The following is a 57,671-nucleotide window of genomic DNA, read 5'->3' on the forward strand; positions in this document are numbered from 1 at the left end:
AATTTACTGGACTTTCGCCGGATATTTTTGCCCGCTAACGCACCCTACCGAAACTTCGTTCCTGTCGGATTGTGATGCTTTCGCTCCTATCAAGGGGTTTCAATCCCCTTGCGGGGAGTTGGGCATAAGTGACCTAATATGTAGTGTTTAATAGCTTCCATACAAGGAATTAATTCGGTTTCAATCCCCTTGCGGGGAGTTGGGCATAAGTGACATCAAAGGAGAGGTCAAACAGTTCCCTATGGGGGACAGTTTCAATCCCCTTGCGGGGAGTTGGGCATAAGTGACTTGCGCTTGTCAGGTGATGCGGGATGGGGCTAAAGGTGTTTCAATCCCCTTGCGGGGAGTTGGGCATAAGTGACCGTAATGACCCTGAAGACGGTTACTACTACTTCCACCGGGCAGAGTTTCAATCCCCTTGCGGGGAGTTGGGCATAAGTGACGGAGTGTCAGAAGGACTTGGCGGACTTTTGTGAGTTTGCTGTTTCAATCCCCTTGCGGGGAGTTGGGCATAAGTGACAGTCCATTATGCATGGACGAGTCTCCAGTTTGATGTTTCAATCCCCTTGCGGGGAGTTGGGCATAAGTGACTCTAATTCTCTGAGCTTCATGCTCAAGTGCAACGAAGTTGTTTCAATCCCCTTGCGGGGAGTTGGGCATAAGTGACGTTCGGAAGAGACTAAGGGGAAACTGAGTAGTCTCAAGGCGAAGGTTTCAATCCCCTTGCGGGGAGTTGGGCATAAGTGACAAGGCACTGAATATAACCCTAAGTTCGCTCGTGAACTAGGGCAGTTTCAATCCCCTTGCGGGGAGTTGGGCATAAGTGACTGAGAAGAACATACTTGATGACCAGTAGAGCACAGCTGTCATCCTTGTTTCAATCCCCTTGCGGGGAGTTGGGCATAAGTGACTTGGCAGCTCGCCTACCGGAGGCATGTTCTGGGAATTACAGAGTTTCAATCCCCTTGCGGGGAGTTGGGCATAAGTGACGTTCGATGTTGGGTGCCTCTCGAATACGCGGGCTAAATACGTTTCAATCCCCTTGCGGGGAGTTGGGCATAAGTGACAGCATACTTCCTCTCCCTTCATTCAATTCATGTCTGAGCTTGTTTCAATCCCCTTGCGGGGAGTTGGGCATAAGTGACCATGTTGACTCGATAGACTCGATAGAACCGATAAGCGTTTCAATCCCCTTGCGGGGAGTTGGGCATAAGTGACTTTATCTAAATGGAAGCGATGGGATAAAAGCCATCAAGGTTTCAATCCCCTTGCGGGGAGTTGGGCATAAGTGACCCTATGCTATTGAAACTCTCGCTGTATTTGGCTTTCAAGGTGCGTTTGCGCCGGAGTACGGAGGAGCAGCTTTACAAAAGTTAAACTGCTGCCGGGGCGTTGAAATTGCGGTTGTTTTTTAAGCACGGAACTACTATAACCGAAATCCTCAGAAAGAAAAAGGCGGAAAATACTATTTTTACTCTCTCTGAGGACGTCAATCTCTATTTTTCTCGTTCCGTCGCAGTTTCGGCAATTGTTACATTTAGAAACAACACCTGGAATCCCGCGTCAAATGGAGATTCCAGGTAGGCGCGATCGCGCTACGCCCCTAGCGGGACGTTACAAAATCAAATAATCCGGCGGTTCGTACAGGGGCGGACTGCCGTAGATCTTGGCTTGCTTTTTCGCGGTACCGGAGAGCGGATAGGCGCGCAAACTGTCTTCGGACAGCTTCAGGACCTTCAACCAACGCCGTTCGATCAGTTCGCAGAGAATTTCCCCCTCCACGGGACATTCAAAAACCGAATATTGGACGCGCTGACAGCGTTGTTCGATCAGTTTGGCGAGTTTGTTGCGGCGCTTGTCGTCGCGGACGTCGTAGCAGACGAGCCAGAAATCAGTCATGGGTTTTTGTTTCGATAATGGTTTGATGGTTTGTCAGTCTTTGCTGGGTAAGCAACCCCCAAAAATCGTGAAAAATTAGCAAAAACATCGATTATTTGAGCAAAAACGGCTCGTAATCGAGATTGGATTCGCACAAACATCGGCCCAGACTGCGGGCTTGTTCTAGGAGAATCTGGGCGAGGGTCAGACGACGATTTTGGGGAGAATAGAGGACGCGGCTGCTGAATTGGCGTTGTAACTGCCCCAGAAACAACTTTTTCGCCGTTTGTCCCAACCAAATCCCGGCGCCATCGGGAGAAGGCTCAAAGTCCAGGGGATCGAGCAGTTCCGCCTTGACGATCGCGATCGCCGCCCGGTCTACAATGACGGGGCGAAATTCTTCCATCAAATCGAGCACTAAATTGGGTCGATAGGGTTCGATCGCGTGGAAAAAGCCGAGATAGGGATCCAACCCCGCTTGTACGGCGGCGGCGAGCGATCGCGATGCGGTAGTCTCCACGAGCCAGGGAACGCCCTTATCCGCTCCCGATTCGCCGTCCGTGGGCGATCGCGCGATCGGCGAACCGGAACGCAACAAGGAATTACCGAGAGAGTGAGCCTAAAACTTACTTTTAATATCTCATTGTTTACCACACTCACTCGGTGACACGACCGAACGGGCGATCGCGACTCCTTCAACCGACGAGAAACCACCAAGGACAATCGAGATGGAACTGATTATTTTGCTGGTGATTTTGGTATGGATTGCCGTAGAGACGGGAATTTGGGAAAGATTTTGGCAAAATAAGCGACTGTTGCGCCAATAAACGCGAGAAGAAGCTGTTTTTCAAGAGCTGGTCAAACAATTGGAACGAGAAAACGGCGATCGCACTAATGCGACCCACTTAGAAGGGGTCGGCACCTTCAAAATTGCTGCCGGAAATTACCGGAAAGGAATCGCCGATCTGACGCGGGCGATCGCCACCTGTAATGGGGCCGTGCTTCTCGACGAGAACGAGGCGATCCTCTATACCTTGCGCGCCCATGCTTATTGGAAGTTAGGCGATCTCGATCGCGCCCGGCGGGACTGCGATCGGGCCGACATTTGCGATCCGAATCACGTGGAAGTGCAGCACTTGCGAACGGAGCTGAGATAAGTGCCACGGTAAGCGAGATCGGCGATCGCCGCCCCCCTCACGTCGCCAGAGTGCAGCGATCGCGCCCGTGCTCCTTCGCCCGATATAACGCCTCGTCCGCCGCCTGAATCAACGCTTCCGGGGACAGTCCCGCCGTAGGAACCAACACCGCCACCCCCAACGACAAAGTAACCCGGTGATGTTCCGATTTCGAGTGAGGGATATCCAGATCCCGCACCCGCATCCGCATTTCCTCCGCCACTCGCAACGCCCCCGAGGCGGGAGTATTGGGCAAAATAGCCGCAAATTCCTCGCCGCCGTAACGGGCCACCAAATCCGCCGGACGCTTCACGGTCCCTTGCAACGCCCGGGCGACTTCCTGCAAGCAGATATCCCCGGCTTGGTGACCGTAAGTATCGTTATACAGCTTGAAGCGATCGACGTCGCACAAAACCAGGGCGAGGGGCGCTTGCTCCCGTTTGAGGCGCTGCCATTCCCGTTCTAAATGGAGGTCGAACAGGCGGCGATTGGCGATTTGGGTCAAGCCGTCGCGAGAGGACAGTTCTTGTAACTCGCGGTTGCTGCTTTCTAACTGGCTGTATAATTCCCCTTGGTGGATGGCGATCGCCACCTGAGTAGCCAACTGACTCAACAGGGAAATCTCGTGCTGGCGCCATTGGCGGGTGTCGTGACATTGGTGGGCGATCAGCAAGCCCCACAAGGTATCGCCGTTGACCACGGGAACGACTAAATTCGCCTTGACCTGATAGCGATCGAGTAATTGGAGGTGACAGGAATTCAAACCCGCCTCGAAAACATTTTCGATCGCCCGAATCCGACCCTGACGGTAATACTTGACGTAATTATTGCGAAAACACGGATCGTCGATCGTCTCGCCTAAAATCGACAGACAGCCCGGGGCGACGGATTCGACCACCACTTCCCCGGTCCAGTTGGGATGGAAACGATACAAGATCGTGCGATCGGCTTGTAAAAAGTGGCGAACCTCGGTGACGGTCTTATTCAAAATTTCGCTGAGAGTGAGGGAACGGCGAATTTTTTGGGCAATTTCGCCGACCAATTGTTCCCGGCGCGCCTGCTGCTTCAACTCCTCTTTCAGTTGCTCGTACTCGACGATCTTCGCCGCCAATTCTTGGCGGTTTTGTTCGGTTTCCGGGGAAGGGCGATCGTCCCCGGAACCGTCGGCGACGGCGCCATTGCCCGAGGGAAGGGTCGCCACGGGTCGATTATCCGTCCCTTGAGTCCTGTGACGCGCTTGTTGGGTCAATGTCGCAGCAACTGCCGTCACGACGTTCTCACTTTTACGCAAACAGGACAGACGCCCGGCGACTAACATCGCTACGGCGGCATCGGCGGCGAGGGGTTCGCCGATCAAGTAGCCTTGGACGCGATCGCAGCCGACGGACTGCAACACCTCCAACTGCGGCCAGCTTTCCACGCCTTCGGCGATCGTTTCCAGATGCAAGCCGCGACCGAGGGCGACGATCGCTCGCACGATCGCCGTATCGCTTTCTTCCATGCCCAAATCCCGCACAAACGATTTATCAATTTTGACACTATCGATCGGCAAATGTTTGAGGGCGCTTAAGGACGAATAGCCCATGCCGAAATCGTCGATCGCCACTCGGATTCCCGCCTGTTTGAACTGTTGCAGAACGGCGATCGTAAATTCCAGATCGTCGATCGCCGTATTTTCGGTAATTTCCAACTCCAACAACTGAGGATCGACCTGAGTTTGCAGCAAAATCTCGCGGACCTTCTCGACCAAATTCTCCTCGCGGAACTGGCGGGCCGAGAGGTTGACCGCCATGCGGACCGACGGCAACCCCGCCAACTGCCACGCCCGATGCTGGGTACAAGCTTTATACAATACCCACTCGCCGATCGCCGCGATCTGGCCCAACTCTTCCGCCAAGGGAATGAACTGTTCCGGGGGAACGAAGCCCAAACGCGGGTGTTGCCAGCGTAACAACGCTTCCATCCCGACGATGCGCCCGGTGGCCAACTCCACTTGGGGCTGATAGTACAAAACGAATTCGTTGCGTTCCAGGGCTTTACGCAAGTCTACTTCTAGCATCAACCGTTCCAGATCGCGGGTATTCATCTGGGGTGCATACAGTTGATAGCTATTTTGTCCCTGTTGCTTGGCTTGATACATTGCCGCTTCGGCATGTTTGAGCAAGATCGGCGCGGTTTCGCCGTCGTAAGGGGCTAAGGCGATGCCGAGACAGGCACTGAGATAGAGTTCCCGCCCTTGGAAATAGAACGGCTGTTGCAAGCTGTCGAGCAGTTCGCGACCGATGTCGATGATATCTTCGGCATAAGTGATATTGGGTAACATCAAGACGAACTCGTCCCCATGCCAGCGTCCCAATAAAGAGGCCCGATCTTGGAAGCGATCGCGGTAGGTTTCCAAACATCTTTGCAGGCGGCGGGTGACGTGGGTCAAGACGTAATCGCCCCCCGCGTGGGAAAAGGTTTCGTTAATGGTTTGGAAGCGATCGAGGTCTAAGATCGCCACGGCGAGCATTTCGCCCTGTTCGCGCAAGTGTAGCAAGGCTAAAGATAACTGCCGCTCGAACAAGACGGAATTGGGCAACTGAGTGAGAACGTCGTAAGACGCTTGACTGTGAGTTAAGCGTCTCACCCGGTGTTGGGTGAGGGCGGCGTAGAGATGCAGTCCCAAGCGTTGGGCGAGTTTGAGGTCTTCCGGAGACCAGTTCGGGGTCAGGCGCTCGATCGCGCGCCACTCGGCAAAGGACTGTCTCGGCATTTGATTGCGCGGGTCTGAATTGTGGCGACCGGCCCAGCGCTTTTCGATGTCGCGAGCGTGCCGAAATAGCACTAAGGAGCCGACCCACTGATTGCAATAGCGCAGGGGAACGATCAGTAAGGATTGGATCGGCGTCGGGGCGAAGAGGGCGGCGAGATCTTGCCAGCGCGGGTCTGCATCGAGTTGGGCGACGGTGTAGGGAAACGCCCCTTGGGGAGGATCGGCGATCGCCCCCGGGTCTTGGCGATCGCGCGCTTTCGATCCGCCATATTTGGTCAATTGTTGCCAGAGGGCGTAACTTTCGAGATCTTCCCGGGCGGGTTGTTCGCCGCAGACAAAGCACTGGGCGGGTTCTCCGGTTAAATCGGCGCCCACGTACAGCCGACCGCCATCGGCATTGAGTGCCGTCACGCACTCCCTCAGGGCCGGTTGCCAGAGGCGATCGCGATCGCCGCCGTCGAGTTGTCGGCTCAAACGGGCGACAATCTGCTCCTGACGCATTTGTTCTTGCGCTTTAGCGATCAAACTGGTTTGAGCGATCGCGATCGAGATTTGATGCGCCAACAGATCGATAGTTTGTAATTCCGTTTCGCTGTAGCGGCGCGGTTCGCTGTGGTGTGCCACCAGTAAGCCCCACAATTGGGCGCGATATCCTTCCGGCGTCGCCCCGCGATCGAAAATCGGAACCGCCAGAGACGAGAGCACCCCCATCGCCAACAGATATTGAAGGTGACACGGATCGACCGGGGCGTAATTGGGGCCGGCGCTGTCCCCGTCCGACTCGTGGGATCCCAAGCGATTGAGAATTTTGCGCTTCGACGCCACATCGACGATCGTGCGCAGGTGTCCTTTCGCAAAGCGATCGCGGGCGTAAGCGGGAATGTCCGTGGCGGGAAAATGCAAGCCGAGTAAGGAAGGCAGGCGATCGCCTCCAATGGCTTCGGCGATGACTTCGCCACTCCCGTCGGCAGCGAATTGGTAAATTTTGACGCGATCGACTGCCAGAAATTCGCGAATTTGGCTGACAATGCCCGCTAAAATTTCTTGCAGATCGAAAGAATCGTGAATGCAATTGACGATTTGATAGAGCAATTGCTCTTGAAGGCGGAGGGGTTTAAACATACTGGCTGGCGTTCTCCAGACGAGCTGAGGAAAGCAAAAATGGTTTTAACTTTAGGGTGACATAAACCCCGGATTGAATAACAAGAATTTAAAAAAAATTATTCAACTGTAATATGGCGAAAATTAAAATAATTTATGTAATAATTTTATGTAAGAATGAAATATTATCTCGATCGCCGAGGAGCGCCCCCGATTGCCGCCGCCAACCGGGAGGGATCGCCCGCGATCGAGCCATTAACTCCGAGAAAAGATTAAAAAATGAGTTCGAGACACCCGTAAATCGAGCGATCCCCTGAAGATCGTCAACGGCGATCGCCCCTAATTTCGATTAGGTTTTAACTTTTTCTCGAAATATTGCTGGTGTTCCTCCGCCGCCAACCAAAACTCGCCGAGTGCTTCGATTTGGGTGGCGATCGGCTTTTGAAACTTACCCGATCGTTCCCACCTTAATTTAGACTGTCGCGCCGCCTGTTCTTGCTGGGAATCGTGATAAAAAATAACCGAACGATATTGTTCGCCGCGATCGGGACCTTGGCGATCGACCTGGGTGGGATCGTGGCAAGTCCAAAAGACCTCCAGCAAATTCTCATAACTGAGGCGATCGCGATCGTACTCGATTTGTACCGCTTCTGCATGTCCCGTAATCCGGGCGCAAACATCCAGATAACAGGGGTTGGGGAAATGCCCCCCGGTATAGCCGACCGAGGTAGACACCACCCCGGGAACTTGTCGAAATCGTCGTTCGACCCCCCAAAAACAGCCTGCGGCAAAAGTTGCTTTTTCTAAAACCATGAGTCACTTATCGGTAAATTGCGAGCAGAACATTGGCAGAAATCCGCCGTAGAAAACCGCGTCTCGCGAGGGGCGATCGCGGGTGAGTAACGGCGGCGATCGCCCCGGGGTTCAATAGGGAGGAGATCGTTTCTTTACCCGGCTCATTTCTGTTATATAGTAGCGATTCTCGCTAAAAATAATTAGCCCAAAGATTGTACTATAACTCTCCTCAATCTTGCGGTAAAAATCTTGTGGTAAAATCATCGGTTATAAGGACCCGGCATTGCCGCCTCTCTGCGGGGAATTGGCGACTCGATCCAGTCGATCTCAGATTCAACAGATTTAGGAGTGCTATATGATTAGCCCCGAGAAAGAAGCTGAAATTCAACAACGCATCGACGATGAAATTATCGTTGACGCATACAATGATGAAGAAGTCATGATGTCGTGGTATTGCTACTTGCAAGATAACATCTCTTTTCCTTTTGAGGCCGAGTGGACGAGTAGCCGCAGCTCGTCTGCCAACAAGAGAACATAACGGAAAGTCCAAGTTGTGGATATATCTTCAGAGGAACAATGCGAACGGGAGATCTTCGTCGAAATTGAAATTAAAGGAGGAAAGATCGAGGATCGAATTAGCGTTCCGTTAATCAATATCAAACCGATCGATGCGGACGAAGGTTCCCGACAAGCGATCGGCGATTGGCATTATTGGTGGGAGCAGTAAAAAGGCGATCGCGATCTTTTCCGCGATCGACCCCGATCGCCGTTGAAAATAGCAAGGGAGCGATCGCCGCCGAAAATGGTAGAAAAGAGAGGAACGGTTACGTCCGTGACCGAACCCGAAAACGGCTCCCATTGCTGTTGAAATCAACCGATAATGACCGATTGCCCCCCACAACCGAAAACTTACGACCTCGTTTTAGGCGGTCAAAACCTGCCGCTTTCCGGTGCCGTCCTCGGCGGACTCGACGGGGTGAAGCAACGCTTGGCGACGGCGCAAGTGCAGCAGAAAATTAACGCCCTCCATCAAGCCTTGCATTACGGTCAACCGGGGTTAGAATTAATCGTCGAAACCCTCAAAGATGCGGATCCGCAAATTCAGAAATCCGCGTATTTACTGCTGCGGGAGCGATCGGAACCGGAAGTTAAGCAAGCTCTCGCAACGGTCAATCCTTACGAATATCTGACTCGGATCGACACCCTCAACGGTCATAAAGGGTTGGTGTTGTGTGTCGCCTTCAGTCCCGACGGACAGACCTTAGCCACCAGTGGGAGTGGGGACAAGGCGATCGCCATTTGGGATATCAGTAGCGGTAAAAAACTAAAAACCTTACACGGTCACGGGGATTGGGTCAACGCGATCGCCTTCAACCCCCAAGGCCCGACCTGCGCCAGTTGCAGCAGCGACGGGACGATCAAGATTTGGGACATGAGCAGTGGCAATCCCCTGAGTACCTTGCACGGTCATACCGGGGCCGTTTATAGCCTCGCCTACACCCCGGACGGACGCACCTTAGTCACTGGAAGTGCGGACTGTACGATCGACATCTGGGATCTCAGTCAGGGGAGGCGTTCCGGTTCGGCGTCCTTGCAGCGAACCTTACTCGGTCATCAAAGTCGCGTCGAAGGCGTGGCGGTCAGTCCCGACGGACAGATCCTCGCCAGTGGCAGTTGGGATCGGACGATTCAGTTGTGGGATCTCGAAACCGGACAGTCATTTCAAACCTTGCGGGCCCATCAAGGGTTAGTGGTCGGGGTCGCGTTCAGCTCCACCGGGAAGCACTTAGTGAGCTACAGTACCGATACGACGATCGCCGTTTGGAAGTTATTCGGTCGCGGTTTGGGAACCGTAGCGACATTGCAACATACTTTGTGCGGCCACGAGGAGCGGGTGAATAGTGTCAGCATCGCGCCGGACGGTCGAACCTTGATTAGTGGCAGTCGCGACGGCACGATCGCCATTTGGGACCTGTATCGGGGGGAATTGCTCGGCAGCGTGCGCTCTCATAGCGGTTGGGTCAACAGCGTCGCTTATACCGTCCGCACCACTTATCCGCAATCCCGTCAAAAAATGTTATTGGCGAGTGGGGGATTTGGCGGGGCGATCGAGCTGTGGACGATTTAGGGATTTAGGGATTGTAGATTGTAGATGGATCGCCTGCAAGGACACGGCACTGCCGGGTTCCTCCCCTCGATGCCTCTCATTATTTTTAAAAAATGGTTATTAGATTGTAGATCTAATAGCCATCCTCAGTGTTGTTGTAAAATTGCAAAATTCATGGGTTGTAAAGACAAGGCATTGCCGTGTACTTACAAGGATGGGACGAGTTGACTGGTCTCTGGCTTATGGATTGGCATGAAAACGATCGCCCGAGTGGTTACCGACGGGGGCTTCCCGTGGACTGGGCGCCGGAGAAGCGAGGGCTAAAGATTCGCGAATTTTGCCTTCCAAGGGAAAGGTTACCGTAAACGTCGTTCCTCCCGACGGGCGATCGCCTTTCAATTGACTGCTCACTTTCACGTGACCGCCGTGGAGTTCGACGCAGCGTTTGACGATCGCCAATCCCATGCCCGTCCCGCCAATTTTACCGACATTGCGACAGCGTTGGAACGCATCGAAAACATAGGGTAAATCCTCTTCGGGAATGCCGATCCCGCAATCTTTGACCTGAAAAATGGCGCGATCGCTTTCAGAAAAGACCCGAAATTCAACCGCCGTATTTTCCGGAGAATATTTAATTGCATTCGAGAGTAAATTGCTAAAAATATGATACAAGAGTTTTCGATCGAGACAGACCTCTGGCAACGTTCCGACACATTGGAAATCGAGTAACAGATCGTCGCCGTGATTCCCTTGGAACTCTTCGACTAAATCCTGACAAAATGCATTCAAATTCAGGGGAACGGGTTTGCATTCTAAGCGTCCCGACTCCGTGCGCGCCAGAGTCAAAACATCTTCTAACAATTCGTTCATGTGGATGGCGGCTTTTTGAATGCGTTGCAAACAGTTAGCGAGCTTTTCGGGACTGCCGTGGTTGACCGATTCGAGATAAAATTCCAACAAATCCGCCGAAGAAACAATCGTCGTTAACGGTGTTTTGAACTCATGAGAAACCATTGAAATGAAGTGAGTTTTCAACTCGTTGAGTTCTTTTTCTTTTGCCAGAGCCTTGAGCGTTTCTTCTTCGGCGCGCTTGCGTTCGGTAATATCGCGACCGACGGCTTGGAATTCGAGGAGGCGATCGCGCTCGTCGAAAATCGCCCGTTCGCTCCACTGTTGCCAACGAGTTTCGCCATTAGACATCACCAAAGACGACTCGCGCTCGATCGCGGGACTCTCACTAAGATCCCGTTCGAGATCCGGAGAGAGAGGCAAATGAGAACCGCCGTTGAGTTCGCAGCGATCCAGTTCAAAATAGCGGCGATAGGCTTCATTCGCAAAGGTCAGTTGACCCTTAGCGTCGAAACGACAAATCAACTCCGTTTGATCCTCGACGATCGCCCGATAGCGGGCCTCACTGGCTTGGAGGGCGTTTAACGCCGCCGAACGGTCGAGATGGAGGGCGATCGCCGCCGCCGCACCTCGTAACATATCAATCGGAGACGTCGGCTCGAAACTGCTGTTTTCCGTCACCGGACAATAAGCATTACCCGACGTCCCATCCACTTGTTCCCGTTTGTAAGCCGCCACAGTTTCGGGACAGTTTTCAAAGACGATCGCCCCGAAACAGTTCCCGTCGATCGATAAAGGGACGATCGCGATCGAATCGACTTCGGCGTGCTGCAAATTTTGCCGGAGTTGCGCAGGCCAATCCTCAGTATATCCGGCGACGATCGCCCCAGCGCGGAGCCGTTCGAGCCACGCCTGGTGAAACTGAAACCCTGCCGCTCGTTCCCAAGATTCCTCACAGGGATGACTTCCCGCCAACCAACAACAGCCCAAAGAAATCCGAAACGAGCCATTAGCAGACTGAAACTTCCATAAAAATGCCCGTTCCGCTCCAATCGCCTCGCCGAGAGGTTGCAGTAAATCGAGGGCGTGACAATCTTGAGGGCAAATTAAATCCGCATCGCGAGGCAAATGATGGGACGGCGCTCTAGAGACATCGACCCCATCCCCGACCGCCGATCCAGTTGACCTCCTAGAGCGATCCTCTGCTGGCGCTGCGTCAACACAGAGCGATCGCCCCGGGACGCAAACCGATTCGTTCGCCAGCAAGCGACGCTGAACTCGCACCAGAGCCGACAGATTGCGATTGGCTTGACTCAAACGCGCGGTGACCTGCTGCAAGCGCAATCCCGCACGAACCCGCGCCGATAACTCTTCCGCGTCGATCGGCTTGGAAAGAAATTCATCGGCCCCGGCGTCCAAACCTTCCACGCGATGGTTGATTTCGCCGCGCGAAGACGTCAGTAAAATAAAGAACGTATGGTGTAAACGAGGATCGGCCTTGAGCTGACGACAAACTTCTACGCCGTCGTAAAATGGCATCACCCAATCGCAAATAATCAAGTCCGGACGATGTTCGCGAGCTTGTTCCAACCCTTCCCGTCCGTCTTTCGCCGCAAACACTTGATAACCTTCTAACTGCAAATTGCGTTTGAGCAGTAAGCGAGTTGCGCCGTCGTCGTCGATGACGAGTATTTTAGCCATGTTTGTTTGAGTCTCCCCTCTGAATAAGTGTCCTGAGTTCGTGAGCCGCCACCCTCTAACGATAGGGCGAAGGCGCCTAAGTGCGAGCGTTGCCAGGCATAGGAGGATATCTCTATCCTGTCTGGGCGAGTTTTCGAGAATGTACCGACTTTGTTCCAGCTAAACATATCCATCGAACGACAGTAATCCGCAATATGACCGATCGCCGCCAAAAAACTTCCGCAATTGTGCTGAATTTTCCTCAGTACAATTGCGGAATTATTCCGGGTTACCGTCAACATTCCCGGTCTGTAAACTCCGTAAAAATACTCGAACGCGCTCGAAAATTGTCTCTAGTTCCTTCATATAGTTGGGAACCGGAGCGAGCTGATTTTGTTTCGCCATTTGTTCGATCGCGCTGGCCACCTCCGGCATGGATCGTATGGCGACCGTAGCGCTGCTGCCTTTGAGCTGGTGGGCGTGACGGGCGAGGGCGATCGCGTCCGACGCCGCTAAGGCTGCTTTGAGATGGGCAAGATAACCCGAGGCATCGTCCATAAACGCCTGTAACAGTTCGATTTGAAACTCCCGATCGCCGCGACTGAGCGCGTCGAGGCGATCGCGGTCTACTGGGCATTCGTCGGGGTCGGAGGGGGGCGGGGATGCGATCGGTTCGGGAGGCGGTGGCGGTGGCAACTCCGGTGCGGGGGCGATCGGGTCGCGACTCTGTAAGACGATCGCCTCGGCGTCGCCGGGGAGCGACTCGAATTGTGCGACCCAGAGGCGAAGCCGTTCCAGAGCCGCTTCGATCGCCGTCGCGATCGCCCCGGTGCGGGTAAGATTTCCCTGGCGTGCGTCTTCTTCGAGGGTCGTCACCCAATCGGGAATCGTGCGAATGCCGACACTGAGACTGGCGCCTTTAATTTGATGGGCGGCGCGGGCGACTTGGGGGGCGTCTCCCCGAGTTAACCCCTGTTTGAGAGCCGCGAGATAATCGTTGCAGTCGTTCAGAAACACCGTCAACAACTCCCGTTGGAAGTCGCGATCGCCCCGGGAGACTTTCTGTAAGTGAGCCAGATCCACCGGGATTGCGCGATTCTCCTGGAGAGACGCTCCGCGAAGAGGAGGATCCGGTGGGGACGACACCGCCACCGGGGCGCGATTCTCCTGGGGAGACGATTCGCGAATGCCCTCCGAAGCTTGCCACGGCGTCCAGCGCCTCAACATCCCCTCTAACTCTTCCACGGTGACCGGTTTGCTCAAATAATCGTCCATCCCCGCCGCCAGACATTTTTCACGATCGCCCTTCATCGCGTAGGCGGTCAATCCCACCACCGTCGTCCGACCTTCGCAGGCTTCGCGATTCTCCTGACTCCTTTGGAGTCCCTTCGCGAACGCAGACGCTTCGCGATCGCGCAACTGGCGCGTGGCGTCGTAACCGTCGAGGACGGGCATCTGGCAGTCCATCAACACCAAATCGTAACGTTCCCGGGCGAGGCGATCGAGGGCTTCGCGACCGTTACAGGCAACCTCCACCGCAATCCCCAACAGTTCCAGTTGACCCCTGACCACCTTCTGATTGATCGGCGTATCTTCCACCAGCAGCACTTTCAGTCCCGACGAGGGGACTAAGGGCGATCCTCCGTTCTCCTGGGCAGACGCGGAGGGAACGGAGTCGCCGGGCGATCGCGGCTGACCGGGGGCGGGTAACGGCGAGACCACTTCGCCGCGCAAACATTGCAGCAGGCGCGACGGGACGAGCGGTTCGATCGCGTATCCCGCAAAACCGCGATTTAACAGCGCTTGGAGTGGTTCGATTTCGGCAAACGGACCGATCGCGATCGCCGCCGTGCGCGCCAGGGCTGCATTGCCGCACAACAGCCGTTCGAGCAGCTTCGGCGTACTTTTGACGATCGCCCAATCGATCGCCAGAAAATCGAAGGGGCGCTCTTCCGTCAACGCCGCGTAAACCATCGCCAACGCCTGCCGCAAGTCCGCCGCTTCCCTGACTTCCACCCCCCAATAGGCGGCCCACGCCGCGATCGCCTCGCGATCCGCCGCCCGTTCGCGAACCGCCAACAAGCGCCGACCCGGCAAACAATCCGCCTCCGGGTTCGGTTCGGCGTCGCGTTCTCGTTCTAAAGGTACCTCGAACCAAAAAGTCGAACCGCGCCCGGGTTCGCTCTCCAGGCCGATTTCGCCGCCCATCAGATCCACGAGTTGCTTGGCGATCGCCAAACCCAACCCGGTGCCGCCATATTCCCGAGTGGTCGAGGGATCGACTTGGGAAAAACAGGTAAATAAGCGGTCGCGGTTCTGGCGATCGATGCCGATTCCCGTATCGCTAACCTCAAAGCGCACTACCGTCGCCGTCCGATCTGCTGGAGGCGTCGCCGCGTTGCGAACCCGTAACACGATCTGACCGCGTTGAGTAAATTTGACCGCGTTTCCGAGTAAATTCGAGAGAATTTGCTTGAGATGGTACAGATCTGCGCGTCGATCGCGGTTCACCTGCGGGTCGAGAACGATCGCGAAACCGATCCCCTTGGCTTGCGCTTGCGGGCCGAATAAATTGAGCAATTCTTCGAGACCTTCGGCGAGGTCGAACGGGCGCATTTCGAGGCGCATTTCTCCCGCTTCGAGTTTGGAGAAATCGAGAATATCGTTAATTAAGGTCAGTAAATTTTGACCGCTCAAGCGCAACGTCTCCACGATATCCCGTTGTTGGGGCGTCAGCGACGAGTGCAGCAGCAACTCGGTCATCCCCAGCACCCCATTCATCGGGGTGCGAATTTCGTGGCTCATATTGGCGAGAAATTGGGCTTTGAGTCGGGCCGTTTGTAAGGCGGCTTCCCGGGCTTCAACTAACTCGTCGATAATGTGAGTGGCGATCGCGATCCCGCCGACTTCCCCGGCGCTGGCATACCACGGCTGAATCGCCCAACGCAGGTAAATCCGCCTAGCCTCGTCGATTTCGAGGCAGTCTTCCGGATGGGAAATCGCCTCGCCGTTTAAGGCCCGATCGCACGGATCGGCCCAGTGGCGCGCCAACTCGGGCAGCGTTTCCTCTAAAGTGCGTCCGACGAGAGATTGGTCACCGAGATGGTATTCTTCCACCCAACGATCGCTGTACGCCAGATAACGCCATTGGCGATCGAACATCGCCATCGCGACCGGGGCGCGGGCGACGATTTCGCGCAGTTGCCGCCGTTCGCAATCGAGGGCCGCTTCGTAGGTTTTGCGTTCGGTGATGTCCGTGGCGATCCCGTCGATGCGAACTGGGGTGCCGTTGTCGTCGCGAATCACCCGGGCGCGATCGCGGATCCAGCGTCGTTCCCCGTCCGGTCGCACGATTTGATATTCTCGGTCGTGACTGCCTTTTTGCCACAGTTCGCCCCCTTGGGTTTCCAGCCCCTCCCGGTCTTCCGGGGCGATCGCCTCGAACCAGATCGAGGGATTGTCGCGAATTTCCGCCACCGATCGCCCGTAAACCCCCTCGAATGCCTCGTTGAGATAAAAAATTTGCGAATTATCCGCACTGGTAGACCAGACGATATCGTCCAGGGACCGCAGGATATTATCGAGTTGTTCCCGGCTTTCTTGCAAGGCGCGATCGGCCAAACGGCGATCGGTAATGTCGATCGCGGTGCAAATCAGGCGATCGATGCGTCCCTCCCCGTCGCGCAACGGCGTCAATGTCGCTAAAAACCAGGTGCAGTTTTCCCCGACGACTAAAGCTTCCTCGAACGAAATCGGCTCGCCTGTTTGACAACATTCCCGATAACGGGCATTCCACGGATCGGCAATTTCCGGCGGTAAGACTTCGCGGGAGGTGCGTCCCAACAGTTGCTCCGCCGGGATCGGACTTTCGGCGGCGGCGATCGGATTGACCCCCGCATAGCGAAACTCGCCGTCTTCGCCGACTTCCAACACGAAAATCGGGATTCCGGCCCCTTCCCAAATACTGCGTAAAAATTGTTCGCGATCGCGCAATTTACGTTCCGCTTCCTGGCGATCGCCGATATCGCGCAGAAAGGCGCACAGATATTCCTGACCCTGATATTCGAGATAGTTGGCGACCACTTCAAAGGGTCGCTGCGTCCCCGCTTTGGTCTGGCCGATGGTTTCCATCGTCAGGGTTTTCGCCGCTTTCAGATTTTGCCACTGTTCGTCCCAGCGATCGCCGCCATATTTAATGTCGAGGTCGGCAATACTCAAATTGAGTAATTCTTCGCGGGTATAGCCGAAATAGCGACACAAGGACTCGTTCACGAATAAAAAGCGTCCTTCGGGGGTCGCCCAACAAATGGCATCCCCGGCATGGTCTACGGAAAATTGGGTGAATTTGAGCGCTTCTTCGACCCGTTTGCGTTCGGTAATATCTGTTGCCGTTCCCGTGGTGCCGACGATCGCCCCGTCGCGATCGCGCACGACGACGACGTTATAGCACAGATCCACGGCCCGCCCGTCTTTGCGTCGGTGTCGGGTTTCGTAAACGAGGGATTGATGTTCTCCGGCGAGCAACCCGGCGAAGATTTCTAAATCTTTTTGGGCCTGTTCGGGACGGGCAAACTCGCTGAAGGGCCGACCGAGCATTTCTTCGACGTCGTAGCCGTAAATCGATCGCGCGACGGGATTGAGAAAGGTCCAACACCCCTGCGCATCTACGGACCAAATCAAATCCCGAGAGGTTTCGACTAAATAGCGATACTGCCGTTCGCTGGCGGCGAGGGCCTCTTCGATCCGCTTGCGTTGGGTGATGTCGTAAAAGGTCGCCAGCAAGGCGTCCTCGCCCTCAAAATCGATGCTTTGCATGGAAACCATCGCCCAATAAAGCATTCCGTCGGCTTGTTTGAATTGGAGTTCGTAACTGTGGACGTAACCGTCTCGTTCTACCCGTCGCAGTAACCTGGGGCGATCGTCGGGATCGGCGTAAAACTGCCGCACCGATCGACCGATCGCCTCGGACAGCGACAGACCGACTAATTCGCAGAATAATTGATTGGTATAAAAGATCGTCCCGTCGGATTTACGGGTAATCACTAAGGGAACTGTCGTTCCTTCGACGATCGCCCGAAACCGTTTTTCACTCTGGCGCAAGGCGGTTTCCGACTGTTGCCGTCGTTCGATTTGTGCCTGTAATTCGGCGTTGGCGCACTCCAGTTCGGCGGTGCGTTCTCGGACGAGTTCTTCTAAATGGTTTTGATATTGTTGTAATTCCTGTTGGGTATTTTGACGGTCGGTAATGTCGCGGGCGACCCAGATCGCGGTATGCTCGGACATCGGCGAAATGGTGGCGTCAAAGCAGATGTCGCGATCGCCAATCGGCAACCAATATTCGCACTTGACCGGGGTTTGCGAGGCGATCGCCGTTTGAATGTAGTTGAGAAATTCCTCCGCTAGGGCGATCGGGAAAATCTCGTGCAGGGTTTTCCCGACTAATTCTTCCGGGGGTTTGTACAACAATTGTTCTTGGGTCGGCGCCACTTTCAGACAGTAACCGCGATCGTCTAAAACGATGACAATATCGTTCATCGCCGCGAACAAGGCCCGAAATTCGGCTTCGTTGTCCCGGATTTCCCGTTCTTGGCGGACGCGATCGCTGATATCTAAAATCAAGGAAATGGCCCCGGCGATCGTTTCCCCTCCTTGATAAATCGGCGTACTGTACCACTCGCAAATCACGGGCTGTCCGTCCCGGGTGACATGTTCGCGAACCACGCCCATCCCATCGGCACCGATCGAGCCTAAAATGGCGATCGCCTCGTCGGTCTCGATCTCTGTGTCGGGAAATAACAGCCGACGGTCGGCGCCGATCGCCTCTTCGCGGCTATAGCCGAAAATCCTTTCGGCGGAAGGGTTCCAGGCGACGATTTCTAAGTTTTCGTTCCATTCGATCGCCGCGAGGGGGGTATGCTCGATTAATAAGGCTTGTTTTTCGGCAAAGTTTTTTAACTGTCGTTCCATTTCGACGCGATCGGTCAGATCCCGACAAATGCCGATCGAGCCGACGATTTCCCCTTTCGAGTTGCGGTAGGGGCTTTTATTGCTCGAAAAGATCCGCCACTGTCCGCCAACTGGGATCGGTTCTTCAAAGGTTCGACTTTCTCCGGTCTCGACGACCTCGCGATCGTGTTCTTTCAAGGTCGCGGCGATCTCTGAGGGCAATAATTCGCTATCGTCTTTGCCGAACAGATCTCGAACGCTACATCCTAATGCTTTTCCCAGGCTGGCATTACCCAATAAATAGCAGCCTTCGCTATTTTTGACGTAAATAGCATCGATGCTATTTTCGACGACCCCGTTTAAGAGGTTATAACTGTTTTCTAGGGCCGCTTCGATTTGGTTGCGAATGCGGATTTCTGCTTCTAAGGAGGCGATCGCGTCTTCGAGTTCGGCGGTGCGTTCTTTTACCCGGTATTCGAGTTGTTCGGAGAGGTGTTTTAACTGTCGCGATAGGGAACTGCGCTCGATCGCGTAGCGGATCGATTTGACGAGTAGTTGTCCGTCAAATCGCCCTTTGACGAGGTAATCTTGTGCTTCGCAATGGATGGCGGCGATCGCGACGTCTTCGTCGTCGAGTCCGGTCAGTACGATCGTCGGTACGAGGGCGATCGCGGATCGCGGCGAATAGCCGTCCGATGAGGAGGGTTTCCACTGCTGCAATTGATGCAGGGTTTCGAGTCCGCAACTGTCGGGAAGGGATAAGTCGAGTAAAATAATGTCGAAGGACTGGTTTTCTACATGGGCGATCGCCTCGCTCAAACGGCACGCCCGGGTCAAGTTAAAGCGAAATTGTTCGACATCGAACAACCAAGTTTCTAATAGTTCGGCATCGGCGTTATTGTCTTCGACTAACAAGATTTGGACGGGTGAATGGTCGCTCATGTTTACCTTGCCTCACTCGTATCTTATTTTTTCTTATTTCTATTGTTTTAACCTATGCTCTCGGCGATCGCAGCGAAATCGACCGTCGAGTAAGTTTATTAAAAGTATTGGGTTTTCAGTCAAAAATACTGCGAATTTGACCGGGCGATCGTGATGCAAATCATCGCGAAATCTCTCGTTTTGAGGGAATCGCGGCGATCGGGCGATCGATGGCCTTCAGTGACCGAAGTGAGGAGCGAGACTGAGGAGACAATCCACGATCGAATCGGCTTTTACTTCGGTTTTCAGCGCTGAAATTGCAGTTAAATTCCGGTTGATTGCTTGTTTTGATGCTTGTTCCCTAAAGGGCTTGGTTTCTCGGTGCCATGCCGCACCTCGTCAGCTATCCCGACGGCGATCGCCCCAGTAAACGACTATTTTAGCCCGATCGGTTCGCCGATGGCGATCGCGAAGGGGCGAGTTTCGAGGAAAAATCGAAAAATAAATGAGGTGAATTATACAAACAAATATCATTTAAACCCATTGTTATGACAGAATCTTAAAAAGAAGTTTTATATTATCTGGATAGCAAGATAGCACGAAAATTTGGCTCTCGGGGGGGGCGAACCCGCGATCGCCATTTTGCAATTATTGCGATTCAGTGACAGCCAACCGTCGCACTCAACGCTACGATCTTAATTTCCGGGGATATCTTTCGGGATACGATTTACAACAGAACAAACAAGATGGTCCAACTGACTCCAAATTCCAGTTTTAGTGTTACGATTCGTTTGCAACTCCCCAATCGTGCGGGCAGCCTCGCCAAAGTTACCCGGGCGATCGGCGAAGTCGGCGGCAATATCGGCCAAATCGACCTGATCGACCAAACGCGGCAATGTACGACGCGGGATATCACCGTCGATGCGGCGAGTACGGAACACGCCGAAGAAATCGTTCAAAGTGTCAAAACCCTCGAAGACATTAAGGTCGTCAATCTCTACGATCGCACCTTCAACCTGCATCGAGGGGGCAAAATTCACATCGAAAACAAAATCCCCCTCAAGACCCAGGCGGATTTGGCGATGGCGTACACTCCAGGGGTCGGGCGCGTCTGTAGCGCGATCGCCCAAGATCCGGACAAAGTATATAACTTTACGATCAAACAAAACACGGTGGCGATCGTCACCGACGGTTCCGCCGTCCTCGGCTTGGGCAATTTAGGTCCGGCGGGAGCCCTTCCGGTCATGGAGGGCAAAGCCATGTTATTTAAAGCGTTTGCCGGAGTCGATGCGTTCCCCATCTGTCTCGACACCCAAAATGCCGAGGAAATCGTCGAAACGGTCAAAAACATCGCCCCGGTCTTCGGCGGGGTCAATTTGGAAGATATCAGCGCCCCCCGTTGTTTCGAGATCGAAGCGCGTTTGCGCCAGGAGTTAGATATCCCGGTGTTTCACGACGACCAACACGGTACGGCGATCGTCTCTCTAGCGGCCCTGATTAACGCCCTCAAGCTAGTGAAAAAGGCGATGGGCGAGATCCGGATCGTCATGAACGGCGCCGGGGCGGCTGGGGTCGCCGTGGCCCGTCTCCTGCGCGACGGGGGTGCCCGATCGATCGTCATGTGCGACTCGAAAGGGATTATCACGGGCGATCGGCCTAATTTGACCCCGGAAAAACGGGAATTTGCCGTGGAAAAAGGCGGAACCCTCGCCGATGCCCTCGTCGGCGCCGATGTTTTTGTCGGCGTCAGCGTTCCCGGCGTCCTCACCCCGGAGATGGTGCGATCGATGGCCCCCGACCCGATTGTCTTCGCCATGGCCAATCCGATCCCGGAAATTCAGCCGGAACTGGTCGCCGACGATGTCGCCGTCATTGCCACCGGACGCAGTGACTATCCCAACCAAATTAACAATGTGCTAGCGTTCCCCGGTATCTTTCGCGGTGCGTTAGACTGTCGCGCCAAGTCGATTACCCAAGCGATGTATCTCGAAGCCGCTAACGCGATCGCCGCCTTGGTCAACCCCTCCGAACTCACCCCGGAATACATTATCCCCTCGGTGTTCGATAAGCGCGTCGTGACGGCAGTCTCCGCCGCCGTCCAACAAGCCGCCCGCAAAGAAGGCATCGCCCGCAGTTAGAGACTTGTAGGGTGGGCAGTTGCCCACCTTACCCCGATTTTTATTCACCAGAAAACAATGTTAAATACAGTTATTCTGAATGTAGAAAATATCGGCTTCACCGATGCCCAATTCTATCAACTTTGTCTGGATAACCAAGATTTACAATTAGAACGAACTGCAAAAGGAGAATTAGTGATTATGCCCCCAGTCGGCGGCATCAGTGGTGGGCGAGAAGCGGATTTAATTGGCTTACTCTGGGCGTGGAATCGTCAAAGTCAACTCGGAAAAGTGTTTAGTTCGACCACCCTATTTCGCTTACCCGAGGGAGGCGATCGCTCTCCCGATGCGGCGTGGGTTTCTCTGGAGAAATGGGAAGGATTAACGGAGGAAGAAAAAGCAGGATTTCCCCCAATTTGTCCCGAGTTTGTCATCGAAGTGCGATCGCGCAGTGACTCCCTTAAACCTCTCCAAGAGAAAATGCTGGAATATCTCCAGAGTGGTTTGCAATTAGGGTGGTTAATCGATCCTCAAAACCAACAGGTGGAAATTTACTGTCCCCATACGACGGTTGAGGTGCGATCGTTCCCCGTTTCCCTCTCTGGAGAATCAGTATTACCGGGATTTACGGTGGAGTTGCTGGAGTAGTTTCGCCTGTCAATTCTGCTCTATCCAGAGGCGATCCTATTGCAAGAGAAACCCGAGTAGAATATCTTCCCCCGATACATTCGTCGGACGTTGCAACACCTCCACCGATTGCTGCGGACGATAGATTTCCACAGTTTGCAAGATCGGAGCGATCGCCCAATCCAATCGCATTCCATTATCAAGATATTCCCTCATCTTTCGTAAGGAATCCCAGCAACATCGGGCGATCGATGGGTCCCATTTGGTCGTTTAAATTCCGTTGACGCGATCGTTCAAATTTAATAATTGTTGGATAATCCGTGCATGACACCGACCCGTTTCGCCACCCGTTGGAGGCATAATAATTAAGTTTTCCCTGCGATCGGACTCAAATTTGAGATCGCGATTATCTTGATAAAGTTGGAAAAACTGTTCGTCATCGATTTTGAGTGAATCTATATTGACTGTTAAGCTATCTATCGATAAAAATTTTGTATTTTCGATCGAACTACACTCATCCTATCTGAGTTAGAAAATCCGTTAATAATACGGATTAAGTGTATCCTAGTTTGCCATCCTCACGCTAAATTTCTCTCCCAATCGATCCGGGAGGGACTTCAATCTGGCGTCCCTTCTCCTAAAAAAGGGAGAAGGGACGGGGGGATGAGGGCAGACTGTCGAAACTGGGATACTCCCTATTTTCAATTATCCCATGAGGACACAGTATTGCCGTCTCCCTTATCATCAAATGTTTAAAGCAGTTGGAAATTGAATCGGTTGAGATTTCGATTTTGGGATACTTGCAATAATTCCATCTTCAATAAACGGAATTACAATTCTAGCAAATTGGTCATACTCGTCTTGACTGACGGGTTGCAATCCATGTGCTAAAATCGAATAGTTTCGCAACTTTAAACTGTCTAAAATTTTGGATTTTTGCTGTAGATATATTTCACCTAACGGATCGCTAAGTTCTCCTAATAATTCGTAACTTTTGGTTAAACCAATTTGAATCGCCTGACTCACTGGAGAACGCATAACACTATATTTTTCGTGTAAAGATTCTGGAATTTTTTCTAAGTCTAAATCTCCAGTTTTAATTTGATAGCCTTGCCAGAGTCGGACTTGCTCTAGAAGTTCTAAGGCACGATATAAACGTGCAACAGCATCATCGTATCTTTCTAAAGATGCCCTTCGTTGAGCGTTTAATAACAAATCTTCAACTATTTCATAGCCGTGGCCATTAATTTTTTCTGGAGCTTGGAAATCATCATTAGCAGCATGAGCAATCCCTTCTCGACTTCCCATAACTCGTTTTAGAAATAAAACTAACGGTTGAATTGAAGGATATTTCATATGAACTGATAAAAATTTCCATGCTTGGACATGATCGAAACGATCCCAAGCATCAAATCCCATGCAGCACTCATATAAAGTCCGGATGCGTCGCTTCAAAGGTGAAGGTAATTCCATTTTTAGGCTATTTTTCAGCTCTGCGATTGCCGCAGGATAGTTATATTGCTGTAAAAACAAAGGTAAAAATTGCTCGATAGTCCGTTCGACTAAAATAGGTGAAGCGATTGTTTTTTCTGTAATTTCTCCTGACTCAACTCGCACTAAATTCCGTCGGATAGAAGTTGTCACATATAAAGAAAGTCGATAATCTAATCCTACCATTGCTAAAGCGGCTGACATTGTTTTTGTTCCACAGGTATAGTCAGCTAAAATTTCACTATTGGGTAATTCTTGTTGAATTTCACGAATTTTTGCCGCGATCGCACGGTAACTTTCAGAAAGATCGTCTGGATTGGATAATAATACCAAATCGCGATCGGGATTGAAGCGATCGCCCATTTGCAATTGGGTCGGAATATTATCCCTTTTTTCAACTTCATCACCCTTACGGATAATGCAAGGTTTATCCTGTCCAATAATTTGATCTTTACTTCCTTTAGAATCTTCTGTATCGTCAGAACAAATAAAGACAACGCGATTGGGTTCTAATTCCTTAATGGCCGTCAAAATTGGTTCGGGAGAACCACCTACAGTAATTAAGAGAATAGTTTGAATGGTCATAGTTTTCGTCAGTTAAGTTAATCGATATTGTTTCAATTCTCTAATTGAATTTGAGTTTGCCCCATTCCCAAACGGGTTTTTGCCCCAGTTCCGGCGAACTGGGAATACTGAACTAATAAATGAGCGACATTGGCTAATAATGGGTCACTTCTTCGCAAGATTTGTAATCTGACATTGCCGATAAATCCCGTAATAAATGAACGATAAACTTGAAATTTTCGGGTTTTAATATTGTGACGCCCGATCGCCACTACATCATTGAGATATGCGAGTAAATCGTCACCCCCTAGATACACTGAACTAAAATAGTTCCAGCGTTCTAACCAACTGCGAAACATCGAAATCGGTAGGGGTAAAGGTAAATGAATCCGATTTTGAGAAAAAGCAGTTGGCGTTTTAAAATCTAACTCAAAATGATAAACGGGTTCGGGTTCGTCTCCGATTAAAGTTGTGTAAAGTTCTTCATAACTGCTGGTTTCGTCAGTGCGATCGCGCAGTTCAAATTTAAACCCTAAAAATTCTAACTGTTCTGATAAATCTAGATCGGCGATCGCCTTTGAGGCGGGATCGCATAAACCGGATAAAGATAAAGAATACAATTGGTCTGGATGAAAAGTCATAAATTCTTTAGAACGCGAGGAAAATCCAACCAAACCGGAATAGGCGATCGTGGGAATTTCATTGTTTCCCATTTCTAATCCCATCCTGCGATGCAACTCCTTTACCAATTCTAAATGATAGCTACGCGGTAAAACTGCAGGTTCACAAGGCACAACCGTCCAATGCGATCGAATTAACATTAATTTTTCAACTCCTTAAACTTCACCCATCCCGGCAGATATTTAATAATCCCATTAGGGTTATAAACTGTCCGTCGTGACTTTGGTGCTTCAAATCCTGGGGCTGCAATTCCACAATTATCCCGAATGTTTTGAACTAATTCATCAGGAAGATTCAAATTAATTGTCGTTCCTCGCATTCCCGTTCCCCAACCGATACGGAGTGCGTAGGGACAGTTTTCTGGTTCGTAAAAACGGCGAATTTCACTAAAATCTAAATTGCGTCCTGCTGCATTAGGGTTATTTTTGATGGCATTCCAGTAGTCATGCTCGAAATCCCACTGTTCTTGAGCAAATTCACTACAAATTTTTACAATATCGTCAATCGTTTTAAAAGGTAGTTGCATTCCTTTATCGTGGCTGAACCAAGATAACATTTCTGTATCGAGACTAATGGTAAATGTCGTCCGTACATTTCTGACCATCTCGGCGTAAATTGAAGCTCGATATTTTGCATTATAGTTATCGAATCGGCTCGAAACTAAAACTTCAGCTACTACAGGAATATTGTAAGTAATTTCCTTCCCTTTTTTATTGGTAATTTTACATTCCAATAACGGCTCGGAATCACTGACTTTAATCGCCCTCATAAAATCTGTATTCGGCCCCATTCTAGCTCGAACTGGACGATCTTGATAGCGTAAATTAAAATCTGTAAACAAGCTATTCATAAATAGATCGTCATCTAAAAATTTCTGCTGAAATTTGCTCAATTCTCTACCACCTAAGCGGCGTTGTAAGGTTTCTTCAATTGTACTGAGTCGTTTTGCCTTGGGAACGTTATATCGCTCGGAATGTCTGAGTAAATAATAAGCGATCGCCGTCCGAATAGCCCCTTTAATTGAAGAACCGGGAATGTAAAATTCTCCGAGACCATTGCGAATCATCGGACGTAAATCGGTGATTTGTTCGTCAGGCCATTTTCGACTAATTGCAGTCTTTGGAAAAATCGGTTCGCCGTCGGAGTCTTTGGCCTTTTGCCAATCGTCACCCAAGGCATCTTCGAGTAGGTTGGCGATACCTTCCCGACGTTCGACGCGGCTAATATAATCATTCAAATAGCCTCGTTGAAGTAATGCTTTGCTGAGTGTTTCTGAATTGGGTAAATAAACCCGATTGGAAGTTTGGATATATTCAAAAGGGTTTAATCGCTGCACTTCCGATCCAATATGCAAGATCGGACTATTTAAGCGAAGTTTCTGGATTTCAACGGTTTGAGGTTTCGTTAATCCGGGTGATGGAGAAGTGGTCATCGCTTCAAAGAATGATTCAAGAGTTGGGTTTAATGCGAACGGGAAGACTCAAGGCAATACCATTGCGATAAACGCGATGTTGATTGCGGTAGTATTGAAAATCGGGTGGGGTAACATCGGCGAGTTTTCCTTGGGGTGGTTGCTTAAATAAAGAACCTTCAAGAAACATGGTCACTGACTGACGGCGTAAGTTTAACCCCGAGGGAGAACCGGAAAGCCACCCACGCCGTTGCTCCATTTCATAACTACTGTCGCGGGTAATTTCTTGCCAATTTAAACCGGGATCGTCCCAATACAAACTCAGCAAGCAGTAATGGGTGGAAGTTTGAACAAAATCAAACAATCGAACGAAGTCTTTCGGTAAATTTTGCCACTCAAATGTGAACCGTCCTGCACCACTCGATCGCCGTCCGCCGATTCCTTCCTCTCCTAAAAGTTGAAGGGCGGCGTGCAGTTTTTGTTCTAATTCGCGATCGCCTTGCGGAAAATCCAAGATAAAGTACAATCCTGCTCTTTCCTCAATTTTTTGGCTTTCCTGCTTATTTTTTTTGCTTTTCTGCTTGTGATTGTTTTCCTTTTGTTGGTGGTGGAAGTGTACGAAACCTGCGTGAAATAAATTGGTCGCTGCCGTTCGGCGGTCTATGGCAATTTTTGGCAGTTTGTGTTCTTGAAAGCTGGCATTGTAATCAAATAATCCAGCTTTTGTTAGGGTCTGGCCCGGGGTCTGGCTCGCAGATTTCTCGTTTTCAGATGTTTCGTTTTCAGATTTTTCCTTTTTTGCCCGTGCACTCAGTTCCTCGCGATCGCGATCGGTAAATCCCTGTCCTTGATACCAGCGCATCCAGACATCTAAGGGAAGATAGCGCAAACTTTTATAAGTTTTGAAAAACTCTAAATCTTGGTCTGGATAACCACATGGGAATTGTAAGGGTTTGGGAAGATAAAAGATCTCCGAGTCTGCCTTTTTAGAGTAAACAAAGGTCGAACTCATCCGCACGGGCGGCGGAGAGTCATTAAGGAATCGATCGAGTAATTCTTCAACGCCTTGTTTGCCGAATAATCGGGCATAAATGCTCATCCAGGCGCTAAATAAACCGTCAGAACTCACCCGTTCGCTGGTTTCTTCGATACCGATTCCGACTTTTCCAAAGTGAACGGGATTGCTGCCAAAGTCGAGTTTAACTAGCTTGCGATCGCTCATCTTTAACTTTCATCTCCGGGCAACATTTTACGGATTTCTTCGTTTAAAGTACCGAAGGTTTCCAAAAGTTCAGGTGTATTTTTCGCTTGTTGAATTGGAGCGAAAGAGGCATTACCTGCGACGATTTGGCGGTACTGTTCCATACTGCGATAGAAAAACTCGAAGTTTTGGAAACTAATTTTGCCGTAACCGCGAGAACCGTGACCGCCAAGTGCATCATCTTCCAGAATGGCGAGAGCGATCGCAATATTTCGTAAGTCTTCTTCCGCTTGTTCCGGATTTTCAACAGTGTAAATAATTTCAAAGTTAAATTTCGATCCGGCGGGAACACGTTCGACTTGACGCGGATTCGCGGCAGAAGTAATGCGATCGATTCCATTTTCAAATTTCCACTCGGTCATGTACAACCCGGTATCAATTTGTTTGAGTTGGGCGATCGAATCCTCCGTTAAATGGCAATCGCGGACAATCAAACGCGCTGGGGCATTGCGCCCTTTAATTAAGGCGTATGATTTATTATCAATTGTTTTCAATTGCGCCTTATTGCCAACCAAACCTCGATCTCGGGCAATTTGTTCTTCAATCCAACAAATCGCTCCTGTCGAACCGAACAGTCGTGAAACAGGACAATGTTTGGCGCCAGTAAAGAAAATCAATTGGCTATTATTGCCTCTACCGACTTCACTGTACCCATCTTCAAGATCGTCACTTTCATAACGGTAGGTATCACTCCCACCCGCTCGGTTTAATGGCTTATTGAGTAAGCGTTCTAAAATCGATCGCAACTTCCCTTTAATTGAGGAACCGGGAAGATATGGATAGCGATCTAGGGGATTGCGAATGACGGGTTTATCCAATCCACCGATATCTAAGTTATCGCCACCTCCACCAATATGTAACCCGGTTTCAACGGTTAAGGTACTTTTCAGACGAAATTTTCCAAGTAAGGGTTTTTGTTCGGTTGCGTAAGCCATGTTTATCGTCCTCCTTCAGCTTTGTGGTAAGCAATAATTGATTCGATGAAGTTCACCAAACGTTCAAAATCTTGCGTATCTTCTACTTTATCGATCGCTTTCGACATGACCTCACTTAAGGGTTTAACTGATGGTTGTCGTGCGGCAGCATAAGCAAGTTTAGGTTTGAGCAAGACCACACCTGTTTCGATACTAGAAAAGTCATTATTTTGAGCAAGGGTGGTTTTGAGTTGATTAATCGCATCGAGAAACTTGCGGATTTGGTTAGTTTCTAGCCGTTGTTGTTTGAGATAAGGACCAAACTGTTCGGCATCTTTGACTAAATATCGAATGGAATAGTCTTTAAAACTACCTTCGAGGTTGTTAATTCTCTGAATGATTTGCTGCTGGATTTCCATAGTCTGTGTATTTCGAGAAGAGGCTGAAACTTGAACGGGAGGGTTCGGTTTTTTGGGCGGTTGCAATTTGGAGTTTCGTTTAGCCATTTTAAGCGTTACGATTCAACAATTCTAGCCAGGTAGCGATCGCCTTAAAATAAGGAGAATTACGGGGATTTTTTAACGACGTTCGCACGGGTTTAAACTCGTCACGATCCCGAATTTCTTTAGGGAGCCGAGTTAAGGTATAGGCGATGCGCGGCAAGTGGAGATAACAGCGAATATCATAGCGAATATTGTTAACTGTATTAGGATATTGAGTTTTTTGGTCGTGTCGGTCTTCAAACTCTTTGATGAGTTGGTCTTGCAGGTTGGCGGTATTGAGCAGATTGCGGATAAAACTCCGAGCGTAGCTGAGTTCAATTTTTTGGTCGTGCAGTTTTTTGACCAGAGGGAAAATACCAAATAATTCGGGGATGGCTTCTTGCTTGAGATAGTCTTGAATCTCCGAGCTGGTCGATTTTAAGAGATCGGAACCGAGCCACTCATACCATTTAAACACTTGCCCGAATAAACCTAAGCTATCGCGACCGTTTCCTTTGGCGGAATGTTCGGCTTCTCCCGAATGACTGGCAGCTAAGTAAAGAGGAAATTTTGGGGTATGAATGCTGATACCACCGGACAAGGTAATGTCTTTATTGTAACCCGTATACGCTCGAAAAGCTTGATAAATATCGAAAGAAAATTCAACAATTTCATTCCAGGAACCCGTGATGAACAGATCGTCTCCCCCGGCATAGATAAACAGCAGATTTTGACGATCGCCCGTACTCAAACATTGCGTATTAACAGGTAAATTCTGCGAACGATTGGCCGCTAATGAGTTGAGATAGACTTTGAAAAAATAACTCATTTGTCGGGAGAGTCCGGCGAGACGGGGTAAGGTTTGATCTTTGCCTAAACCTTTAGCAAAAATCTGCCCCAAGCGATCTACATCCATTCGCAAACAGGCAAAGCGTTTGATTCCTTGAGAAACGTCTGCCATTCTGCGGGAATGAATAAAAGTTTCTTGGTTATTTTCTTCTTCATCCTGAATGCGACAACCATAGTTACCGAGTAGCATTAAGTTGCTATTGGTTTGTCGATAATCTTCGATCGCCCAGTCGTTAATCAAAAAGTAGCTTGCATTTTCGACAACTTTGCGGGCTTTTTGGATAGTTTCAAATAAATAGTAATAAGTTCCTCCGAAATTAATTCTATCGATCGCTCCCTTGATATTCGATTTTTTAGAGCGGGCGATCGCCTGGACTTCAAACAACTTGCTCCCCAAGTCAAACATCGTTCGACAAGTCCAGCAAGCGAGAGAAGAATCCGGTTCATTTTTATTCAGTGGTTTGAGACTTGGCAAATCGTCCCGATGACAGACTCGACAAGGATCGTAAGCGTGTTTTATTTCCAAAACATCGCTCAATTGGCTATTAAATTTTTGGAGTTTTTGTCGTGCTAACTGTTTGGTCGCTTTTTCCCAATATTGAGCAAACTCGGCGGAGGCGATCGCCTCTGTAGGAAAAGTCACGTAACCCAAGGCGAGAAAAATTTTACCTTGAAACATTTTTCTCAACCAATGATTAAAACGGCTGCGCACTTGGGAAATTTTTACATTAATTTCTTCCGGGTTGCTTCCAGACGCTAAAATATATAAGTTTCCCCCACCCGCATAAATAACGTTGGTTCGCGGAACATCCAAAACCTCTATTAATTGCTCGACTACTTCGGTAGTGACGAGTTCTAAATAAAAACTGCGAGCGCGTAGAGATTTTAAGGCACCATCGGAAGAAATGGTGTAAATAAAGGTCTGAATTCCCGATAAATCTCCGTTAACTAAGCTTAACTGACTCGCGTCCGGATGGTCAGCTAATGCAGCCGCTACGGCGGCGGTGGTTCGGGTAAAATCGATTAAAGAAACATTATCGTCGGCTCCAAAACTAACATGAGACCCAAATTTTTCTAAGATGAGTAGGAGTAGAGAAAAGTTCTGCCAATCTTCTGCAGTTAAAGCGGCGATTGCCTCTCGAATCGGTTCTTTTAAGGTTGCGATCGCAGCGCGATCGGTTTGAGGGTACGGAACCGGGGGATAAACTTCTCGATCTTTCAAATAGCTGGCAGGCCAGTAGTTTTGAATGGGGCGATCGGAATCGGAGCGATCGGATAAATTAACCGCATCAAACAGAACGCGCAACGGTTTAATTAAGTCCTCAGAACCACTCTGCTCGATGGTTGCAGGCCAGCCGAGTAATTTGCTAACAACGTCTACAGCTTTTGTGCGCGGAGCAAAGGGATCGATCGCCGGAACAATACCGACCCATTTCGCCAGAATTGAGACGGCTTGTTGGGCGATCGATAAGGCTTCTTGATGAGCTTGAGAGCGGTTCATAAGTCTAAACTTAAAAAAGCAATAAGATTGGCGGAACGTCGATTGAGAATAGACGTTGAGAATTGATGTTGAGACTTGAATTTAGATCGAGAACAGGCTTTGTATCCTCTCCATCAATCCCTGGGGAATCGGTCGAGATTGGCCGCGAATCCACGGGCCACAGGTCATTTCGATAAACGGTTGTTGCTGGTGGACGATTTCGACCTCCTCCAAAGAGCTATGAATCACTGCGACTGGGGTTAAATTTCCACGATCGCGGCAAAACTCGTGCCAGTTATCCACCGCATCCCGTTGGGAACTAATAATCAAATAGTGAGTACATGCCTCCAAAATCGGCTGTTTTTCCGGCTGAACCATGCCGCCGACATCCACGATCGTCAGTGCTTTTTGACGTCGGAGTTCGAGGATCGCACGGGCGTGATAGGGAAAAAAGCGATCGCTCAACTCCCCCTTATTCGTCGCTTTAAACCCTTCTGCATCGAGATCCGGGGGCAATTCTAGAGTATAGTTGCCTTCCCCGTCCCAATTTGCTCTTTGCAAATATATATTTGAGTTTACCTCAATTAGGCTCTGAAATAACCGATGAGAAAAAACACTTTTACCACTATCTGGCGGACCGACTACCATCAGTGCCGGATTTAAAGTATCGGTCACTTGACCTAACTGGAGAATTTGACCGACCCGAACCCCTTTAGTGTGAGTGGCGATGACGATCGCACCAATACGCGGGTCGTTACAGGCGACCCAAGCGGTGGGATGGAGTTCGTGAATTAAGTACCCGTATAACCAGATCGGTCCGCGCCCGTCGATCGCCACGCCAACCCGGGTATCGATGCCGGGCGGCAATTCGATCGCCCCGAGATCCTCGGGACTGACGAGGCGATCGGGTCGGGTCAGTTCGATCGCCAACACTTGATAGTCCAATCCCTCACGGGTGCGACCCCGACTGAGTTTGAACTGCACGCCCCGGTTTGTGGTCTGTGCCATCGTCATTTGTACTCCTGCATTTAATTTCATTCCCTGTTATTATAACGATGACATGGAAAAGGGGTCTTCTAAATATGCCTCAAACCCTTACACTGCAACCGACTACAGAAGTTTTACAAGGACTCGCCGCCGGACAGTTAGGCACGCGACTGCTGCGGGCCGTGCGACTGTGGGTGTTGCTCGATCGCCTCTACGGACAACAACCGAACTGGTCCGAATCCCTCCCGAACAAATTCCACTATCGGGACGTGCGCGATCGCCTGTTCGCCCTCACCCACGGCAAAAGCGACGCCAGCACTGCCCAAGAACTGACGGCGCAATGCAGCGATCGCCGTTGTATCTGCCACCGCAGCACCCGCGAATTAATCTTTGCTCCCCAATGGAACCTCTCCGAATCGGTCTGGGAAAGCGAAACCCAGTATCAAAGCGGACTCAGCGCCCAAGAACTCGACGAACTGCTCGAAAATCGCCCTTTTGCCACGGTACATCGCTCGATTCGCGACGATTTAAAGCAACTGGCTCATCTAGGCTGGCTCAAACACGTCCATCGCGGCAAATTTGAATGTGTCTCCCCGGAACAGTGGCCCCAACTCGCCCCCGTCGTCAACAGCGAGGAAGAACAAACCCTGTTAAACCCGAGCCAAATTCGCCAATTGCTCCCGATTCTCGAATCGGTCTCCTTCGTGCAGCCCAACCTCGAAATTATTATCGAAAAATTGTGGGAAAACCTGGCATCCAACGCGCCTCCCACCTTAGCGATGCCCGACGAAGACCGCATTTTTATCCACCTCGACTATATCCTTTCCGCAGCAACCCAAGACCGGGTAGATACGTACCAAGAACAACTCGAACGACTGTGGCAAACGCCATCGTCGGGGGTAGTCTGTTTCGACTACAATCTGGCCGAGGGGGACACGGTGGCGATCGTCACCTATCCCGTCTGCCTGCACTACGTGCGTCGGGCAAAATATTTGAGCGCTTACGGACTCGATCCCGACGGCGTTCTCAACTGGCATAACTACCGCCTCGATCGCATCGCCAGCGATCGCCTCACGATTCTCCCCTGGGGCGACCCGCAAATCCCGCGCAAGTTAAAACTACTACGCCGAACCGGAGAACTGCCCAACGCCGCCACCATTCGCCGGGAGTTAAGCGTCGCTTGGGGGTTCAATTTTTACTTACCGCGCCAGTTATTACTGATGCGATTTCCCCGCGCTTTTGCCCGTCGTTATGTAGACGATACCTTGCGCCATCAGACCTTCGAGGCGATCGCCCATTCCCAACTACCCGAGTTAATCCGTCGGGAACTCAAAGACCCCGGGGAACGAGAACGGATGTTGCAACTGATCGATCGCCGCTCCCCCAAAGACGCCTACTATCGCGCCTGGATTCGCGAGGGCGATATCAACGTGTTGATGCGCTTGCGCGATTGGCGACCGAATGGCGAAGTGATTTTACCGCTTTCCCTGCGAGAACAAATGGCGCGCGAAGCCCGACAAGAGTTAACCTATTATCAACAAAATTAATCGATCGCCGTTCTCACCATTGTATCCACCCTCTCTCAACCCACCGCTCGACGCCGAACTCCACCCTCGATCGCGTTCATGACTTCTACTTCTTCTCCTCGCAAACGACGCCGACCGACTCGAAAATTAGCGCTCCACTGGCCCGACGAAACGGAATTAGTAGGAGTGCAGTTCAACCTGAAACCCGTCAGTTCCGACGCCCTGTTTCCGCAATACGCGATCGCCCTGCACGCTTGGTTTCTGGCGCAAGTGAGACAGTTTGACCCGACCCTCTCCGCCCGACTGCACGACGATCCCTCGGAAAAAGCCTTTACCGTTTCCGCCTTAGACGGTCCGTTTCAAGCGGGAGAACGACAGTTACACCTGATTCCCGAACAGACCTATCGCTGGTATGTTACCGGACTCTCTCATTCCGTCACTCAATTCCTGCACGTTTGGCTCGATCGCCTCCCCGGGCGCGTCGAAATTAACAAAGCCCCGCTTAAAATCGACAGTACCGAACTGTTTCTCGCCCCCACCACCTATCGAGAATTGCTCGAATCGGTCAGTTTGCCCGGACGGGGCGTTAAATTGACGTTCCTTTCGCCTACCAGTTTTCGCCGCAAGGGATATCACTTTCCCCTCCCCGTTCCTTATAATTTGTTTCATTCTTACCTGCGTCGTTGGAACGATTTTTCCGGAATTCCGGTGGAAGCCGACCCCTTTTTAAACTGGGTCGATTCCGAAGTGTTGATTCGCCGTCACCGGATCGAATCGGTGAAAGTGCCGGGGGGCAAGCGAGGCAGCGTTACCGGATTTACCGGGGCGATCGATTTGGGGTTGGCGAAACGCAACGAGCCGGAAGAGTTCGCCCGCTTGTTTTATACATTAAGTGCGCTGGCGCCTTACTGTGGCACGGGACATAAAACGACCTTCGGTTTGGGGCAAACGCGATCGGGATGGCTGTTAGAAGAAGAGGAACAACCGATAACGACCCCGGTCGAAGAACGACTCGCCCAACGGATCGCTAATTTGACCGATGTTTTTATGGCCCAACGCCAGCGCTTGGGAAAGGTTCGCGTCGAGCAGATCGAGAAGACGGCGCGCACTCGGGCGACGATTTTAGCGCGCCGAGAAACGGGGGAATCGTTACAGGCGATCGCCCGAGATTTAGAGTTACCTTACGAAACGGTGAAAACTTACGCGAAGTTGGCGCGGCGAGCGTTGCGCGAAAGTGAGGGGGAGGAGGAAGAAGGCGGCGATGAGTGATAGCGACGGGCGATTCTCCTGGGGAGACGCCGAGGGAACGCCCAAATGATTTAGGATTGCTATATAGTTGTCGTCGATTAAAATGTCGATTAAAATTTATGCTCTTAGCCGAACTTCCTGTTTCTAACGGATTCATTTTCCAGGTTGCGTTTACTTTAGTCGTCGCCGGAATTTTTATCTGGCAAGCGATCCGCGCTTGGCAAGAAATCAAACGTTAGGAAGCAACCGGATGCCGAGGCGATCGCACCGCCAAAAAAGCATTCGGTTAAACCTAGGGTTGAGTCGCAAATCGTATTTAACCGAATGCTTCTTTGAGATTTGAGAGTTTAGAGTTTAGATTGAGGGAATCGAGAAGGGGGAGCGGAGATTTTAGGGTTGAGGGTTTCGATGGAGGGAGAGGCGATCGCCACGAGGGACCTACAGACTTGGGACTTGCCCCTTTCGCCTTGAACCTCCCCACTTCCCACCCGCTCTCTACGGTCGGTGACTGCGGCGAATTTCCGTAATCTGATCCGCGAGGTCTAAAAGACTTTGAGGCATTTCCGGCCCGGTTAAAATCACATCCACGTGACCCGGGCGTTTTTGCAAACAATCGCAAACCTCTTGTTCGGGGATCAAACCAAAATTGATCGCCAAACTTAACTCGTCCAAGACCACGAGGGAATATTCCCCGGCGAGCAAAATTTTCTGGGTGTAGTCCCACAACTGGCGCAAGGATAGAGCTTCGATCTCGTCTAACTCGGGGGTATCGATGCAGCGAGGCAGATCGCAGCGAATCCATTCTAAATTTTGGCCGAGTTTGACGGGATGCTCCTGACCTTGACCGATCCCGCCTTTGAGGAACTGAACGACTAAAACTTTTGTTCCCTGTCCGGCAATTTGCAGCGCTTGAGCCATCACGTTGGTGAAAAAGCTGCGGTGGCTGCCTGTAAAGACTTGGATCAGTCCTTCCACGGTATAGGGAAAACGGCAAGGCTTATCGAGAACCGAGGTTTCAAGCTGTGCAACCATAAGGCGACGTCGTAATCAGTATTTGGATCTTGATGGTAGATCTACTTAAAGCAAAAGTGGCAGATCTGGCAACATAAGCAAACAATATGTAGTGTACTGTATTGGAAATGTTGTGGAAGATAACACTAGATGTACAAATTTATGCTATGGCGATCGCCCGGGGCTGCCGTGGCTTCTCAGATTGCAGATTCGATTTGGCCGCATCCGGAACCTAGAGTAGAATGAGCTAGTCTGGGGCGATCGCCTGAAATCAAACCACTATTGAGACCAAATATTGAGAGAATTGCGAACATCATCTTTGGGTCAAATCAGGAGTCGGCACCCCGCACGCTCAGTGATGCGGCTTCACCCCTGACCTTCAGTAAGCTGACCCGCCTAAGTCTTACCTGACTCCGTTTCTAACGTCATGACACCTACGAATGCTTTCCAGTTGGTAGCTCGGTCGCTAACGATCGAACAACTTTACGAAAGGTAAGGTCGTGTCGTTAGCCGAACAAGCCTCAAAAACATGGGCGAGGAAAACATTACCCGTTTTACGGAGACCTTCAATGTCCAACCTTGTATTGGTTATTGATACGAACAAGCGACCCTTAGATCCAGTTCACCCGGGAAGCGCGCGTCACCTCCTCAACACAGGAAAAGCTGCGGTGTTTCGCCGCTATCCATTCACCATCATCCTCAAACAAGCGCATCCTGATGCTCCCGTACAAGACCTAGAACTCAAACTAGATCCGGGTTCCAAAACTGCAGGAATTGCAATTAAGCAAGGCAACTCAATCATTTGTGGAGCCCAATTGCAACATCGAGGAGAACCCATAAAGGAAGGAATAAAAGAAGCACTGCTGTCCCGTCCTCAATCGCGACGAAGCAGAAGAAATCGCCAAACTCGCGATCGCCAAGCACGATTTCTCAATCGGACTCGTCCTCAAAGCTGGCTGGCCCCGTCATTGCAGCATCGAGTAGACACGGTTCTGACTTGGGTCAACCGAGTTCGTCAGCTTGCTCCTACGAGCAGCATTGCTCGGGAATTAGTCCGGTTTGACCTGCGACGGTTCCAAAATCCTCAAATCGCAGGGGTGGAGTCCCAGCAAGGGGAATTACACGGCTACGAAGTTCGAGAATATTTGCCTTACCTGGGGCGGGTTTGGTGCCGTGCGTCAGGCAATTTTGATATTGTGACCCAATCGGGAAGAGTGGCAGGGATTAATCACAAATACTGTCAACCTATTCACAAAAAGGATGGCTATGCTTATGGGTTCTGAAGACTGTGGGCGGTCAAAGCCGCTTGAGTTAGTGAGATTGGTCATTCTCGGCGGGCCAGGAGCAGGTAAAGGAACCCAAGCTCAGTTGTTATGCCGTCATTTGGACATTCCGTGGATTGCGACGGGAGAAATTTTCCGTTCGGCGATCGCCGAGCAAAGCGAGTTGGGGCGCCAGGCGCAGCCCTATCTCGACAAAGGCGAACTCGTCCCCGATCCGACGACGATCGAGCTGATCCGGCAGCGCCTTTTAAAGCCGGACGCGCTCAAGGGTTGGTTACTCGACGGCTACCCGCGCACCGCCTTCCAAGCGGAAGAACTCGATTTTTTACTCGACCAATCCGGACAGCGCGTCGATTGGGCGATTTGGTTGAAATTGTCGGAATCGGTGTTGATGGAACGCTGTCTCAATCGCGAAGCCAGTCGCAGCGACGACGCGCCGGAAATTGTCCGCCGTCGGATCGAACTGTTCGAGGAACGCACGATCCCGATTTTGGAATATTACGACTATCGCGATCGCCTCGTCACCGTTGACGGCGATCGCTCCCCACAAGAGGTTCACCAAGAAATTTTAGGCCGGATTGCCCCTCAACCTTGAGGAGCGCGCGATCGCGCCATCGGTTACCCACTCCTCCCACTCGTCAACCTTCACAGCTCGATCTCAATTATGAATTGGCAGCGTCCCGACGGTCGAAAATCCGATCGCCTGCGTCCGATTACCTTTGAAAAAGATTTCACCCGCTTCGCCACCAGTTCCGTGCTGACGCGCTGCGGCGATACCCAAGTGTTATGTACTGTCAGCATCCAGGATGGCGTCCCCAAATTTTTAGAAGGGAAGGGACAAGGGTGGTTGACCGCCGAATATCGAATGCTTCCCGGCGCCACCCCCCAACGCCAAAGCCGCGAACTGATGAAACTGTCCGGACGCACTCAAGAAATTCAGCGTTTGATCGGACGCAGTTTGCGCGCCGCCCTCGATTTGGAAGCCCTCGGCGAACGCACGGCGATCGTCGATGCCGACGTTTTGCAAGCGGACGCCGGAACCCGCACCACGGCGATTACAGGCGGTTTTGTCGCCCTGGCGATGGCGATGGATAAATTAGTCGCCGCCGGAGCCTTGGCGCGATCGCCGATCCGCCACCAAATCGCCGCGATCTCCGTCGGTTTATTACACGGCGAACCCTATCTCGATTTGAACTACACCGAAGATGTCGCCGCCGAGATCGACTGCAACATCGTCATGAACGATCGCCTGGAGATCGTCGAATTGCAAGGAACCGCCGAAGAAGGCAGTTTTAGCCGCGCCCAGCTCGATCGCATTTTGGATGTCGCCGAAAAGGGAATGCAAGAATTATTTGTGGCCCAACGGGCGGCTTTAGAAACTTAGATCGCCGACCTATCCCTTGTTTATTTTTCGATCGTCATTACCAGGAGGGGCGAAAATTTGCCCCTCCGCTCTTTGGCGCGCGATCGACAAGGGCGCGCGATCGCATAAAAATCATCGGTTTTTAACTTCAAAACATTAAAAAACATTAAAAATAAACAATAATTTTAAATTAAGTTTTAATAAAAACAATTGAAAATTTACTTCACTTCAATTCACAATTAGCCTGACTGAAAGACCGAAAGGCAGGGCGCGATCGCCCATTCTCAACCTGCTTTAGGTATTTTTCCGTGAGTATTTTAACTGATTCCCTCGCCAAAAAGCGCCGCCAGAAACCGCGATCGCCCGCACAGTTTCCCTTCGCCATCGAAAGCCTAAACCGTAGAATTAGCCAACCCAAAAATTAAGATTATTTGCACAAAACAATTAAAAAGTTGTTTTAGTTTTACCCTAGAAATCGCGATTCGGATAACACCTCCGACGCCAAACCCAACTCACCCCCAGGCCGAGTTCGATCCACCTGAGAAATCCACCCAAAAAATCCACACAAGGGAGAATACCGTATGAAATTGGCTTACTGGATGTATGCAGGTCCCGCGCATATTGGCACCCTTCGCATTGCCAGTTCCTTCAAAAACGTTCACGCGATCATGCACGCCCCCCTCGGCGACGACTACTTCAACGTCATGCGATCGATGTTAGAACGGGAACGGGACTTTACCCCAGTAACGGCTAGTATCGTCGATCGCAACGTCCTCGCGCGCGGTTCTCAAGAAAAAGTCGTCGATAACATCGTCCGTAAAGATAAAGAAGAACGACCGGATCTGATCGTTCTCACCCCGACTTGCACCTCCAGCATCCTGCAAGAAGACCTCGCCAACTTCGTCGAACGCGCCCAACTCGAAGCTACAGGCGACGTCATGCTTGCCGACGTCAACCATTATCGCGTCAACGAACTGCAAGCCGCCGATCGCACCCTCGGTCAAATTGTCCGCTACTACCTCGAAAAAGCCAAGAAAAAAGGCGAACTTCCCGAAGGTAAAAGCGAAAAACCCTCGGTCAACATCATCGGGATGACCACCCTCGGTTTCCACAACAACCACGACACCACCGAACTCAAGCGCCTGATGGCCGATCTCGGCATCGAAATTAACGAAATTATTCCCGAAGGCGCTTGCGTTCACAACCTCAAAAACCTCACCCGCGCCTGGTTTAACCTCGTTCCCTATCGCGAAATCGGTCTCATCGCGGCGCGGTATCTCGAAGAAGAATTTTCGATGCCCTACATCGACATCACCCCGATGGGAATCGTCGAAACCGCGCGTTGCCTCCGCAAAATCCAGCAAGTTATCAATCAGCAAGGCGGTAACGTCGATTACGAAGAGTACATCGACAATCAAACCCGGTTTGTCTCTCAAGCCGCCTGGTTCTCTCGGTCGATTGACTGTCAGAACCTCACGGGTAAAAAAGCCGTCGTCTTCGGCGACAGTACCCACGCCGTCGCGATTACCAAAATTCTCGCCCGCGAAATGGGGATTAACGTCGTCTTAGCGGGAACCTACTGCAAATATGATGCCGACTGGTTCCGGGAACAAGTGAGCGAATATTGCGACGAAATTCTGATTAGCGACGATAATGGAGCGATTGGAGATGCGATCGCCCGTCTCGAACCCTCGGCGATCTTCGGAACCCAAATGGAACGCCATGTCGGGAAGCGCTTGAATATTCCCTGCGGCGTGATTGCGGCCCCGATTCACATTCAAAACTTCCCCGTCGGTTACAAACCGTTTGTCGGTTATGAAGGCGCGAATCAAATTGTCGATTTGATTTACAACTCCTTCACCTTGGGAATGGAAGATCACTTGCTCGAAATTTTCGGCGGTCACGATACCAAAGAAGCGATTCACAAGGGGATTTCTGCCGATTCCGATCTGAACTGGACCAAAGATGCTCGAGCGGAATTAAATAAAGTTCCCGGTTTTGTGCGCGGTAAAGTCAAGCGCAATACGGAGAAATTCGCCCGCGAACGAGGCATGGATGAGATTACTCTCGAAGTGATGTATGCCGCTAAAGAAGCGGTCGGTGCCTGATTGGTTCTGAAGATTTGGTTGATTTTTCTACAAGTTTATTTCTCGTGGCATCGGCGATCGATGCCATTTTTTTGTTCTGTGTTTGAATAAGGTATTATACTATTTTTCTAAATCCTCGATCTCTCTCATTCTTTGTTAAAAATGGTATTAGAGACTTGTTATAAAGAAAATATAAAAAAATCTAGTAGGGGTTTGGTTGCCAAACCCCTGTTTGGTTGCCAAACCCCTGTTTGGTTGCCAAACCCCTGTTTGGTTGCCAAACCCCTACTTCGGCACAATAGAAAGATCCAGACCATATTTCCCATTTACTTTACCGATGACTCAGTTTTTCCCAAACGGGCGATCGCCCGAATGTAGTCTTCCGGTAAACTGCAAGCTTGAGCGCCGCGAACAACGTAATCGAGATAGTCCGAACTGGGGGTTTTTCCTTCTAAAATAAACTCGGCATTGGCTCGATACACGTAAGCAGAAATTTCCCGGCGATCGTCGAGAAATAACTGAGTGGAGAGGCGATCGTAATGAATGGGATATCCTTCACAGCGATCGATCGCCGCTAAATCTTCTCTATTCAGTTCGATAACAATTCCCCAAACACTTCGATGTCGATGGGGAAAAATATTAGCGGCAACTCCGTATTTTAAAGACCGCTTATTAAAACGTAGTTCTCGCTGCGGTAATCGCGCGCGTTTAAAGGTTCCATCCCAAGAAGGCGCGCGCAATTTCAATCGTTGCGGATCCAGATTTGAACCGTAAGCAAATACTCGATTCATCGGTATAGCAATCCTAAATCAGTTGGAACGATTGGGAGATAGAATCTAAAGCCAATTCTTGATAGAGTCAACTCTTCAGTGAATAGATTTCCTGTTGCCACGGGAATGACAGGTTACATCAGTGAATTAAGACCCCAAGATTCACCGGGGATACTTGCTCTCTAATCAATTTTACAACTCAGATAGGATTGCTATCGTGGCCTTCACCTGAACTAACGTTCTTTAAGAATCATATCCTTGGCAAGTCTGTTCCGCCCAGTCCCCCATTTTTTCAGCAACAAACACGGCTAACTTATAACTGCCATAAGCACCGACGCCAGCTCCACCAGCTAATAACGTACCCATCACTACTGGACCTCCTACTGCCGATGTAACCACGGCTGTTGCTGCTGCACCTGTCGCATTACTACCTAAGAAACCTGCTAAGGTCGTCGTTACTCCACCTAAGCCGAGTTGAGATACAGCCGAAGCTATACCAGCATAACTTGCTAAATTTCCTGCCCCCGCAGCCGACGCAGATGTAATGGATTGAAGGATAGTGAAAGTCGTTCCACTTCCTTTTACTAAGGTATTCCATTTTGAATTGTCAACACCATTTTTATGATCTAAATAGGCTTGACATATCAATGCAGCATCAGCATTTAAAAAAGATTTGGCGCTCTGAAGTGCTTTTCGATCTAATTTTGTAGATGCTATTGCTTTAAACGCTAAAGTCATTACTTCTTGACTTTCAATTAAAGTATCAGACATTTTCTGATTAGCGATGTTTTGTAAGCTATTTCCATACTTTGATGCCTCATTAACAAAAACTTCAATATCGACAGCTAGTTTTTCAGGAGACAAGGTGGTATAAATTTGATTTTTTGTGTCCGATAAAAGTTTTTTGACAACTTCTTTCTTTTCTAGTAAATCTGGGATTCCTTCTAATAGACGCTCTCGATCTGGTAGCCTTGTCTTGAAAAAGTCGATAGAACTATCCATAATAGTGGAACTAGATTCAAGAGTTCGATCGACGATTTCTTTTACTTGTGATGAATCTTTAACCCAATCTAAAGATTTTATTGTAAAGTCTTTAACAGTTCCAAAATTCATAGCTTGCCATTGGCTTTTATCCAACCAAGCATCTGAAAAATCAGCTCTTATTGGAATTGTATCTGCTAGTGCTGTAGGACTAAAAAATACATTAAAATTCAACCAAACAAACAAAGTTAATACAATCGAAATTACTTGTTTTGTACTTTTCATTTTCTTGGAATATCCTTGGATCGATTTATGGATGTTGAACTTAAGAAACCTTAATGACAAAGATTGGCATAATCAATCATACGAATCTCTCAAGATATTTTCTGCTTGTATATTTTTCTGAAAAAACAGAATTTTAGTATTCGCAATTTCCAATTAAGCAAGAGTAAACAGAAAATCCATAAATCTCCCTTAACAAGGGAGATTTTACTATTCGCGGTTACCTCATGGATTGGAGAAAAGCCATACAGCTTTTGAGATTGTGGGATTTTTTAGTTCTCACTTAAGTAGTAACGTCACTCAAGAAGACAACAATCGAATTATCTCATAACAGCCCAGTTCAATTCAATCAGAAGTATGTTAATTTTTGTATCATAAAAGTATGCAAGAAAACCGAACAACTATGTAATACTATTTTTCTAAACTATTGATGGATCTGGATCGTCTGTCAGCAGACGGCAGTATGATATCCTCACCCTCAATTACTCTCATTATCTTGAAGATGCGTATAACATACGCGGTTAAGTTGGAATATGGGGAGTGTCTATGTAGGGTGTTGCTGAATCATCGCAAAGAAAGTAGGAGCGAAAAATTTTTCGCCCCTACTTTGGAATCTTTTATCGGCTTTCTTTTTTGCTCTCGCGGTCTCGTATTGAATCAATCCCTTCTTTCTGAAACATTCTATATAAAGGATTAAATGTTGATTTTCTCTCTGAATAAGGCGGTCTCGTATTGAATCAATCCCTTCTTTCTGAAACATTCTATATAAAGGATTAAATGTTGATTTTCTCTCTGAATAAGAATGGATAAATATATCATCAAAAACAACGAACTTAAAAGATTTTTTAGAGATCTGTTTGATTTGAAATCTATTGTATTTTAATGATTGATCGCCAAATTAAAAATCATCGGCAAACCGGAGACAAAAAAACTTGTTTTAAATTCCCTCAATTTTGAATCTCAAATTTGAAAGGCTTTGCAACCTCAAATCCGGCTATCGATAGCCGGATTTGAGTCTTATTCGTGCGGCGTCCCGTCGGGAAGGGTGGCGCCTTGCAAGTTTGCCCCGGTGAGATCGGCATCTCGGATGTCGGCTTCGTGCAAGTTGGCGCGCACTAGGGAGGTGCTGTACCACTGGCTTTCGCGTAAGTCGGCTTTGTGCAAGTTGGCGCCATTGAGACAGGCATTGCGCAAGTCAGTTTCGCACAATGAGGCTTCGCTGAGATCCGCATCCCATAAGGTAGCTTCGCGCAGGTCGGCTTCATGGAGGTCGGCGCCTTTGAGGATAGCACCGGATAAGTCGGTGCGGAATAAGTCGGCTTCGCGCAAGGAGGCGCCGCTCAAGTCGGCGTTGCGTAAGTCGGATCCGGTTAAGGAAATGCCGTTCATTAAGGCGCCGCTTAAGTTGGCGCTTTGCAAGTTGACGCCGCGCAGGTCTGCCCCGGTGAGGGAGGCGCGGGTCAAGCAGGCATTTTTTAAGGAGGCTTTGTAAAGGCTGAGGTCGGCTAAGTTCGCTCCGGTGAGATCGATTCCGTTAAAATCCCGATCGCCTCGGGCGTAGCGATCGCGCAATTCGTTGACATCCATAAGTACGATTCCAGGCTGCAAAGGATCGCCGCTATTCTAAGACCGATTTTGGCGACACCCAAGTTCATGCGATCGCATGTTGATTTAGCTGGAGGTGAAAAGCGGGCAAACTGCCCGCCTCGGGATTACTTCGATGGCGCGATCGCCTCGTCAACCCACTGTTTGACCGTCCGGGCTACATCTTCGATCGCCAGTTCCTGAGAAGCTTTAGAGCAGCGATCGACCACTTCCACCTTCCCATTTTTCAGCGATCGCCCGGTGACGATCCGGTAGGGAATCCCGACGAGATCGGCATCTTTAAACTTGACTCCGGCCCGTTCCGGGCGATCGTCTAACAACGTTTCCACGCCCAATTCGGTCAATTCCCGGTAGAGGCGATCGGCCACTTGGACTTGTTGCTCGTCAGAAACATTGGGCATCACGATCAGCGCGTGATACGGCGCGATCGCCACGGGCCAAACGATCCCATCTTTATCGTAAGACTGCTCGACCGCAGACTGAGCCAAGCGGGACACGCCGATCCCGTAACACCCCATCACTAACGGCAGATTTTCCCCGTCTTCATTCGTATACGTCGCGCCCAAGGCTTGGGAATACTTCGTCCCCAACTGGAAGATGTGGCCGACCTCGATCCCCCTCGCACTTTGTAAGATCTGGCTGGGGTCGTGGACCGCGCGATCGCCCGCCGTCGCTTTCTGCACGTCTACTTGCAACTCCGGTAAGGCAAACTGCACCCCCCAATTGGCACCGACCACGTGACAGCCACTCTCATTCGCCCCGGTAACGAAGTTCTTCAGATCCACAGCAGTGCGATCGACCAGACGCAGGAATTTCGGATGCACCTCTTTGCTGGCGGCGATATAGCTGTCGTCTAAATCCGGGGCGATATAGCCCAAAGGTAACGGTTTCGCCATCAACTTCTGCTGGGCCTCCGCAGAAGGCACTTCGAGGGCTAACACCGCTTTGGCGTCGAAGCGATCGCCCAACTTCGTCAGTTCGTTGGTCAGTTTAACCTCGTTGACATCGCGATCGCCGCGAATGTTCACCAACACCAACGCCACCGTAGCGTTATCGTAAACCACCTGATAGAGGACATTTTTGACCACCTGAGTCGGCGAACAGTTCAGAAACTCGCAGACGCTGGCGATCGTTTCCGTTCCCGGGGTTTCGCGCTTTTCGTAGCGGGCGAACGGCGAAGGTTCCGCATCCGCGCACCGGGAAACCGCCTTTTCCACATTGGCGGCATATTTCCCATCTTCGGTGAACAAGACCTCGTCTTCCCCTGCATCGGCGAGTACCATAAACTCCTGGGATCCGGAACCGCCGATTGCCCCGGAATCCGCCTCGACCGCTCTAAATTCCAAGCCGCAGCGCCGTAAAATATTACGGTAGGCGCGATCCATGTCGGCGTAAGTTTGCTTCAAACTCTCCTCGTCGGCGTGAAACGAGTAGCCATCTTTCATGATGAATTCGCGACCGCGCATCAACCCGAAGCGGGGGCGGATTTCGTCGCGAAACTTTGTTTGCAGTTGGTACAGGTGTAAGGGTAACTGACGGTAGGATCGGATCGAATCGCGGGCGATCGCCGTAATCACTTCCTCGTGGGTCGGTCCGAGGCCCATTTCCCGGTCTTGGCGATCGATCAGGGAAAACATGATCCCTTCCGCCTTCGTGTAAGTTTCCCAGCGTCCCGACTCTTTCCACAACTCCGACGGTTGCAACTGCGGTAACAAGCATTCTTGCGCCCCCGTGGCGTCCATTTCTTCGCGAACGATGCGCGAGACCTTTTGCAAAACCCGCCACATCAAGGGCAAATAAGCATACACCCCACTCGCGATCCGACGGATGTAACCCGCACGCAGCAAGAGTTTGTGACTGGGGATTTCCGCTTCGGCGGGGTCTTCCCGTTGGGTCACCCAGAACATTTGTGACAGTCGCATCGCGTTTTCCTCGAATCTAGAGATTAGGGTATTGATTATCTCAGATTTCGTTTGGCGCAATCACGGGGCGATCGCCGTTGGCGTGTCTAAGTGCAATTGAGTCCAATCTAGTGCAATCGCCGTTGAATTCAACCGTAGATCGAACCCTCGACATCACTCAAAGCAGATACAGCACTCGGGCGTCTGATGAGGTACAGTACCGATCCCCCTATCCCCCCTTCGCCCCCCTTTGAAAGGGGGGCGAAGGGGGGATTGCGGGGAGAACCAGGAAAGTCCCCCTTTTTAAGGGGGATTTAGGGGGATCTCAATGTCTTGCATAGCAGAGGAAAATGCTATAGCTTAAGAGACTGTTTATAAAAACCGCAACTCTCTCGACGTTTCCATTGTGTCCAGTAGGGGTTTTTTATATTTTCTCGATCGACAGTCTCTAAGCGTCCGTCGGTAAATGCAAGGGCAGGCGGACGACGAACACCGAACCTTTGCCAAATTCGCTATCACAAGTGATATGACCGCCCATCATCTGACAGTAGCGCTGGCTGATCGCCAATCCCAAGCCCGTCCCGCCGAATTTGCGGGTGGTGGAGGCGTCAGCTTGGGCGAAGGCTTGAAAGATGCTGTCGAGTTGTTCCGGACTCATGCCGATCCCATTATCTTTAACGCTAAAAATCACAAATCCCTCGCGGTCTTCGCCGTCGGGGGCGATCGCCTCTTTCTCGACCGAGAGGGTAATGGTGCCATTTTCGGTAAATTTAGCGGCGTTGCTGAGTAAATTGAGCAAAATTTGGCGGACCTTGGTAATGTCGGCGGTCATCGTGGGGATGGCGTCGGGGTCGTATTCGAGTTTGAGGGTATTGTTCTTTTTCTCGACGGCGGGATGAACGGTGCTGAAGACTTCGTCGATCAGAACTTCGAGGTCGAATTCTTCCACGTAAAGGGTCATGCGACCCGCTTCGATCTTGGAAATATCGAGAATATCGTTAATTAAGGCGAGCAGGTGTTTTCCGGCGGTTTTAATCTTGTCGAGATCGCCGATGAGGTCGTCGTAACCGAGGTCTTCCATTTCTTCGCAGAGGAACTCGCTGTAGCCGATAATCGCGTTGAGAGGGGTGCGCAGTTCGTGACTCATGTTCGCGAGAAACGCACTTTTGGCCCGATTGGCGGTTTCGGCGGCGGCGAGGGCTTGTTTGAGTTTTTCCTCGGCGTGGACGCGGTGGGAGATGTCGGTACTGGTAAAGCTGAGTCCGACGATTTGACCGGAGGCGTCTTTGATGGCGTCGGCGCGCAGTAAGGTGGGGATGGTGCGATCGCCTCTCGATTTCCCGAGCACTTCCCCACTCCACGATCGCCCCTGAGTGACGGTCTCGAACACGTCTCGGGCGAGTTGGGGGTCTTGATAGAGCAAGTCGTGACCGCCTGCGTCGTTGAGTTGTTCCGGAGTCTCGTACTCGAACAGTTGGCAAAAGGCGGCATTTTGATACAAATAGCGACCGTCGCCGTCGGCGATCGCGATCGCGTCGCTCGAACTTTCCACGGCTTTGCGGGTGAGAATCAATTCCGCTTCCGCTTGTTTGCGCGCGGTGATATCTTCCGCCATCCCGATCGCGAATTGGGGATTACCGCGTCCGTCGCGCACCAGGGACACGCTCAAGCGGACCCAAATGCGCCGATCTTCCCGACATAGAAAGCGTTTCTCGATCTGATAGTAATCCCTGCGTCCACTGACGATCTCTTTTCTCAGGGCGCTTTCGATCGCGAGATCGTCGGGATCGGTCAGTGCTTCGTTGGTTTTCTCGCGCAACTGCTCGGCACTGTAGCCTAACATTTCCTGCAGGGCCGGGTTGCTGTCGAGAATGCGACCGTCGAGGGCGATCGCCGCAATCCCGATCGCCGCATCTTCAAAAATCGCCCGAAAGCGCTGCTCGCTGGCGCGTAGGGCTTCTTCCGCGTGGGCGCGCTCGACAATTTCGACGCGCAACTGTTCGAGGCTGCTGCGTAATTCTGCCGTGCGCGCGTTGACCCGTCGTTCCAGGTCGGCGTTGGCTTGGTTGAGCGCCTGTTCCGCGAGTTTGCGTTCGCTGATATCGCGCGAGTTGACCACCAAACCGCCAATCGCACTTTCGTCGAGCAAGTTACAGCCGACAGACTCCATATACAACCACGACCCGTTCGCGTGCTGTTGGCGGTATTCGATTTGCAAGGTCGTGCGGGGGTCGCCACAGAGTGTTTGATAGGCGTGGCGGACGCGATCGCGGTCTTCCGGATGGACGAAAGCGAGGAAATCTCGACCGACCAACTGCGGCACTTTAAAGCCTAAAATGCCTTCGACGGAAGGACTGGCGTAGCGGATCGTGGCGTCGGCTTCGAGAATGGCGATCGCGTCGGAACTGTTTTGAATCAGCGATCGCCATTTGGCCTCACTTTGGGTAACTGCCGCTTCCGCTTCTTTGCGATCGGTAATATCCATCACCAAGCCATCCCACAAGATATCGCCGTTGTCGTGTTTCTCCGGGCGCGAGGCAAATTGCAACCACTTGCATTTTCCCGAAGGGGTGATAAACCGCCCTTCCCACGTCCACGGCTGCAAGGTTCGCGCCGATTCCGCCACGGACTCTTCGTAACTGGGACGGTCTTCGTGATGAATCAGTTCGACGATCGCCTCCGGATGGTTGCGGATCGTTTTCGGCGGCACTTCCAGCAAGTCCTGACAACCGAAGGAAATAAACGGGTAGGAAATCGAGCCGTCACTTCGCTTGAGAAATTGATAAATCGCGCCGGGAACGTTCGCCGCCAACTTCTGAAAGCGACTCTCACTTTGTTGCAGCGCCGTCACGGCGGCGACCCGTTGGGTGACATCCTGAACTAAAGAAGCCACGCCGATAATCGTGCCGTTCCCATCGACTAAGGGGGTATTGTACCACTCGCACACGATCGTCTTTCCGGACTTCGTGAGATTTTCGTTCGTCGATCGCGTGCCGCCTTTTTGTTCGATCAGCGCCTGCAACACGTTGGCGACGAGGGGTTTGGCCTGTTCGGGAACCAATAAATCGAGAGCCTGACGTCCCAACGCTTCCCGGCGGCTGTAGCCGAACATCAGTTCCGCCGCCGGATTCCAGTCGGTGACTTCAAAATTGAGATTCCACTCGATCGCCGCTAACGGCGTGCGTTCGACGTGAATGGCGAGTTTTTGTTGGGAAGCGCGCAGTGCGGCTTCCGCCTGCTTGCGTTCGGTGATATCCGTCGCCGTCCCCGTCGTCCCGATGACCCGACCCGTTTCGTCGTACACGGCGATCGCATTGTAAATCAAATAAACCGGGGTTCCGTCGGCCCGTCGGTGTTCGGTTTCGTAGCGCAAACACGGTTCTCCGGCGGTGATTTTCTCAAAAACTTCTAAATCTTTCGGCTGTTGTTCCGGCGGGACTCGTTCTAGGAACGATCGCCCGATCGTTTCACTCGGATCGCAACCGTAAATCTCCCGCACCGCCTGATTGACGAAGGTCCAACGGTAGTCTAAATCCACCGACCAGATCAAATCTTTGGACGTTTCGACCAAGGAACGATATTGCCGTTCGCTTTGGCGCAAAGCCGCTTCGATTTGTTTTTTCTCGGTAATGTCGCGCGCGACAATATAGGTCAGTCCGTCGGGATATTGGGAGCCTTTCCAGGAAAGCCAGCGATAGCTTTCATCTTGGTGTTGAAAGCGGATTTCAAAGGAGAATTTCGACGGTCCGCGCTCGTTTAACGTCCCTTCGATGGTGGGGCGATCCTCCGGATGGATCGACTCGATCCAGGGACGACCCATTAACTGTTCGTTCGTCCAGCCGAGGATTTTCGTCCACGCCGGATTCAACCGCTTAAAATAGCCGTCCGTTCCCGCAATGGCGAATAAATCCGTAGATAAATTGAAAAAAATTGTCGAAACGAGACGCATCGGATCGGCATCCAATCGCGAGCGATTGAACCCTTCTGGATTTCTCGGTGACTCCCCATGTCCGTACATAAACCCCATCCTGATAGATCTGACTCTTTCACCTATTGGACGCCATCTCGAACCGAGTGAAAGCCTCTTGCTCCTGTTGTTTCAACCTGTTTGTCAATCCTTAAAATTTTTGAGCTGGCAAGGGTGCGGGCTACGCCAAAGCGAGCGGTCGTTTCCTCGGACGAAGAAAAATTTTTCCGGTGTCTCAATTGTACTTTTGTTTTTATACGGCGCACCCCATCTGTTGCCATCCTAAATCATCCCCCCATTAACTTGTCCATTGACTCGCAGACAATTTACTTTTTGAGAGGTTTTGTGAAGCGTGTCCTCTTCGTGGGGGCGATTCTCCTCTGGAGAGGCTTTCGCGTTCGCCGATCGCGACTCCGAAGACGATCGCTGGTTCGCTCAAATACCCTTGTATCAATACTTATAGCGCGCGCTTCCTCTCGATCGCCACCGCCTCGCCCCCCTCCGAATCCGCCCGTCGAGGGAGCCCAACTTGCAGCAAAGTTTTAAACTTTTACCCCCTTCTCAACGGCGATGGATGAGAATTTCCTTCCTCCTTTGCCCCCCGATCGTTCCGGCAAATCGCACCGGATCTCCGTTCGCCATCTCGATTAAAAATTCCGCGATCGAAATCATTTTAGCTGCCACGATCGCCCTGCCGCCAAATCGACAACAAAACGGGTGATTGCCGTCGGTTTTGACTAAGTTTTTTTACATCCGTACTGCCTGCGAGTTTATTTTGTCAAAATTGTTAGTAGATCTTCGATCGAGACTCAACCTTTTAACATGAACGCGATCTATACCATCTGCTTTGTTGTCGGCGGACTGTTCGTCGCTTTGGGGGCGATCGCGGGGTTGGATGGAGTCGAGTTCGGCATCGAATTCGATCCGGATTTAGAACTCAAAGACGGAACCACTGCCGACGGAACCCAAGCAAGCGACACCCGAAGCCATTGGCTGCAAACCCTCGTCAGTTTGCCATTTTCCAGCCTCAAATTTTGGACGTTTGGCGGTTGTTTTTTCGGGTTGAGCGGACTGGTACTCTCCAAACTCAACCCCAGCTTACCGGGCAGTGTCGTCTTCCTCGTGGCGATCGTCGTCGGTCTGCTGTGCGGTTCGGCGATCGCCTCGATCCTGCGCTACTTGCAGCGATCGCAAGCCGATAGCCTCGTGCGCCCCGAAGACCTCATGGGCCAGTCGGCGATCGTCGAAATTCCATTCGATCGCGACAGCAAAGGAAAAGTCAATCTCAAGATCAAAGGAACTTCACTTTCCTTGAGCGCTTATACCGACAGCGATCGCGCTTTTTCCCGAGGCGATCGCACCTTCATTATCGGCATGAAAAACAGCACGGTTTGGGTCGTGCCGTCGGAAGAAGGAGAATAAGCGATCGCCAGTCGAGAGTTTACGATTAAAAATCGTCCCTAACAACAATGATCCAACATATTGATAACGATCGATCCCAATGGATTGAAATCGCCCAAGTCGGACAAGAAAACGTCACCTCTGGAGAAAAAAGCCAATTTCAACAAGACCTCGAAACGGCTTTACCGATCGCCGGAAGCATTTTTTTTGCCTTATTATTCATCTGGTTTCTCAACACCTTTCTGTCTATTTGCAAACCCAATGAAATTCTAATTTTATCCGGATTCAAACGACGCACCAAACACGGCACCGTCGGCTATCGGGTCATTTTTGGCGGGCGGGCGATCCGCATCCCGATCTTAGAAACCGTCAAGCGCATGGACTTGACCACGATGCCGATTCCCGTCGAAGTCAAAAACGCCTATTCCAAAGGGGGAACCCCCCTGCAAATTCAGGCGATCGCCAACGTCAAAATCGCCAGCGATCCCGAGATCGTCGGCAACGCGATCGAACGCTTTCTCGACCGTTCCCGCACCGAAGTCGCCCGAGTCGCCCGCGAAACCCTCGAAGGTAACTTGCGCGGCGTCGTCGCCACCCTCACCCCAGAACAACTCAACGAAGACCGTCTCGAATTTGCCGAACGCATCGCCGCCGACGTCCGCGACGACCTCGCCAAATTAGGCTTGCAACTCGATACCCTCAAAATCCAAAGCGTCTCCGACGAAGTAGACTATCTCAACTCCATCGGTCGCCGCCAAATTGCCGCGATCGTCCGCGATGCCGAAATCGCCGAATCCGACGCCAAAGGGGAAGCCGATCGCGTCGAGGCCCAGTGCGAACGACAGTCGGAAGTCTCTAAAACCCAAGCCCAAACCTCGATCCAGCAAAAACAAAACGAACTGAGAAAGATTCAAGCCGAACTCGAACAGCAGGCGCGATCGGAAGAAGAACGCACGATCGCCGCCGCCAAAGAAGCCCGCGCCAAAGCCGAACAACTCCTGCAACAAGTGCGCGCCGAACTCGAACGTCTCCGTCTCGAAGCCGACGAGGTACTCCCCGCCGACGCCCGCCGTTTGGCCAGCGAACTGCAAGCACGCGGCGAAGCGGCCAGTTTGGCCGAAAATGCCAAAGCTGCGGCTCAAGTTAACGATATGTTCTCCGAAATTTGGCGCGAAGCCGGAGCCGATGCCTCCGAAGTCTTTCTCTTACAACAGATCGAAATGGTCTTGCGTCAGGCGTCGCAAATTCCTCAAAAAGTTCACTTAAAAGAAATTAACGTCATCGACAACGGCGACGGCAAAACGATCGCCAGTCTCGTCAACGCCTATCCCGAAATGGTCCGCCAATTCCTCGATCGCGTCGATCGCACTCTCGGGATCGACGTGATGGGAACCCTCAACCACGTCCACTCCGACCGCAGCCAACCTTAAGAGAAGTTCAATCATGGAAATTATCATCGCCGTTGTCGTTGGCACTCCCCTGCTCGCCCTCGGCTTGGGGACGTTCGTCATTCGCAACTTATATTACATCTGTCAGCCGAGCGAAGTGTTGATTTTCGCAGGCAGTTCCCGCCGTCTCCCCAACGGTCGCCGCGTCGGCTATCGACTGGTCAAAGGCGGCAGCAGTCTGCGCGTTCCGTTGATGGAAAAGACGTTCAAAATGGATTTGAGCAATACGATCGTCGAGTTGCGCGTCACCAATGCCTACTCGAAAGGGGGGATTCCTTTAAATGTGGAAGGGGTCGCCAATATTAAAATTGCCGGGGAACAGCCGACCATTGACAACGCGATCGAGCGCTTGTTGGGGAAAACCCGTCAGGAAATTGAAAGAATTGCCCAAGAAACTCTCGAAGGCAATTTGCGCGGCGTCCTGGCGTCGTTGACCCCGGAACAAGTCAACGAGGATAAGATTGCCTTTGCCAAAAGTTTGCTCGACGAAGCCGAGGAAGATTTGGAAAAACTCGGGTTAGTGCTCGATAATTTGCAAATTCAAAATATTTCCGACGAGGTGGGTTATCTCGACTCCATCGGGCGCCAACAAAGTGCGGAACTGGTTCGCGACGCCCGCATTGCCGAAGCCCAAGCACGCGCCGCCTCGGCGATTCGCACGGCGGAAAACGACCGGGTGACGGCGATCGAGCGGATCGAGCGGGATTTGGAAATTTTCCGCGCCGAAGCGGAACGGCGGGTGCAAGATGCGATGACGAAACGGTTGGCCCTGGTCGCGGAAGCGCAAGCGGAAATCGGTTCGGAAGTGGCCCGCACTCAGGCGGAGGTGGCGGTCCAGCGCGAACGGATCGAGCAGGTCAAGCAGCAGTTGCAGGCGGATGTGGTCGCTCCGGCGGAGGCCCAGTGCAAGCGCGCGATCGCCGAAGCGAAGGGGAATGCGGCGCAGATCGTGGAAGACGGCAAGGCCCAAGCGTTGGGGACGAAGCGCCTGACCCAATCGTGGCAAGCTGCCGGACCGAAAGCCCGGGAAATTTTTCTCTATCAGAAGTTGGAAGTGCTGTTGAAAACGATCGCCGACACGGTGCCCGAGGTGGAGGTGGACAAGGTGACGGCGATCGATTCTCGTCATGGTAATAATGCGGCTAAAATTGCCTCGTTTCTAGAACAGGTGCGATCGGCGACCGGGCTGGATGTCCCCCGCGCGGTGGCTCAGATCGGCGATCGCGCCCCTTCTTCCCCAACGGCGATCGGGTCGGATGGGGTGCTCTCCCTCGCTTCCGAACCGGGAAGCCGATCGCCCGCCTCGTCGGTCAGTCACGAACAGGCCCTGCGATCGCAAGTCCGGCAGTTGCTCGGTAAAATTGGGACCCAAACGTCCAATCTCCAGGAAGTCGAAGGGGCGATCGAGGCTGAAATTCGCAAGAATCCAACGTTAAAACGTAATTTACGCCAAGTTTTGAAGCGCGGCGGCACCCCGGCTCTCAAGGCGTTGTTCGACGATCCGAATTTACAAGTCTCGGTCACCCTCCTCGCCGCCTGGATCGAGTCGGATTGAGTCGGTCGTTTTTTTCAGTTGGTTTTCAAGCGGCGATCGCCCTCGGTGAAAGGGCGATCGCCTCTGTTATTTTTCTGGGATTTATCGCTGGATTAAGGAGTGAGAAAGCTGCCGCGCGATCGCCTCGTACAATTGCCGCGCGATCGCCGCTTTTTTCACCTCTTCTTCCCTCACCATTCGATTCAATTCAGAATCCGACAATCCCCACACTTTACATTCAAAACTCGCATTCAAGCGCTTCCCACTCGGACGAATCATCGCCCAACGACAATGGGGCAGAATTTTAGTTAAAAAGGCTCGTGCTTCTCCCCGGGTGGCAAACCCGAAATAGTCCACCCAACGGCGCCCCGCCGCACTCAACGACACCGCACGATCGCCCCATTCCACGCGCTGCCATCGGTCTGTATGCGGACACTGAGCCATCAGCTCTTGCCACGCCGTCAGCAACCGCGCGAGTTCGGCTTTTTTTAAGGTTTTCCAACGGGCAGGATAACCGATAATTTTCTCGACCATTGCCGGGGAAAAGACTTCCCCTTTTTGTTGCGCTTCAATCCCTTTGATTCCCTTGATATACTCTTGTCGAGATCGCATTTTCAAGGTGATTTCCTGAGAAGTTAACTGTTTATATTATAGCGTTTTAGTCGAGCTTCTGCCCAGTTTTCAGCCCTTTTATTTACACTACTTTTCACGATTTATTCGCATTTTAAAAACCGCGATCGCGATCGCCAGATCTCCCCTGTGGGGTGGGAGCCGTTAGGGGAGAGACTCCGTAGTAATACGGGGGCAATTTCGGGGAGGAGTGGCAACAGGGCAGATGCGGCGATCGCCCTCGTATTTTCCCGGAGAACATAGTTATTCCCCTGAAACTAGCAAACTAGAGAGGGCATCGGACTATCTGTAAACCGAGCGACCCTCGCAGTACAGCTCAAGTATAGACGATCGCCAGAGACGAGCGATTCAAAATTCGATGTTTTCCTTTAAATACAAGCTTTTTAGCGTCTTCGATCGTGAGTTACATGGCGCCGGATGTCGCGACACAAGCGAGACGCCCACCTCACTCACCCTTCCCGAATCGGGCGACTTCCCCACCACGATCCGAGCCACTTTTGAGATTTCTTGTAGGAAGCCTCTCCCTTGACGATCGGCGATCGCCCCAGTTTACCGGGGTTTGCGCCCCTCTCCCTTCACCAAAACTTTAAAAACCAGCAAATCAGTGTGAAGATTCCAAGAAAACGGCATTTAGGCATAGACATCTCCGTGAGATTACGTAAGATTGACATTAATCAGGGCGATCGCTCACCCGAGTTGAGTTCCGATTCACTCTCGTGAGTCCTCAAGGCTAACTCAAAGCCAACAACTCAAATGCCAATTAGCCAAAAACTTTTTTATCGCCTCTTTAGTAATAACCTTCAATTTCGGAGTGATGAGGACAATGACGGATTCTTGCTTACAACTCGTTGATTATCGCAACGCTCATCCTTCTGCCTACTCTATCTTCAAGCGGGCGATCGATATTTTAGGGAGCCTCGTCGGTCTGTTCTTCTTAGCTCTCATTTTCATCCCGATCGCCCTCGCCATCACCCTCGAAAACCCCGGACCCGTTTTTTACAGTCAAGAACGGTACGGACTCCAAGGAAAACGGTTCAAAATTTATAAATTTCGGTCGATGGTGACCAACGCCGACCAATTAAAAAATAAAGTTAAAAACGAAGCCAAAGGCTTGATTTTTAAAAACGAAAACGATCCTAGAGTCACTCGGGTCGGGCGCTTTTTACGCCAAACCAGCCTCGACGAAATCCCTCAATTTTGGAATGTCTTTCTCGGAGAAATGAGTCTGGTCGGAACCCGTCCGCCGACTGCCGATGAAGTCAAGCATTACAACGACCATCACTGGCGTCGTTTAGATGTCAAACCCGGTATTACCGGAGAGTGGCAAGTCAGTGGTCGTTCTAACATCAAAGATTTCGATCAAATTGTCGCCTTAGATTTGCAATATCAAACCCGTTGGCATCCTCTCTATGACTTGTCGATTATTCTCAAAACATTTCAGGTTGTTTTTGCTCGGGTTGGAGCTTGTTAATCACTCAGTTAAGCGATTGAGAAATATCGCCATGCGGATTTACTAGAGATTTGCGAAATACATGTTGACTACAGAGGAGCAGATTTTAAACGATTGGCTCCTCTTTTTTTGTTTATAGTCATTTCAATTAAAGTCGATCCAATCGCCATCGATGACAGAATTTCTGCACGATCTACAGATGGGGTAGGGGCGAAAAATTTTTCGCCCCTACTGGTCTCATTGTCTCATTTTTATTTAAAATGACTATACTTTTTTCAATCCTTCGATCGCGCGAAGTTGAAGAAACAGCAAGGGTACAGCCGCTCGTTTTAACCCCAAACGCCGATGTAGGGAATTCGACTTTGAGGTTCTTTTTGAGGTTCGTTTAAGTAGAGTGGGAACCCTGGAAAGCCAATAACAAGCATTTAAAAATTTTTCGATCTACGTTGAGACCTCAGAAGGTTTAATCTTTCTATAAATCCTAAGATGGCGATTGTATTGTATTCGCTCTCGATCGCAAATTGATCGATCGCCCCTCAACTCCAATCTCCTCGATCGAACGGAGTCAAACCCGAGTCCTTCAACACACTTGATAAGATTGGCAAATATTGTAAACTATTGGGTCGTCGATCGACTTCGCCGCCAACGCAAATACCGTCCGAACCGTATCTGGCGAGAGATGTGGATATTTTTCGCGGACTTGCTTTTGAGTCCACCCCACCGCATACAAATGCAGAATTAAATCAACAGAAACGAGCCGATCTTTGACTTTGACATCTTCCACAATCATTTGAACCTCCGGATCGAGATATTTTTCAGCGATCGCGCCATCATCTCCATGATGGCATATGATTCACTCCGATTATAAGTCGAACCTTTTCAATGAAAAATCATCCTTAAGAATGAGTTTTGAATTGATGAGAAGGGCATAAATTTATATCTCGTGGAAGAATTGAAAATCCAACCAGTTGTTCTCATTTTATCGAGCTACTCGTGCAGGTAAAATGGGACGAACGCTCGCAGATAAGGGACTCGGGGAAATCGGAGCCAGTTCGGCCCGGTGGCGAACCTCTCTCAACTCCCTCGACTCACTCGCAGCTTAGACCCGGTTCA

At 50.9% G+C, this 57,671-nt stretch carries 38 protein-coding genes, 2 pseudogenes and 1 CRISPR repeat array; of the genes and pseudogenes, 15 read left to right on the forward strand and 25 right to left on the reverse strand.

The window, feature by feature from the left end:
• Nucleotides 1-96 precede the first annotated feature (96 nt).
• A CRISPR array of direct repeats spans nucleotides 97-1,293; the repeat unit is 37 nt; unit sequence GTTTCAATCCCCTTGCGGGGAGTTGGGCATAAGTGAC.
• A 321-nt stretch (nucleotides 1,294-1,614) separates the two neighbouring features.
• On the reverse strand, nucleotides 1,615-1,899 hold the full coding sequence (cas2, locus tag JJD41_RS10475) for a CRISPR-associated endonuclease Cas2 (RefSeq protein WP_168570327.1): 285 nt from the start codon (nucleotides 1,897-1,899) through the stop codon (nucleotides 1,615-1,617).
• A gap of 91 nt (nucleotides 1,900-1,990) precedes the next feature.
• A complete protein-coding gene (gene cas1, locus JJD41_RS10480; RefSeq protein ID WP_200665868.1) occupies nucleotides 1,991-2,476 on the reverse strand; it encodes a CRISPR-associated endonuclease Cas1 in 486 nt (161 codons plus the stop codon).
• A 268-nt stretch (nucleotides 2,477-2,744) separates the two neighbouring features.
• Between cas1 and JJD41_RS10485 the strand changes: the two genes are divergently transcribed.
• The gene (locus JJD41_RS10485; protein WP_200665869.1) at nucleotides 2,745-3,035 is read left to right on the forward strand and encodes a tetratricopeptide repeat protein; all 291 of its coding nucleotides are present in this window, start codon (nucleotides 2,745-2,747) and stop codon (nucleotides 3,033-3,035) included.
• A gap of 37 nt (nucleotides 3,036-3,072) precedes the next feature.
• Here the strand turns inward: JJD41_RS10485 and JJD41_RS10490 are convergent, their stop codons facing one another.
• Complete coding sequence (locus JJD41_RS10490; RefSeq protein WP_200665870.1) at nucleotides 3,073-6,930, reverse strand: diguanylate cyclase domain-containing protein; 3,858 nt, start codon at nucleotides 6,928-6,930, stop codon at nucleotides 3,073-3,075.
• 318 nt (nucleotides 6,931-7,248) lie between these two features.
• On the reverse strand, nucleotides 7,249-7,722 hold the full coding sequence (msrA, locus tag JJD41_RS10495; RefSeq protein WP_200665871.1) for a peptide-methionine (S)-S-oxide reductase MsrA: 474 nt from the start codon (nucleotides 7,720-7,722) through the stop codon (nucleotides 7,249-7,251).
• A gap of 337 nt (nucleotides 7,723-8,059) precedes the next feature.
• On the opposite strand from msrA, the pseudogene JJD41_RS24750 reads away from it, so the two are divergent.
• Both JJD41_RS24750 and JJD41_RS10510 read left to right on the forward strand, forming a co-directional pair.
• Nucleotides 8,060-8,431: pseudogene (locus JJD41_RS24750) on the forward strand (calcium-binding protein).
• Between the two features lie 153 nt (nucleotides 8,432-8,584).
• On the forward strand, nucleotides 8,585-9,832 hold the full coding sequence (locus tag JJD41_RS10510) for a WD40 repeat domain-containing protein (RefSeq protein ID WP_200665874.1): 1,248 nt from the start codon (nucleotides 8,585-8,587) through the stop codon (nucleotides 9,830-9,832).
• Between the two features lie 219 nt (nucleotides 9,833-10,051).
• On the opposite strand, the gene JJD41_RS10515 is transcribed toward JJD41_RS10510, so the two are convergent.
• Both JJD41_RS10515 and JJD41_RS10520 read right to left on the reverse strand, forming a co-directional pair.
• Entirely contained in the window at nucleotides 10,052-12,361 is a 2,310-nt protein-coding gene (locus JJD41_RS10515) for a hybrid sensor histidine kinase/response regulator (RefSeq protein WP_200665875.1), read from the reverse strand.
• A gap of 258 nt (nucleotides 12,362-12,619) precedes the next feature.
• Entirely contained in the window at nucleotides 12,620-19,228 is a 6,609-nt protein-coding gene (locus JJD41_RS10520) for a PAS domain S-box protein (protein ID WP_200665876.1), read from the reverse strand.
• Nucleotides 19,229-19,953: 725 nt separating this feature from the next.
• Between JJD41_RS10520 and JJD41_RS10525 the strand changes: the two genes are divergently transcribed.
• On the forward strand, nucleotides 19,954-21,345 hold the full coding sequence (locus JJD41_RS10525; RefSeq protein ID WP_200665877.1) for a malic enzyme-like NAD(P)-binding protein: 1,392 nt from the start codon (nucleotides 19,954-19,956) through the stop codon (nucleotides 21,343-21,345).
• A 57-nt stretch (nucleotides 21,346-21,402) separates the two neighbouring features.
• Nucleotides 21,403-21,972: a Uma2 family endonuclease gene (locus JJD41_RS10530; RefSeq protein ID WP_200665878.1), complete on the forward strand. Its 570-nt coding sequence runs from the start codon at nucleotides 21,403-21,405 to the stop codon at nucleotides 21,970-21,972.
• Nucleotides 21,973-22,008: 36 nt separating this feature from the next.
• Here the strand turns inward: JJD41_RS10530 and JJD41_RS25705 are convergent, their stop codons facing one another.
• The 10 genes from JJD41_RS25705 to crn3 all read right to left on the reverse strand — a co-directional run bounded on the left by JJD41_RS25705 (nucleotide 22,009) and on the right by crn3 (nucleotide 32,092).
• Entirely contained in the window at nucleotides 22,009-22,167 is a 159-nt protein-coding gene (locus tag JJD41_RS25705; RefSeq protein WP_370583782.1) for a PDDEXK family nuclease, read from the reverse strand.
• A 54-nt stretch (nucleotides 22,168-22,221) separates the two neighbouring features.
• Nucleotides 22,222-22,455: a Uma2 family endonuclease gene (locus JJD41_RS25710; RefSeq protein WP_370583828.1), complete on the reverse strand. Its 234-nt coding sequence runs from the start codon at nucleotides 22,453-22,455 to the stop codon at nucleotides 22,222-22,224.
• 240 nt (nucleotides 22,456-22,695) lie between these two features.
• Nucleotides 22,696-24,027: a TIGR02710 family CRISPR-associated CARF protein gene (locus JJD41_RS10540; protein ID WP_200665879.1), complete on the reverse strand. Its 1,332-nt coding sequence runs from the start codon at nucleotides 24,025-24,027 to the stop codon at nucleotides 22,696-22,698.
• Between the two features lie 32 nt (nucleotides 24,028-24,059).
• Nucleotides 24,060-24,719 (reverse strand): CRISPR system precrRNA processing endoribonuclease RAMP protein Cas6, encoded by a 660-nt coding sequence (cas6, locus tag JJD41_RS10545; protein ID WP_234488580.1) that lies wholly within the window; start codon nucleotides 24,717-24,719, stop codon nucleotides 24,060-24,062.
• A 107-nt stretch (nucleotides 24,720-24,826) separates the two neighbouring features.
• Complete coding sequence (gene csm5 / locus JJD41_RS10550; protein ID WP_200665881.1) at nucleotides 24,827-26,119, reverse strand: type III-A CRISPR-associated RAMP protein Csm5; 1,293 nt, start codon at nucleotides 26,117-26,119, stop codon at nucleotides 24,827-24,829.
• A gap of 16 nt (nucleotides 26,120-26,135) precedes the next feature.
• Nucleotides 26,136-27,320 carry a type III-A CRISPR-associated RAMP protein Csm4 gene (gene csm4, locus JJD41_RS10555; protein WP_200665882.1) on the reverse strand — a complete coding sequence of 395 codons (1,185 nt, stop codon included), beginning with the start codon at nucleotides 27,318-27,320 and terminating at the stop codon, nucleotides 26,136-26,138.
• Between the two features lie 2 nt (nucleotides 27,321-27,322).
• Complete coding sequence (csm3, locus tag JJD41_RS10560; protein ID WP_200665883.1) at nucleotides 27,323-28,294, reverse strand: type III-A CRISPR-associated RAMP protein Csm3; 972 nt, start codon at nucleotides 28,292-28,294, stop codon at nucleotides 27,323-27,325.
• Nucleotides 28,295-28,296: 2 nt separating this feature from the next.
• A complete protein-coding gene (gene csm2 / locus JJD41_RS10565) occupies nucleotides 28,297-28,692 on the reverse strand; it encodes a type III-A CRISPR-associated protein Csm2 (RefSeq protein ID WP_200665884.1) in 396 nt (131 codons plus the stop codon).
• Between the two features lie 88 nt (nucleotides 28,693-28,780).
• The gene (gene cas10, locus JJD41_RS10570; protein WP_200665885.1) at nucleotides 28,781-31,105 is read right to left on the reverse strand and encodes a type III-A CRISPR-associated protein Cas10/Csm1; all 2,325 of its coding nucleotides are present in this window, start codon (nucleotides 31,103-31,105) and stop codon (nucleotides 28,781-28,783) included.
• A gap of 81 nt (nucleotides 31,106-31,186) precedes the next feature.
• Entirely contained in the window at nucleotides 31,187-32,092 is a 906-nt protein-coding gene (gene crn3, locus JJD41_RS10575) for a CRISPR-associated ring nuclease Crn3/Csx3 (RefSeq protein ID WP_200665886.1), read from the reverse strand.
• A gap of 74 nt (nucleotides 32,093-32,166) precedes the next feature.
• Between crn3 and JJD41_RS10580 the strand changes: the two genes are divergently transcribed.
• Nucleotides 32,167-33,618, forward strand: coding sequence for a TIGR03985 family CRISPR-associated protein (locus JJD41_RS10580; RefSeq protein WP_200665887.1), 1,452 nt, complete (start codon nucleotides 32,167-32,169; stop codon nucleotides 33,616-33,618).
• Nucleotides 33,619-33,696: 78 nt separating this feature from the next.
• The gene (gene cas6, locus JJD41_RS10585; protein ID WP_200665888.1) at nucleotides 33,697-34,866 is read left to right on the forward strand and encodes a CRISPR-associated endoribonuclease Cas6; all 1,170 of its coding nucleotides are present in this window, start codon (nucleotides 33,697-33,699) and stop codon (nucleotides 34,864-34,866) included.
• Between the two features lie 474 nt (nucleotides 34,867-35,340).
• On the opposite strand, the gene JJD41_RS10590 is transcribed toward cas6 (JJD41_RS10585), so the two are convergent.
• On the reverse strand, nucleotides 35,341-35,877 hold the full coding sequence (locus JJD41_RS10590) for a P-loop NTPase family protein (RefSeq protein ID WP_200665889.1): 537 nt from the start codon (nucleotides 35,875-35,877) through the stop codon (nucleotides 35,341-35,343).
• A 548-nt stretch (nucleotides 35,878-36,425) separates the two neighbouring features.
• Here JJD41_RS10590 and iscB point away from each other — a divergent pair.
• From iscB to bchB, 4 genes and pseudogenes are all read left to right on the forward strand, one after another.
• Nucleotides 36,426-37,004, forward strand: a pseudogene (iscB, locus tag JJD41_RS10595) (RNA-guided endonuclease IscB); the annotation flags it as partial.
• 166 nt (nucleotides 37,005-37,170) lie between these two features.
• Nucleotides 37,171-37,734: an adenylate kinase gene (locus JJD41_RS10600; protein WP_200665891.1), complete on the forward strand. Its 564-nt coding sequence runs from the start codon at nucleotides 37,171-37,173 to the stop codon at nucleotides 37,732-37,734.
• 69 nt (nucleotides 37,735-37,803) lie between these two features.
• A complete protein-coding gene (gene rph, locus JJD41_RS10605) occupies nucleotides 37,804-38,523 on the forward strand; it encodes a ribonuclease PH (RefSeq protein WP_200665892.1) in 720 nt (239 codons plus the stop codon).
• A gap of 560 nt (nucleotides 38,524-39,083) precedes the next feature.
• Nucleotides 39,084-40,610, forward strand: a complete 1,527-nt coding sequence (gene bchB, locus JJD41_RS10610) for a ferredoxin:protochlorophyllide reductase (ATP-dependent) subunit B (protein WP_200665893.1) — start codon at nucleotides 39,084-39,086, stop codon at nucleotides 40,608-40,610.
• A 305-nt stretch (nucleotides 40,611-40,915) separates the two neighbouring features.
• Here the strand turns inward: bchB and JJD41_RS10615 are convergent, their stop codons facing one another.
• From JJD41_RS10615 to JJD41_RS25325, 6 genes are all read right to left on the reverse strand, one after another.
• The gene (locus JJD41_RS10615) at nucleotides 40,916-41,380 is read right to left on the reverse strand and encodes a gamma-glutamylcyclotransferase family protein (protein WP_200665894.1); all 465 of its coding nucleotides are present in this window, start codon (nucleotides 41,378-41,380) and stop codon (nucleotides 40,916-40,918) included.
• A 222-nt stretch (nucleotides 41,381-41,602) separates the two neighbouring features.
• Complete coding sequence (locus JJD41_RS10620; RefSeq protein WP_200665895.1) at nucleotides 41,603-42,625, reverse strand: hypothetical protein; 1,023 nt, start codon at nucleotides 42,623-42,625, stop codon at nucleotides 41,603-41,605.
• A gap of 1,014 nt (nucleotides 42,626-43,639) precedes the next feature.
• Nucleotides 43,640-44,209: a pentapeptide repeat-containing protein gene (locus JJD41_RS10625; protein ID WP_168570359.1), complete on the reverse strand. Its 570-nt coding sequence runs from the start codon at nucleotides 44,207-44,209 to the stop codon at nucleotides 43,640-43,642.
• Between the two features lie 125 nt (nucleotides 44,210-44,334).
• Nucleotides 44,335-46,149, reverse strand: a complete 1,815-nt coding sequence (gene proS / locus JJD41_RS10630) for a proline--tRNA ligase (RefSeq protein WP_200665896.1) — start codon at nucleotides 46,147-46,149, stop codon at nucleotides 44,335-44,337.
• Between the two features lie 427 nt (nucleotides 46,150-46,576).
• Nucleotides 46,577-50,155, reverse strand: coding sequence for a PAS domain S-box protein (locus JJD41_RS10635; RefSeq protein ID WP_200665897.1), 3,579 nt, complete (start codon nucleotides 50,153-50,155; stop codon nucleotides 46,577-46,579).
• Nucleotides 50,156-50,656: 501 nt separating this feature from the next.
• Nucleotides 50,657-50,779: a hypothetical protein gene (locus JJD41_RS25325; RefSeq protein ID WP_255547272.1), complete on the reverse strand. Its 123-nt coding sequence runs from the start codon at nucleotides 50,777-50,779 to the stop codon at nucleotides 50,657-50,659.
• Nucleotides 50,780-50,917: 138 nt separating this feature from the next.
• Here JJD41_RS25325 and JJD41_RS10640 point away from each other — a divergent pair, with 138 nt between their 5' ends.
• The 3 genes from JJD41_RS10640 to JJD41_RS10650 are packed head-to-tail and all read left to right on the forward strand — an operon-like array spanning nucleotide 50,918 to nucleotide 54,499.
• Complete coding sequence (locus tag JJD41_RS10640; protein ID WP_200665898.1) at nucleotides 50,918-51,517, forward strand: NfeD-like protein; 600 nt, start codon at nucleotides 50,918-50,920, stop codon at nucleotides 51,515-51,517.
• 47 nt (nucleotides 51,518-51,564) lie between these two features.
• A complete protein-coding gene (locus JJD41_RS10645) occupies nucleotides 51,565-52,926 on the forward strand; it encodes a flotillin family protein (RefSeq protein WP_200665899.1) in 1,362 nt (453 codons plus the stop codon).
• A gap of 13 nt (nucleotides 52,927-52,939) precedes the next feature.
• On the forward strand, nucleotides 52,940-54,499 hold the full coding sequence (locus JJD41_RS10650; protein WP_200665900.1) for a flotillin family protein: 1,560 nt from the start codon (nucleotides 52,940-52,942) through the stop codon (nucleotides 54,497-54,499).
• A gap of 81 nt (nucleotides 54,500-54,580) precedes the next feature.
• Here the strand turns inward: JJD41_RS10650 and JJD41_RS10655 are convergent, their stop codons facing one another.
• Nucleotides 54,581-55,090, reverse strand: a complete 510-nt coding sequence (locus tag JJD41_RS10655; RefSeq protein ID WP_200665901.1) for a hypothetical protein — start codon at nucleotides 55,088-55,090, stop codon at nucleotides 54,581-54,583.
• 841 nt (nucleotides 55,091-55,931) lie between these two features.
• On the opposite strand from JJD41_RS10655, the gene JJD41_RS10660 reads away from it, so the two are divergent.
• On the forward strand, nucleotides 55,932-56,579 hold the full coding sequence (locus tag JJD41_RS10660) for a sugar transferase (protein WP_210437077.1): 648 nt from the start codon (nucleotides 55,932-55,934) through the stop codon (nucleotides 56,577-56,579).
• A 559-nt stretch (nucleotides 56,580-57,138) separates the two neighbouring features.
• On the opposite strand, the gene JJD41_RS10665 is transcribed toward JJD41_RS10660, so the two are convergent.
• Entirely contained in the window at nucleotides 57,139-57,348 is a 210-nt protein-coding gene (locus JJD41_RS10665) for a DUF433 domain-containing protein (protein ID WP_200665902.1), read from the reverse strand.
• Between the last annotated feature and the right edge of the window lie 323 nt (nucleotides 57,349-57,671).

Source organism: Oxynema mangrovii CENA135 (assembly GCF_016632315.1).
Classification (GTDB): Bacteria; Cyanobacteriota; Cyanobacteriia; order Cyanobacteriales; family Laspinemataceae; genus Oxynema; species Oxynema aestuarii.

What these genes read in the sequence shown, in the direction of transcription:
- JJD41_RS25705 (WP_370583782.1), bottom strand. Translation starts at nt 22,167, where the DNA reads ATGAGGGAATATCTTGATAATGGAATGCGATTGGATTGGGCGATCGCT.
- csm4 (WP_200665882.1), bottom strand. Translation starts at nt 27,320, where the DNA reads ATGAGCGATCGCAAGCTAGTTAAACTCGACTTTGGCAGCAATCCCGTT.
- JJD41_RS10645 (WP_200665899.1), top strand. Translation starts at nt 51,565, where the DNA reads ATGATCCAACATATTGATAACGATCGATCCCAATGGATTGAAATCGCC.
- csm3 (WP_200665883.1), bottom strand. Translation starts at nt 28,294, where the DNA reads ATGGCTTACGCAACCGAACAAAAACCCTTACTTGGAAAATTTCGTCTG.
- JJD41_RS10635 (WP_200665897.1), bottom strand. Translation starts at nt 50,155, where the DNA reads ATGGGGTTTATGTACGGACATGGGGAGTCACCGAGAAATCCAGAAGGG.
- JJD41_RS10620 (WP_200665895.1), bottom strand. Translation starts at nt 42,625, where the DNA reads ATGAAAAGTACAAAACAAGTAATTTCGATTGTATTAACTTTGTTTGTT.
- cas2 (WP_168570327.1), bottom strand. Translation starts at nt 1,899, where the DNA reads ATGACTGATTTCTGGCTCGTCTGCTACGACGTCCGCGACGACAAGCGC.
- JJD41_RS10655 (WP_200665901.1), bottom strand. Translation starts at nt 55,090, where the DNA reads ATGCGATCTCGACAAGAGTATATCAAGGGAATCAAAGGGATTGAAGCG.
- JJD41_RS10650 (WP_200665900.1), top strand. Translation starts at nt 52,940, where the DNA reads ATGGAAATTATCATCGCCGTTGTCGTTGGCACTCCCCTGCTCGCCCTC.
- proS (WP_200665896.1), bottom strand. Translation starts at nt 46,149, where the DNA reads ATGCGACTGTCACAAATGTTCTGGGTGACCCAACGGGAAGACCCCGCC.
- msrA (WP_200665871.1), bottom strand. Translation starts at nt 7,722, where the DNA reads ATGGTTTTAGAAAAAGCAACTTTTGCCGCAGGCTGTTTTTGGGGGGTC.
- JJD41_RS10490 (WP_200665870.1), bottom strand. Translation starts at nt 6,930, where the DNA reads ATGTTTAAACCCCTCCGCCTTCAAGAGCAATTGCTCTATCAAATCGTC.
- JJD41_RS10525 (WP_200665877.1), top strand. Translation starts at nt 19,954, where the DNA reads ATGGTCCAACTGACTCCAAATTCCAGTTTTAGTGTTACGATTCGTTTG.
- cas6 (WP_234488580.1), bottom strand. Translation starts at nt 24,719, where the DNA reads ATGGGAAACAATGAAATTCCCACGATCGCCTATTCCGGTTTGGTTGGA.
- csm5 (WP_200665881.1), bottom strand. Translation starts at nt 26,119, where the DNA reads ATGACCACTTCTCCATCACCCGGATTAACGAAACCTCAAACCGTTGAA.
- JJD41_RS10580 (WP_200665887.1), top strand. Translation starts at nt 32,167, where the DNA reads ATGCCTCAAACCCTTACACTGCAACCGACTACAGAAGTTTTACAAGGA.
- cas10 (WP_200665885.1), bottom strand. Translation starts at nt 31,105, where the DNA reads ATGAACCGCTCTCAAGCTCATCAAGAAGCCTTATCGATCGCCCAACAA.
- JJD41_RS10660 (WP_210437077.1), top strand. Translation starts at nt 55,932, where the DNA reads ATGACGGATTCTTGCTTACAACTCGTTGATTATCGCAACGCTCATCCT.
- JJD41_RS10590 (WP_200665889.1), bottom strand. Translation starts at nt 35,877, where the DNA reads ATGGTTGCACAGCTTGAAACCTCGGTTCTCGATAAGCCTTGCCGTTTT.
- csm2 (WP_200665884.1), bottom strand. Translation starts at nt 28,692, where the DNA reads ATGGAAATCCAGCAGCAAATCATTCAGAGAATTAACAACCTCGAAGGT.
- JJD41_RS10640 (WP_200665898.1), top strand. Translation starts at nt 50,918, where the DNA reads ATGAACGCGATCTATACCATCTGCTTTGTTGTCGGCGGACTGTTCGTC.
- JJD41_RS10510 (WP_200665874.1), top strand. Translation starts at nt 8,585, where the DNA reads ATGACCGATTGCCCCCCACAACCGAAAACTTACGACCTCGTTTTAGGC.
- crn3 (WP_200665886.1), bottom strand. Translation starts at nt 32,092, where the DNA reads ATGGCACAGACCACAAACCGGGGCGTGCAGTTCAAACTCAGTCGGGGT.
- bchB (WP_200665893.1), top strand. Translation starts at nt 39,084, where the DNA reads ATGAAATTGGCTTACTGGATGTATGCAGGTCCCGCGCATATTGGCACC.
- JJD41_RS10625 (WP_168570359.1), bottom strand. Translation starts at nt 44,209, where the DNA reads ATGGATGTCAACGAATTGCGCGATCGCTACGCCCGAGGCGATCGGGAT.
- JJD41_RS10615 (WP_200665894.1), bottom strand. Translation starts at nt 41,380, where the DNA reads ATGAATCGAGTATTTGCTTACGGTTCAAATCTGGATCCGCAACGATTG.
- JJD41_RS10530 (WP_200665878.1), top strand. Translation starts at nt 21,403, where the DNA reads ATGTTAAATACAGTTATTCTGAATGTAGAAAATATCGGCTTCACCGAT.
- JJD41_RS10515 (WP_200665875.1), bottom strand. Translation starts at nt 12,361, where the DNA reads ATGGCTAAAATACTCGTCATCGACGACGACGGCGCAACTCGCTTACTG.
- JJD41_RS10520 (WP_200665876.1), bottom strand. Translation starts at nt 19,228, where the DNA reads ATGAGCGACCATTCACCCGTCCAAATCTTGTTAGTCGAAGACAATAAC.
- JJD41_RS10665 (WP_200665902.1), bottom strand. Translation starts at nt 57,348, where the DNA reads ATGATTGTGGAAGATGTCAAAGTCAAAGATCGGCTCGTTTCTGTTGAT.
- JJD41_RS10540 (WP_200665879.1), bottom strand. Translation starts at nt 24,027, where the DNA reads ATGACCATTCAAACTATTCTCTTAATTACTGTAGGTGGTTCTCCCGAA.
- cas6 (WP_200665888.1), top strand. Translation starts at nt 33,697, where the DNA reads ATGACTTCTACTTCTTCTCCTCGCAAACGACGCCGACCGACTCGAAAA.
- rph (WP_200665892.1), top strand. Translation starts at nt 37,804, where the DNA reads ATGAATTGGCAGCGTCCCGACGGTCGAAAATCCGATCGCCTGCGTCCG.